Source organism: Ferruginibacter paludis (assembly GCF_030409685.1).
Taxonomy (GTDB): Bacteria; Bacteroidota; Bacteroidia; order Chitinophagales; family Chitinophagaceae; genus Ferruginibacter; species Ferruginibacter paludis.
The window spans coordinates 115,343-173,013 of the sequence record NZ_JAUFQJ010000002.1 but is presented as its reverse complement, the minus strand read 5'-3'; the positions used below and the strand labels follow the sequence as shown (position 1 = coordinate 173,013).

Genomic DNA, 57,671 nt, shown 5'->3' with positions numbered 1-57,671 from the left:
AAAAGGCCAGGAATAAACAGCAAACACCACCACTAAAAATAGTCCAGGCCGGTGTCCAGATTCGTTTTACAATTGGGTTGATCCCCGTAAAATGCAGCACGGCACCGAGTAGCAGTAAACCGGCGCCCATTGTAACAAAAAATTTAATTTTCTGCTGTTGTGTGGTCGTGTCATCTTTTAATGCCCGTCCTGCAAACAGGCCCAGCAGCATGGTGCCCAGCGTGGGTATAAAACTAAGCGTGGCATAACCGCCACCATTATTTAAAAATGGTTTTTCCCGTGGAAAAAGATTTAAGAACCATTGATCAAAAGCCCAGGCAAGATTGGTGTTTTTATTCCAGTGTGCCGCAAACCCGTGAAGGTTGTGTTCCCAATTGGCTTCGGTACCAGCAGCAGCATAATCAAAACCAGCACCGGGCAACGGGTACAAGGCAAATGCCAGCCAGTAACCAAACAAAATCACAATCAGTGCAATGAGTTGAATACGGGGTTTACAATAGGAGATTAACACTAAAAATGTATAGCCCATGCCTATCTGTGTCAGCGTATCTTCAAAAGTAAAATTGGTTTGGGTGCTCCACATAGAGCGTAAAAATATCCCGAGGCATATCAGTATGAGCGACCGCTTGATGGTATGCAAAATAATATTGTTGAAAGAAGCGCCTTTACTTTTCCGGCCGGCGATGGAATAGGGTAATACTACGCCTACTAAAAAAGTAAATGAAGGCTGGATCATATCGTGCAGCGAAAGCCAGGTCCACTCCACATGGCTTTGGTTGAAGGCAAGAAAGCCCCAGAACGAACTATCCGGAAGTGCCTTTGATACGGATTCAAGAGAAAGTACTTCTCCCATCATCAGCAACATTACAAAGCCGCGGTAAACATCCACCGAAGCAATTCTGCTGACAGGCATTGGCGGATTAACTGCTGCTGCCGGAACATTTTTTTCTGCAGCAGTCTGCGGTTCAGCTTGAAAAGGTTGGCTCATAAAGTATTGTTGGTTTTATTTTTTTGAATGGTTCAATATTTTTCTGCCATTGCCGCTGTATATTTTTTTAAGCGTGGCATTGTTTAATGACAAACCATATAAAGCCCAGTGATAACTGAATAACTGGTGATCGTAAAAATGTTCATCGGCAGATTCTAAAATACGAAAAGTTGTCTGATACATGCTTTTATCAAAACCCATATCTGTACCGTACACAATTTTATCCGCATACTTTTCAAAAAAAGCTTTTGTATATCTTGGTATGGGCGAAAACTCACCAAACCTGGCGGCGATGTCTGCATACAGGTTGGGATAGGTATCAAACAATTTTCCCAGCATGCTTAAGTCGGCGTTGGTGTTGGCCAGGTGACAGGCAATAAAAGTGGTGGCAGGATTATTCTTTACCGCATTCTCCAGCGTCTTTACCAGTTGATCATGTGTTAAAATGCCAGGCTTGTTCATATCCACTTTCCAGGTGGCCGCGTTCATCAATCCATCATTGGTTGAGTCGGGTTTTTCATACATCCACTGGTCTTCGGCTACATGTATACTCACGGGCATATGCAATTCAGCACATTTTTCCAGCAAAGGTTTCATCGCCGGATCATCCATGTGCAAACCGTATCCCGGTGTGGGCATGGAGTATAATTCACCCAAACCTTTGTCCCCCAGTTCGCCTACGCCCCTGGCGCCTTTTTGATGGCATCTTTCCAGTTCCGCGAGTGCATGCTTTTGCCAGCCGGGTATTTCATGACCTGTATAATCAAAACCACACCATACTTCAAAGCGGTCTTTGTAAGGAGCATATTTATCTACCAGCGAATCAAATCTTGCGCCGGTTGAATAAGTAAGGATCAATGTTTTTTCGATGTTCATTTCATCCATTCTCTTTACCCACACCTCAACATCAGCGTCAGTTTTAGGATAATCATGCGAATGAAAATCAATCACCGGGTATTTGGCTTTAGCGATGGAGGTTTGGGGTATTTTATAAATTGAAACCGGCCGAAAGCTGCTAAGCGTAATCACATCGGCAGATTGGCAAAAACCATGGCTGCATATAATCTGTACCGCAAGCAATAAACAAAGGCGTATTGAAAATGACAGGCACATAACAGTTGATTGTGGTTGAAATGAAGTGCGGCAGGTGCAGAGCTGCTTGCCTTACCAATATAACACACAATACTATTTAAAAATGCTACAAACGTTTGCGCAATAAATGAGTGACCTGTTATAATCTGAACGCTTGAAAAGTGTAAAGTATAATAAGTAGTGGTCAAACAAATGCTGGTGCTGATTTTGAACAAAAAATGTTATCTGCTAAAAAAGAAAATAAATGCCGCTTTTATTTTTCAATCCTTTTATGGAAAAAAAAGATAACTACGTCTGACATAAAATAAAAAACACTTTAAATAATATTTGTATTTTTCTATCACAACAATTCGTTCTTTATGAAAAAAATAGCCTTCAGCTTATTCATCCTGCCATTGTTTTCCTTTGCTGCATTTGCTCAATCAGCTGCTGCTGATAAAAATAAAGTGATGGACTTTTTTCAAAATCAGCAATTTGATGAAGCTGTCAGTTATTTAACCCCGGCTATTGCAGCAGATGCTAAAAATATACAGCTTCTTGGCTACTTAGGCTACGCCCATTACATGAACGATAATACAAGGGAGGCCGAAAATGTTTACAGGCAAATTGTACTCATCGACCCCGATAATATTGCTGCACTGCAATACCTGGCACTGATTACTAAAAATGACAGTCCGAATGAAGCCCTGCAATATACCCGCCGCCTTATTCTGCTGCAGCCAGCCAAAGCAGTTTATTACCGCAGTATGGGCGAGCTATTTAAAAGAAAAGATGTGCAGGATTCTGCTTTTGTTTATTTCAGCAAGGCTTATTCGCTGGCGCCGAAAGATTATAAAAATGGCGTTGGCCTGGCGGATGTGTTACTTGACAGAAAAGAATATACCCGTGCCGATAGTGTGACAGAAGCAGGGCTGGAACAGGATTCCGTCAATCTCTCTTTTTTAAAACTGCGCATTCGTTCTGCTTACAATGCGGACGATTTTCAAAGTCTTCGGATACCGGGGGAACAAATTATCCGCATGGGAGAATCACCGCTTACTGCGCTTACTCAGGTATTGATTGGCTATTACAATCTTAAACTGTATTCCGATTGCATCCGGGTTTGTGAATACCTGAATGATAAAGGTTACATGGTTGACAATGTTATTTATTATGAAGCAAAAGCCTGGGCCAAATTAAAAGACTATGATAAGAGCAATGCGTTGCTAAGGGTATGTGTGAACCTTTCCATTTCAAAATCAGCGGAGATGTATTATTATAACCTTGCTTTAAATTATGAATCGCTGAAGCAATATGCAAAAGCAATTAACCAGTATGATACGGCGTATTATCTTTTTAAAAATCCGGTGATGAATTACAATTGCGGCCGCATTGCGGAAGCACATTTGCATAACATACAGCAGGCACAAAAATATTACCTGCGGTATATTGCTGAAGCAAAACCTACGGAAGCAGACGAAGTAAAAGCGTATGCCTATGTAAAAGAAAGATGGGGTAAAAAGAAAACGACTGCCGCAAAAAAATGATCGTTCGCTATTTGGAATAATTCAGCGTACAATCAAATTTAGTTTCGCCCAAACCCAGTTCCTGCGCTGCCGCATTGCTGATGCGAATGATCAGCCCGCTGTTCTGTTTGATATCCGGAATTACATCCAGCACTTTTGCGTAGATGGATTTACCGGTACTGCTGCTGGTAACCTTTATAATAGTGCCAGGTGCGGCGGTGTTGTGCAAACAATAATATTTTCCATCCTGCCAGCCGCTATTGCTCCTAAACACAGCGCCTGTGCCACTTTCACTTACCGGATTGGGCTTGGCCTGTTTATCAAAATTGGCTTTAAAACTACCTCCATTGAAATTTTTACCGGCCACTACCACTGGCTGCGTAACGGGTTCTGCTTCCTTTACGGCCGGCGGCAGATCTTTCTTTACAGTTGGCGGTGTAGCAACAGGTTCCTTTACAATAACAGCTTCTTTTTTAACCGGCTCAGGAGCCTTTACAACTGGTGCTTCTGTTTTTGTAACAGCAGGTGCGGTCACGGCCAGGTCGGCCGGTTTGTTTTTAGCCATCGGTGATAGTGCAGACAACGAAGGTTTCACTTTTAAATAGCCTATAATTAAATGTGTTCCATTGGCCACGGCATCGCTCTTAATATTGTTCCATTGTTTTAAATTGTCCAGCGCTACTTTGGCATTGGTGGCTATGCGATATAATCCTTCTTTATCTTTTACAATATGATATACGGGCACCAGCACTTCATCCGAAGGTGCATTGCCCGATTGTAAAAAATTAACATCGGTCAACGGCACTTTTATCACCTGGTTGAGGCTAAGACCTTTTTCCAGCGCAAGGTTATTAAATGGGGCAATTTCTTTAGGGCTGATATTGTACATTCTGCCAATGCTGTAATAATTTTCCTTTGATTTTACAGTATGGGTAAGGTATAAATTGGGAGAAGCTCCTTCAACCACCAATGGTGCATTTTGCGCCAGCAGGGTCAAAGGCAGACAAAATAACAATATTAATAAACGCTTCATCAGATATAAATTTTCGTTGCAAAGATGGGAAAATAAGTTGGTTAACAATTATTCCCGAAACTGTTAAATTAGTTTAACAAGCTGTTATAACCACTGATTAAACTATATTTTTTTGTTTTTATTTTACTTATTTAAAATGCGCCAGTTGGCAGGGTAATAATTATTGATGCGGTTAGGCAAAATTTTTATCCAGCCCAACGGCAATTGCTGGTGTGTCAGCAGCGCCCAGCCTTTTAAGTCAGTGGCCAATTTTATTTCCTGTTTACGCAGGTATTGCAGGGCGGTGGCTTTATCAACTTCAATCGCATGGATCGTTTTGCTGATACAGTTACTCAATGCCAGTTCATGATCCGGTACCAGTTCGTTACGGATGATAGTACCCATTTTTACACCGGCCTTTTTTATATACAGGCTATGCTGGATGGTAGCCAGTTCATTTTCCAAATGCGCAGGCAACGCAATGGTTTCATCCTGTTGTTTGATAAAGAAAAATGATTCATTTGTTGTCAGATACGGTTGCACAATATCAATCTCCTTAGCCGCGAGCCGCTCTGATTTGGTCTTGTATTTATTGCTTTGCCAAACCGGCGCAACCTTTTCTCCCTTAGTAAACGCGGCAATAAAAAAACCTTCGCCCTTTACTTTATCCGGGTAAAAACGATAGCCATACCCTTGGTGTTTGGGTGACCTTGTTTCAACAATCCCCCATTCCGGTTGCGTTGGTATTGCTACCGGTATTAAATGGCATTCCTCCACCAGCCAGTCGGCAATGGTTTCATCTTCGCTTTCCGAATAAGAACAGGTGGAATAAATTAAACTGCCCCCTTCTTTTAACGCAGGCAGTACATCCGCCAAAATTCGTTGCTGGCGCTGACTGCACATGGTTACATTTTGCGGACTCCATTCTTTTACCAGGTCAGCATCTCTTCTAAACAAACCACTGCCGCTACAGGGTGCATCCACTACAATTACATCAAAATAATTTTCCAGTCGCGGAAAATCTTTGGGATCATTGTTGGTGACCACCACATTGGCAGCGCCCCATTTTGTAATGTTTTCTGCCAGCACATTCACCCGGGTTTTAATCACTTCGTTGCTCACCAGCAAACTTGTATTACTGATAAGCGATTGCAGCAAAGTTGATTTACCGCCCGGTGCAGCGCAGAGGTCCAACACCTTAATGGATTGAGTAAGATCGGTTGTCTGACGTAGCACCTGTTCCAAAAACATGCTGCTGGCTTCCTGCACATAATAAGCACCGGCATGAAAAACAGGATCCAATGTAAATGATGGCCGCTGTGATAAATAATACCCATCCGTGCTCCAGGGCACATTGCCCGCAACCGCAGCATCGGCAAAAGCAAGTTCAGCAACAGCAGGTATTTTACGGTTGTTCAACCGTACAGAAATCACCTGTTCGCCGGAACAATGTATGTTTTCAAAAGCTGTGCGGTCATAACCAGGCAAGCCCTCCAGCGATTCCAGCAGTAATTGAGGTAGATAACACTCCATAGTTCTCAAAATTAATACAATGGAACGCTGATAACACCAATCGAACGGATTTTAATTGCTGCTTTGCAGCAATGCGTAGTAGCCTTGATAATACGGATCAAATTAATTAAAACTAATTTTTATCCGGGCATTGATAACGGACCAACGCATTGTATTTTATCAGCATAAAATTACTCAATAAGCATTTTCGCTGTTCCTTCCCCATCCGGACTCTATCATTATCAGCATCCTATATATATCCGTGTTAGTCCGCTCAATCGGTGTTATCAGTGTTCTATAAAAAAACTAATTTTGCGGCAAAGCAACATTTTTAATGAAGGAAAAACTACAGGAACTGGCCGGATTGCTGGAAGGAGATTTTTTTACAGATGATACCATGCGGATATTGTACGCCACGGACGCTTCAGCTTACCGCGAAATGCCGCTGGCAGTTGCCATTCCCAAAACTACAGACGATATTAAAAAGCTTATTCAGTTTGCACACAATAATCATACGTCCATCATTCCACGTACGGCCGGCACTTCGCTTGCCGGCCAGGTAGTGGGCAACGGCATCATTGCAGATGTGTCGAAAAATTTCACACAAATTCTTGAACTCAATACAAAAGAAAACTGGGTACGGGTGCAACCCGGCGTAATCCGTGATGAACTAAACATGTTTTTAAAACCCTACGGCTTATTCTTTGGCCCCGAAACTTCCACCGCCAACCGGGCCATGATCGGCGGTATGGTGGGCAACAATTCCTGCGGCAGCAACTCGGTGGTATACCGCAGCACAAGAGAACATTTGCTGGAAGTAAAAGCCATTTTAAGTGATGGCACAGAAGCTGAATTTAAAACGCTGAGCAATGATGACTTCCATGCCAAATGCGAACTCAATACATTGGAAGGAAAAATCTATAATAATATCCGCGGCATATTAAGCAATTACGATAACCAGCAGGAAATAAGAAAACAGTTTCCCAAAAAATCAGTCGAGCGCCGCAACACCGGTTACGCCATTGATCTGCTGCTGGAAAAATCGCCCTTCGTCGCCGGCATGCCCGATTTTAATTTTTGTGATCTCATCGCCGGGTCTGAAGGTACGCTGGCTTTTCTCACCGAAATAAAACTGAATGTTGTACCGCTGCCACCCAAAGAAACGGGGCTGCTTTGTGTACATTTTAACAGCATTGATGAAAGTTTGCGGGCCAATTTAATTGCGCTCAAATACAAGCCCAGCGCCAGCGAGCTGATAGATCATTATATTTTAGAATGTACCAAAGACAATATTGAACAAAGCAAAAACCGCTTTTTTGTACAGGGCGATCCCGGTGCTATTCTGGTGGTGGAGTTTGTAAAAAATACCCGCGAAGAAATAACCGACATCTGCAATAAAGTAGAAGCCGATATGCGTGCGGCCGGACTCGGTTATCATTTCCCCTTGCTGTTTGGCAACGACACCAAAAAAATATGGACGCTGCGCAAAGCGGGCTTAGGATTGCTCGGCAATTTACCCGGTGATGAAAAAGCCGTTCCGGTGATTGAAGACACCGCAGTTGATGTAGAAGACCTGCCCGCTTATATCCGGGAGTTCAACGAAATATTGGTGAAGTACGATTTGCATGCCGTGCATTATGCGCATGCCGGTTCAGGCGAAATACATTTGCGCCCTATCATCAATTTAAAAACCGAAGAAGGCAACCACCTGTTTAAATCCATTGCACAGGAAATTGCCACGCTCGTAAAAAAATACGATGGCTCCTTAAGCGGCGAACATGGCGATGGCCGTTTAAGAGGTGAGTTTATTGAACAGATGGTGGGGCCTAAAAATTACCAGTTGTTAAAGCAGGTAAAAAACACCTGGGACCCGCAGCATATTTTTAACCCCAATAAAATTGTAGATACCCCGCCCATGAACAGCATGCTGCGCTACACACCGGGGCAGCAAACACCCAAGTTCAATACCATCTTTCGCTACCACAACCAGGATGTATTGCAACACGCCGAACAATGCAATGGCAGCGGCGATTGCCGTAAAACCCATTTAAGCGGCGGCAGCATGTGCCCTTCGTTTATGGCTACGCGGAACGAAAAAGATACTACCCGTGCCCGGGCCAATATATTGCGGGAGTTTTTAACCAACTCCACCAAAGTAAACCGGTTTAACCATAAAGAAATTTATGAAGTGATGGATCTTTGCCTCAGTTGCAAAGCCTGTAAATCGGAGTGCCCCAGCAATGTGGACGTAGCCAAACTAAAAGCAGAATTTTTACAGCAGTATTACGACACCAACGGTGTGCCTTTCCGAAGTAAGCTCATTGCCAACTTTACAAAGTCGGCCCAACTGGGTGCGCTGGTACCGGGACTGTACAATTTTGCCATGACCAACAAACCCATCAGCAACCTCATTAAAAAATTAAGTGGGTTTGCAGTTAAAAGGTCCATGCCATTGATGTACACAACCACGTTACAAAACTGGCAAAGGAAGCGCCGCAACACCTCTTCCGGAGATGGAGGTAGGACTGTTTATTTGTTTTGTGATGAGTTTACTAATTATAACGATACCTCAATTGGTATAAAAGCAATCCTGTTGCTGGAAAAATTGGGGTACAACGTTATTATCCCCCAACACCTGGAGAGTGGCAGAACCTGGCTCAGCAAGGGGTTAATCAGGAAGGCAAAAGAAATTGTGAATAAAAATATTGTGGCGTTAAAAGATGTTATCAATGACACAACGCCACTGCTTGGCGTTGAGCCCAGCGCCATCCTTACTTTCAGGGATGAATACATTGACCTGGCAAATGATGACCTGCTGGAAGCCGCGAAAAAACTAAGTAAAAACGTTTTTATCATCGACGAATTTATTGCCGCTGAAATAAAAAGAGGCCACATTTCCGCAGACCAGTTTACTACTGATGAAAAACAGATTCTGCTGCATGGCCATTGCCAGCAAAAATCATTGTCATCCGTTAGTTACTCTGCCGACATGCTATCACTGCCAAAAAATTACACCGTACAAACTATCCCCAGCGGTTGCTGCGGTATGGCTGGTAGTTTCGGGTACGAAAAAGAACATTACGATTTGTCTATGCAGATTGGCGAGTTGGTATTATTCCCGGCTGTACGCAATAAAAAATCCGACAGCGTTATTGTAGCCGCTCCCGGCACCAGCTGCCGCCACCAGATAAAAGACGGCACCCAGGTACACGCCAAACACCCGGTAGAAATTTTGTACGAGGCGCTGATCTAATACAACATTCCGGATTGTTGTATTTGCATTTTTAAAATAAATGTTGGTGCGGCAAGGGGGTAGCATTGGTGCATATTGATGATCGCACGAATGAGTCTATCCGGTCGGTTGACAAAATTTGAAAAATTACCAAAAATTGGTAACTTTATTCAAATTTCAGCCAATGGGACGTAATACATCCATTTCATTAGGAAATCACTTTGAGGATTTCGTTGACGATAAAGTTTCAACAGGAAGATTTAAGAATGCCAGTGAAGTGATCAGGGCAGGGCTTCGATTGCTTGAAGAAGAAGAATCTAAAATAGTCGCTCTCAAAAAAGCCATAGAAGAGGGTATTGAAAGTGGCGTAGCCAAAAACTTTGACCCCAAAAAGCATCTTGAAAAATTAAAAGCTGCCAGAAGAAAAAATGGCTAGTTACATACTTTCAAACAAAGCAGTCCAGGACTTATCTGCAATATGGGAATATACTGTAGATACCTGGTCAGAAAGGCAAGCTGATAAATATTACTTCATGCTTTTAGAGTCTTGCCAGGAGTTGGCAGACGGTACAGTGAGAGGCAAAAATTATCCTGAAATTGATATTGAAATATTTGGATTCATAGCCGGACAACATGTATTATTCTACAGAAAGCTTAGTGCTGCCAAAATTGAAATAGTCAGGATTTTACATGGCAGAATGGATCTTAAACACAGGATACAACAGTAAAACCACCGCTAACATGAATTGGCAGAAGCAGGGCTGGGCAATGATAATTCGGGTCAGTAGACAACCAATCATAACAGTTGACAAAGAATGAATCATACGCCTGATTTGTTATACGCTTTACCCGCTTTTTGCCTGGCATCTACTCAATAATAAACTTGTACCCCTTACCATGTACGTTAATAAATTTAAGGGAGTTATCGTCGCTTAATTTCTTGCGTAATTTAGATACCAGTACATCCACATTTCTACTGATTACTACGATGCCTTCATCTTCCCAGATTTCTTTCATCAGCTTTTCCCTTGCTACAATTTGATTTACATTTTCTGCAAATATTTTTAGTGCTTTTGTTTCTTTTTCCGAAAGCGGAATAGTTGTATGCTCCCTTTTAAGCACATGATCAGCTGTGTAAAATTGAAAGCTTCCTAATGGTATATAATCATTGTTACCGGATATTGATTCTTGCTCATCTTTATCTTCGTTCTCTTCCTTTTCTACTTTTTTCCGAAAGGTATTGTTCACATAAAAACCAAGAACACTCAAAGGGATCAACAGCAACAACCAAAAGAAATTAAACTGCTCTTTTTTCAACAAATCAATTTCAATAACATAACAACCAACCTCCAGTGTACGACCCCTGCAGGGAGTTAAATCGCCGGTATGGCTATTTATTTCGAATGCAAAAACCGTTTCATTTTGTTTACAATTCCTCAGATTCACTATATAGTCTTTTGCCAGCGCATTTTTTTGAAACGTTCGCTGAACCAAATTGATGAGCGAATCTGAAATAAAACCAACCTCATTTTGAAAGGAAATTTGGTAAGTGTGTTCATTTATTTTCTTAACCGGCAGCACCCGGGAGGAAGAATCTTTAGCTGAAAGCAACAACTCGTGCCCGATATCACGTAATACCACTTCCAGGTGATTTGCGGGAATGTCATTTTTCTGATTGCTAAATGCAACAGCAGCAATCAAAACAGCAATTACCATCACGGATGACCCGACCAGCATAAATGACTTCTTCATGTGTGCAAATTACTCTATACACCGCAGTTTTTACGTGGTTTTACAAACGTTTTACACATCCTTTACAAGTTTTTACTATTAAAAAGCTGCAGGCTAATTGCCAACCGGTAGCTTTACTTTATTGTTTCACCCAATCAATTATGGTCATGAAAATTTATAGCCTTGCTTTTTTACTCCTTTTTCAATTTCCTTTTGTATTTCCAATCCCGGACGATCAGCCAATACAAAAAACAGATAAGGCTGCAACTGCAAACATCGTTTTTAAATCTGCAGATGGCGGACAATCATGGCAGGATATCAGCAAGGGGCTACCTGAAAATTCAGCCCAAAGTGGTTTCTTTGCAAATGAAAGCGGGCTTTGGTTACGTGCCGGGAAAGGCACCTATCATAGTAACCCAAATTCCACCACTCCTTTCTGGCAAAAAGAGATTTTCCCTGATAACTGGAGCAGCATTGCCCCTGGTAAAAACGGGATGTTTGCGTATAATTACTGGGGGCAGATTGTACAAAAAATAAGCGGAACAAGTGTATGGTCACCTGTGTACACAAATTTTCAAGGGAATATACGCACGGTTTTTGAAACTGCCGGAGGCGCTATTTTCATAGGCTCCGACAACGGCCTTTATAAATCTACTGACAATGGAAAAACCTGGAAACAGGTGCATGCCGGAGGCTGGGTAATTAAAATGGTAGAATCAAGCGGTGTATTAGTGGCCACCAGCATGAGCGGGATCATACGATCAACCGATAATGGTGAACACTGGTCGGTGGTGATCAGCGAGGGTGGCGTGGGCATTGATGTAGCCCGCATCCAGGGTGGATTCGCTGCCATTACCTACAGTACCGCCGCAAAGACCCGGAGAATACGAACGTCCTATGACGGCGGTAAAACCTGGCAGCCCATTGATGCTGGATTCCCGGGGCAAGCTATTATCGACTCACCGTGGTCGTTCACTAATATCGGCAATCCGGCACAAGGCACTGACTCAGCCTGGCATGCTAAAGAAGCCGACCCTCCGGCGCCAGAGTACAAAACTTCCATTATCCAGGTGGGTGAAAACTTCTTTTGTGGTCATACTGACGGCATTTACAAATCCTCCAACAAGGGAAAAACATGGAAACTGGTGCTTCCTGCTGATAAAGGGAAGATGTTTATTTTATCTGTCTCCGGCAACGTGATTTATGGTATACAGACGGAGTCACATTGTTAAAAATCTTTTACGCTCAATTAAAAAAATGAAAAGATTATTTGTGTTTGTGCCGGCCATACTGCTGGTATTATTCCTGGTAAATTCTTTTGTACTAAAACAAAAAGAAGCGGACGAGAAAACAAGCATTGTTTTCAAATCTACAGACGGCGGACAATCATGGCAGGACATCAGTAAAGGGCTGCCGGAAAATTTGCAGAAAGATAGTATCCGGGGAAATAGCTTCTTTCTAAATGATAAAGGGCTGTTTCTAAAGGTTGGAAACGGATTCTATCTCAGTACACCAAATGCCACCGCTCCGTTTTGGACCAAAGAAATTTTACACGGCGAAGCTACCAGCATTGCCCCCGATAAGTCCGGTATAGTTGCCTGCAAGTACTGGACCGTCAATGTGAAAAAAACAAACGGAACGAGTGTATGGTCGCCGGTATTCGACACTTTTCAAATACCGGTAGTACGCAGCGCTTTTGAAACTGCCGGAGGTACCATTTTCATCGGCACACAAAAAGGCTTTTTTAAAACCGATAACAATGGAGCAACCTGGAAACAGGTGTATGCAGGAACGCTGGTGGGGCATATGGCAGAGGCGGATGGCATACTGCTGGCAACCAATTGGAGAAAGATAATAAGATCGACCAATAATGGTGAAAACTGGGCGCCGGTGATCAGTGATAGCAGTGAGGTTTGGGATGTAAAACAGATCAACGGTGGATTCGCTGCTATGATTTCTACTTCAGCCTCGAATCCCAGGGGGATAAAAACATCCTATGATGGCGGTAAAACCTGGCAGCCCAATAATGCAGGCAACAAAGTTGTTATTGATTCAATAGGACGCACCTGGAATGATCACCCAACTTTGAAAGCCTTCATGCCTTATATTTTCCAGGTTGGTGAAAACTTAGTTTGTACTCATCGTGATGGCATTTTCAAATCATCAGACAAGGGAAAAACATGGAAATTATTACTTCCTTCAGTAGACGGTAAGGTCTTCAATTTATTTGTTTCAGGCAACGTGATCTATGCCATCATACCCGGCAAGGGTGGATGTTGAAATTCAAATTAACCTTCACGCATTGTTTAAAATTACCGCAGGTGGCGGATATGATTAGTTTTGCACAAGCTGAAATCAAAATGAAATGACTACCTGGGGCATTAACAAACTAATTTACTCCCTGCTGTTAGCTTCAGCTGTTTTCACTTACTGTAACGGACAAACCAACACACCATCATTAGTTGGCAACACTTGAGCCTTTGCCTACGTTTTTTGCTACCCTGATCCCAGGAGTGGCGGCAAGCCTGAGGCTGTATCCCCGATACACCATTTCGTAATAAATCTGAAATATTTCGTACATTCAGGAACATGAAAAGGGCCAGATTAATACTCGCAACGGTATTATTACAAATTGGATTTTCCCATGCCGTGTCAGCACATCCCGGTTCAGGTATTGTTGTAGATAAATATGGCAATGTTTATTTTATACATTCAAAAACCGGGGTTGTAAAAATCTCCACTGACGGCGAAATCACTTACATCCATAAAGCAACTGACGGACATTGGATGTGCCTGGATGAACAAGGACTTTTTTCAAAAACAAAACCAACGTATTTTGAAAGAATCACGCCTGATGGAATAAAGCCTGCAATTTTGTATGCCGGTGGCGGCTCCCCGATAGCAATGGGCAGCGATGGAAATTTTTATTATTGTGGTGGGCAAAAAGGTGATAAACAACCGGGAGCAAAAACACTCATTCGGGAGACGCCCTCTAAACAGCAAACAGTTGTTAGTGCTGCGCTTGAAAAAATATTAAATGAACTCAATGATGGTATTACAGGCCTGGCAGCTGCACCGGATAGTTCTTTGTATGTGGCCTGCTGGAATTCTTTATTGAAAGTTACCATGGATGGCCGCGTTACAACAATCGCTCACCCGGTTGATGTACGTGATTGTGACGAAGACCCGGCAGACCATAACCGGGCTAACCGGGGAATGCCTCTTCTGAGAGGGATTGCTGTTGGTTCAGATGGGCTTGTTTACATTGCAGCAACGAGTTGCCATTGTGTATTAAAGATAGCTGCCGGCAGAACAGTACAAACAATTTTAAAAGCTGACCGCCCCTGGTCACCTACCGGAGTTGCCATACATAACGGAGATATTTATGTGCTGGAATACACCAATGCCAACGGACCTGCCACTGAAGGATGGTTCCCCCGTGTAAGAAAAATCAGCAAAGATGGAAAGGTGACAACCATTGCAGATCTTTCGGTAAAAAAATAAATGGGCAACCAGCAAGCGCCTGGCCCTGGCTGTGCAGGACAATGAAGCCCCCACCCGGTAATTTTGCGAAGGTTGGCAACCCCTGCAGAGATAGTAGTACACGCCAACACCCGGCTGCAATTTTTAGGAATCATTGGTATAACACAACGTTCCGGCTTGTTGTATTTGCACTGCATGAGTAAAAATTATGGTCCGGGCGAAGCAGCAGCATTGTGGTACATCGTTGCGTCGCCCTCTTGTGCTTTTATATCTTTTGGGAGCGCCTTTTCGGTTGTTGGTTTCTTATGGTTATCTGAAAATTTTCCGCTTTATTATTAATCATTAAGTTGTATTTGTGCTACTCTAAACATTACAAGTTACTTTGTGTAATGAGCTTAAAAAAATTTGTGGCAAATTATTTTAAATATAAAGTAGCGTATATTTAGCGTAAATGCACAGGTTAGTGGCAACTTTATTGACACACTTCTATGTTCAACATATTTAGGCGCAAAGAAAATAAGCAGGACAGTAAACCGCTGACATTAGCGGAAAAATTAGCAATCGCCCGGCAACAGCTCATTTCTGATTTGGAGAAAAATGGAATGGAGTTTTTAATATCTAAAATGGCAAGCAATGACGAATATTCCGAGCTAATTTTGGAGAGACGAAAAACCGACATGAGTTATAGCAGCGAAGACAGTGTATCATGGTATGCATATCGGCAGTCGGATAAACTGAATTCTCAAGAAAACAAAAAAGAGCTGTTGGAATTGCTTGCAAACGAGAAATACACTGCCTTCAAAAAATATATTTATTGTTGCCTTTCAAGTATTTGCTCTAATACGAATGACAAAGACCTTTTTAATTATCTGGTTGAAAAAGTTCAACAGGAAGACGATGAAAGTGTAAAGGTTTCCATTTTATCGAGACTTAGAAATGTAATAAAAGATTCAAGCTATAACATTGAACCAATCAAAATACTTGTTAAGGAGGGAACGCATGACGAGAGCCATGCGGCAATCAAAGCACTATCAAACACAAATGACCCAGACGTGGAAGACATATTGCTAGACGAATTCAAAATTACCAGCACACACATGAAAGGAATGATTTGTGGACCACTCTCAACAGTTGGGACATTAAAATCAATTCCCATTTTAAAAGAAGCGTATAAAAAAACAAGAGACAGTTTTTTGAGAATGGTTATCGACGATGCAGTTTATAAAATTGAAGCTCGTGACCAAAGCTGCCACTAACAGGTTTTGTGCAATCTGGGTATGACGTTGAAACAATCATCGGTAGTGCATATCCAAGCTTCATATTCGGCGGAGGCAAATCTGCCGGGCAGTAGTTCTGAACTTCGGCTTTTAGTTATAAATTTAGCTTCAGTTCAGGGTGGGTATTTGGTCAATTCGCAGACTGTACATAGCCTCGAACGTTGGTAGTAATTTAAAGACCCCAACTTTCCAAAATGAAAATAGACCACAGTCAAGGTTGGACGGAAGCAGTCATAGATTCAAAATGTTCAATAGATAAGTTTTATAAAATTGCTGAGATTCTTAAAACAACCTTAGGTATTTTTTTTAGTAATAAACTTAGTGACACAGAATCACATTATTGGGATTTTACCTACAAGGCGAGAGAACTTACTTTGCGCTATAACACCTATACTGGCATTTCCATTTTTCCTAAATCCTTGAAAAATTCTACTGAATCAGATTCTTTAGTTTTATTAGACGTATACAATACTCTATCTGATAATTTCAAACTATTTGACACTGCGGATAATTTTGTAGCTAGATATTTCGACCCTGAGCCGATTCAATGGGGGCTTCGTGGCGACCCTCATTTGTGGAGAGATATGAAACAAAAAACGGAATCAGCAAATATTCCCACAACAGCAAATGAGTTAGAAAAGTTATTGCATAAACTATTTAAAAATTTGGTTGGCGAACCTCCGCAAAAAGGTAAATTTATTCACGTAGAAAAATATGAGACCATTGGCATGTCTAGGGGAATGATATGTTCGGACTTTTGGCTTGACAAAGGGTTTTCGCTAATCATCCAACGATACATTGAAAGTGAATTACGGTAGACGACGTAATAGAACTATTGCCACCCTCTTGCGGAAGGCTCTGCCCTGTTGCAATTCGTTACTGCTCTTTCGCTAAATTAAAGCAAAGCAAAAAATAACAACCGTTGCGAATCATCGCAGGAAAAAATTTGGTAACCGGCCATTTGCAAATCTTGCCGGCTAATTAAACAATCCTGCATAAGAGGTGACACCTTTTTGAAAGTGTCTGCCAAATTGAATGCGCCTGCGAGAACTGTTATTGCTTTCAGCATGAAAGGGCCTACGAAAGGTGTCACCTCTTGCGGAGGTACCCGGTAGAAATTTTGTACGAGGCATTGGTATAACACAACGCTCTGGCTTGTTGTATTTGCACTATAAAGCTAAAAATGATGGCTCGGGCAAAGCGGCAGCTTTGGGGAGTTCCTTTTCGGTTGTTAATTTTTAAAATTTATTTGAACTTTTTTTCTTTATGCGAGCAATTTGTATTTGTGCTATGCCAATACTATCAATTAGTGTTCGCAATGATTTATAAGTCAATTTGTAGCAATTTTTTTTATATGGAAAGAGGTGTATATTTAGTGTAAATACGCGGTTTAAAGAAAGCTAAAAGAAATATCACATGGGTAAACTTACAAAAGAGAAAATACTCAGTACTATTCAGATGATTAAGGAAGCTGCATATAGTTTGACATATTCTGACGGGACATCGGTTTTATCAAAAACAAAACCTCCAAAATCTCAAATTATTTCGAGCAGTAAGGTAGATGAATTATGTTCCTTGACTTTCTCTATATTGACGAAAGTTTATGGGCAAACAAGTGAACATATCCAAAATTTTCGAAAACAACTTTCTGATTATTACAATCCTAGAATAAATTCTGACTACGATGACGTGCTCTTAATTTGCATTGGTAAACTTGATTTTTTGAAATCAGAAATTGAGCTTGATATTTTAACTTCAATCGAAAATGAAATAACTGGAGAAGTTTATGGAGACTTATTAGTAATGGCTAGGGAAGCCATTGAAAACTCTGCAAAAGACACAGCCGCAGTTTTGGGATGTGCTGCTTTAGAGGATGCGCTTAAAAGAATTGCCAAAACTAATAACCTTGAAACTGATGACAAAAGCATGTCAGAAATAGTAAACTCACTAAAAAGTATAGGGCTAATCAAAGGTATTCAGGCTACACTTTTAACTTCCTTTGTTAAATTGAGGAACAAGGCATTTCACGCCGAGTGGACAAAATTAGATACTGCAGATGTGAAAAGTCTTATTGGTTTTACAGAAGAATTTATAATTACACATTTCTAAAAGCCTGCCTGATGCAAATTCTATCCCTAATCTTGCAATTCTTTATCATTATAACGGGGTTATTTCTAGCTTTTGTTTTTAAAAATTACTACCCAAAATATTTTGAGGAGAAGGGGAAAAATCTTGCCACCAAACAAGATATAGGCGAAATCACTGAAATTGTTGAAGGTATAAAAGTTAATCTAGTAAAGGAGACCGAATTTTTAAAGTCTCAACTTGCCCTAAATAATCAAAACAAATTCAGTATCAAATCAGCCGAAAGAGAAGCATTATTTTCAATTAACGATAAATATTCCGGCTGGATATATTCGATAATGAGATTTAATTTTTCTACATATTCTGAAGACAATTATGAGAAACTCGACTCAGTTTCAGAAAAATTTGATGAAAAACAGTATGAGCTTGATATGGCCCAATCCCGTTTGCATTTGTTTATGCATGATCAGCCGGTCTTGGAGGTCATTAAGAATTTATCAATCGCAACAGTTGCGCTTGAAACACTTGTCAATTCTTATGCACTTAGAATAAAATACCTTTTTATTCAACATAATATTAAATTCAAGGTAGCCCAACTACCAGAACAACTAACGTTAAAGCAAGACCTTTATAAGGATCAAATGGAAATTTTAGAAGAATTCGGGAAAGAAAAAATAGAAGCTTTTAAGGAGGTCCATCATATGTATGTTGAATTAAAAAAACTCATAAAACAACGAATTGACAAAATAAATGAAGATGAAAACTAACGCCGGCGCAACCTGGCACAGCAAACGAACATCCGCAGTCCTTTTTCTAATCGGTAGTGTTTTCGTTAAGCCATTTCCAGCCTTCATTCGTTAGATAAGCTCATTAAATTTGAAAAAATTAGCAGCTTTTTATGTCTATTTGATTATTCCCTTATCGACTATATATTTGATTCCTAGTTGAGTTAGTTTGTAATAATTAGCCGAACGAGACGATGTATGATAATAAATCAAGTTTAGGTTTTGCATCTCTGTCAATATATGCTGCAGCATTAATCTGGATATTTGGAACTTAGATAAAATATCATCGAAGTATAAATGTTCATTTTCTTTCTCGTACTCAATCGCGAAATATGCCATTATATTCTTAATTGGATCGTGCTTAACTTCTGGAGGTTTAGCATCGATTCTCTCAAATGGATTATTGCCGACAGGTGGTTTTATAAAAAGCGGCGATTTATGAATTGCTCGGATAAGATTATCATAAGCTAACTCAAACTCATCTTGTTTTGAAAAATCTATATACATTTTAGACGTTAAGAAGGTTGGCACCATTTTTTCGCCTGACTGCCGCACGATAGGAATGACTTTTGTTTCATTTATTGATCTCATTAATGTAGCCGTAATAATCATCTTTTCATACCCTACTCCGCCCGTACCCATGTTAGCCTTTTCTACATAATTACGTGTGCAAACCATTACTATATAATCGGCGTTAGCTAAATTTTGTTCCATATAGTGTGGGATATCACTCCCAGCACCAAGTTCCCATTGATCTAATATTGCATCAATTCCGTTTGTTCTCAATCTTGTCGCTAATTCCAGAACCCATTTCTTGTGTTCTAACGTGTCATGAGAATATGAAAGAAATACTTTTGGAATATCCATTATTTTGAAAAGTTATCATGCAAGATAATAAATGTGTTTTATGAAAATTTTTATAATAAAACATTGTACAATTTCGTCGGTGTTCGTGTTCACGTTTGCCGCCATTGGTATTTTGTTCCTCTTGCATAGGGTATTGGTGTAGTTAATTTTGCCTTGGCAATTCTTGTGCCTTTTGCAAACGATAGGCAATAAAAAACACCCAAGTACAAGCTTTTGCATAAGAGGAGACACCTTTTAGGCCCAATCGCTAGATAAAAATAAATTGGTGTATTTAGTTTACTATAAATGATGATTGCACCGGGAAGGGTTATACTGCTATACTTTGAACGTTAATAATTTTGTGACTGATGAGTTTACCATCTGGCGCAGGGCTCTGCCCTGTAGCCCACCGTTACTACACCCTCGGTATCTTAGTACAAACCCAAAATGATATCATCCCTGCCCGTTCGGTCATGTGGGCCTTCAGGATTTTAAAATCACAACAGGTTACTTGTTAATAAAAAATAAACACCAATCTAAGGACTATATAAAAACAATAACAGCCATATACTCCTTCTCTCCGATTTTTATTATCTTAGAAACCTCATCCTGTAATTGCGATGCCAACGATTAAATTCACTTACGCTTTGAAAAGGTTTTTCCCGGAACTGAAAGCCATACCGGCGGCGGGGAAATCATTTCCGGAAATTTTTACGGAACTGGATCAACAGTATCCGGGCATCTCTTCCTATATCCTGGATGAACAGGGCAGCCTGCGTAAACACGTCAACATTTTTATTGACGGTAAAATGATCACCGATCGTAAGCAACTAAGCGATGCGTTTACCAGCGGAAGCGAGATTTATATTATGCAGGCATTATCAGGTGGATAAACATAAAACAGTGATATGAAATCAACATTGCTTCTTGGTACCCGTAAGGGTTTGATCGCTTACCATTTTAACAACGGTGCATGGTCGGCAGAAAATACTTCTTTTGAAGGCATCCCGGTTTCCATTGCCTATGCCGATGAAAGAACAGGCGCCTGGTGGGCCTGCCAGGATCATGGCCACTGGGGCGTAAAACTGCATCGTTCGGCCGACAGGGGAAAAACATGGGAAGAAATAACAGCCCCGGCCTACCCCAAAGGAGCAGAGCTAAAAGATGGTGCGCCGGCAACTACCCGGTATATCTGGGCCATGGCGCATGGCGGCAAAAAATTTCCGCAGCGTTTGTGGCTCGGTACCGACCCGGGCGGATTGTTTATCAGCGAAGATGGTGGCAACAGTTTTGAACTCGTGGAATCCTTATGGAACCACCCTACCCGCAAGGAAGGATGGTTTGGCGGTGGCCGCGATCAGCCCGGCATTCATTCTATTGTGGTTGATCCGCGGGATGAGAATCATGTACACATTGCCATCAGTTGCGCCGGCGTGTTTGAAACATTTGATGCGGGGAAGACGTGGGACATCCGGAATAAAGGAATGAAAGCAGAGTTTCTGCCAAACCCCGATGCGGAAACAGGATACGATCCACATATATTGGTAGCGGCGCCTTCCAGCCACGATATATTGTGGCAGCAAAATCATTGCGGTATTTACCGTTCACCCGATGCAGGAAAAAACTGGACAGAGATAAGCGAAAACGGAGGACCTGCTTATTTTGGTTTTGCCATTGCCGTTGCGGAAGACAATGCGGACCAGGCATGGGTGGCGCCCGCCAGCAGCGATATGACCCGTACGGCCATTAAAGGATCGCTTTGTATTTGCAGAACAGATGACGGCGGTAAAACCTGGAAAACACAGCGGAACGGATTGCCGCAGCAAAATTGTTTTGATATTGTATATCGCCATTGCCTTGCATCGTCGGGCGATGCGGTTGCCTTTGGTACTACAACGGGTAATTTATTTTTTTCGCCCGACCGCGGTGACAACTGGCAGACAGTGAATAATTATTTACCGATGGTATACTCCGTTCAATTTACTGATTAGTCGGTTGGCTTTATAGAACTTGTTGCTGTTTTTTCCACTGCACAATGCCACCTTTTAAACTGTAAATCTTTTTTGTATTGCCGAAAATACCTGCTAAGGTGTTGGCTGCCTGCAAACTTCTTTTACCACTCTGGCAAAACAACAGGACGGTATCTGATTGAATCAAATCCGTTTGATTGGCCAACTGCCCGAGCGGAATTTTTATCGTCGCAAATTCAGTCACCACCGGCATTTCACCGGGTTCACGAACATCTACAATGGTGGCCGTTTTTTCGTTGGCAAGCAGGTCGTTGAATGTGTGGACGTCTATTTCCAGTTCGGAATGCGGGGCAGCGCAAAGCCATATATAATCCGTTTTTAAGAATGCTTCTTTATCCCCCGGTATCAATGAACGGGTGTTGTTACCTGCCGCTAATTTCATGGTGTACACCTGGTTGTTCAAAGCATTATAAATAAGCAACTGACCGGCCAGCAACTCTCCCAGGCCGGTGATCATTTTGATTGTTTCATTGGCCATGAACCCACCTATGATACCCGGCAAAACGCCCAGCACACCCGCTTCCGCACAATTCAGTACTTCACCCTCTTTGGGTGGATGAGGAAAAATATCGCGGTAATTAATTTTCTCCTCATTTTTTTTTGAGGGATAATTGAATACAGCAGCCTGTCCTTCAAATTGCGAAATGGCGCCATACACAAGCGGTTTATCCAGCAACACACAGGCATCGTTGATCATGTAACGGGTGGCAAAATTATCCGTGCCATCAACGATAATATCAAATGCATCCATTAAGCCGAGTGCATTGTCTGTGGAGAGTCGTGTATTGTGCGCAATGATGTTAATATCAGGATTTAGCCCGCTCAATACCCTTGCTGCTGTTTCCGCTTTTGAGGTCCCGATATCTGCCACTGCATACAACACCTGGCGGTGCAAATTGCTTAGCGCCACCACATCATCATCCACAATACCAATGGTGCCTACCCCGGCGGCGGCCAGGTATTGCAATACCGGGCAACCCAATCCACCCGCGCCGATCACCAATACTTTTGCCTGCAACAGATTTTGCTGGCCTTGTTCACCCAGTTCCGGCAATATTACCTGGCGCTGGTATCGTTCATATACTTGACTGTTCATTGGCGTTGTTTACTCAAAATTAGGATTTGCTGAAATGGCAGCAGATATCCTTTGTCCTTTTTTATTCAGGTAATTTGTAACAATTGAACAAATGGGTAAAATTTTCTTTGACATGGCGGATTTACGGCAGCTTGACGTACTCAGCAATTCGTGCGCCTTTGCAAATATTCAACATCAAAATTTTAAAACTGACAATCCGAAGCGTTGCGTAACCAAAAAAAGGAATAAGATGTATCTAAAAAGCAGCTGGCAAACTGGCTATTGCATTTGTAAATGAAAAGAGGTAGATTTAAACTAACTTAATAAAGTAACCATTGTAGCTGCCCTTATAATGCTGCTTTCATTAATGAACTGGTCCGCCCGCATCTAACCAATCACCTTAAAATTTACTTGTATGATTTCCACCAAAGCCTACGCGGCACAGGCTGCCGCAGCAACCTTAACTCCTTATAATTTCGAAAGAAGAGATCCGGGCCCGCACGATGTGCTGATTGATATTTTGTTTTGCGGGGTTTGCCACACCGACATCCATTTTATTAACAATGACTGGGGCTTTTCTATTTACCCCATGGTTCCGGGGCATGAAATTGTGGGCCGGGTTACCGCTGTTGGCGACCATGTAAAGAAATTTAAAGCTGGCGATATGGCCGGTGTGGGTTGCCTGGTGGATAGCTGCCGGGAATGTGATTATTGCAATGAGGGCCTGGAGCAATATTGCCAGGGCGGTAACGTATTCACCTACAGCGGCCTTGAAAAAGACGGCAAAACAGTTACGCAGGGCGGCTACTCCAACAAGATTGTGGTGGACGAAAGATTTGTTTTAAAAGTATCAGAAAAACTGTCGCCTGCACATGCAGCACCGCTGCTTTGTGCTGGTATTACAACGTACTCACCATTGCGCCACTGGAAGGTGGGCAAAGGGCACAAGATAGGTATCATCGGTCTGGGCGGATTGGGGCACATGGCGATTAAATTTGCCGCTTCTTTTGGAGCAGAGGTTACGGTATTGAGTACATCGCCCAATAAAAAAGACGATGCCCTAAAATTAGGGGCGCATAATTTTGTTGTTACCAAAGATGAAGAACAGGTAAAAGCAGTTGCCAGTACATTTGATTTTATATTGGACACCTTGTCTGCCAGTCATGATTACAATATGTATGTTGGCATGCTGAAAGTAGATGGCACACTGATCTGTGTAGGGCTTCCTCCCGAGCCCATCAACACGCCGGCGTTCAACCTTGTATTTGCCCGTAAATGTATAGCCGGTTCACTAATCGGTGGATTGCCGGAAACACAGGAGATGCTGGACTATTGCGCAGCACACAATATCGTGTCGGATGTTGAAATCATTCCGATTCAAAAAATACAGGAGGCGTACGAAAGGATGCTGAAGAGCGATATCAAATATCGCTTTGTAATTGATATGGCATCGCTGGGATAAACGCGACCTTCATTTTGAAAGCCGGTCATTTAAAGAGTCATGATATAAACGCTGCCTGCTGTAGTTTTGTTTCCTGCGGCAGACAGCGTTTATACCATTTGATTGAGTCTCCATGCGAATGATGGTTCAATCGCTACAATGTGGACCCACCCGGCGAAGCCTGTTCGTAAACCAGCATCTGATTAAAAACAACTGGATAATCGATCAACACCTTATGCAAATGCGACGACACTACCTTTTCCTTTTCACCCTATTGATTTGCACTGTCGTAACTGCTCAACCAGGTAATACACACCCGTTAAACCCACGCGGATGCTGAACCCAATTATGATGATCACCCGGTGGCTGGTTCAGCCAGTTACTAAGCATCTTATGTCGAAAAAATAAATGAGGTTTTCAGAAAGTTCCTGATAGCCTGTAAGCAAAAAATCAATAAATTTCCATTGCTTAAATCATACTAAAATGAAGCAATATGAGAAACTGGATATAGTGCTGAACTATATAAAGAACAACAATGCAACGCAATATGATACGGTGAGCGAATATGCTTTTGACGAGCCGGTAAGAAGTGAATTGCAAAGCATTTTAGCGCAATTAACCAAAGATGGTTTTGTCCTTTCCAGGGAACAACCTAAATCAGATGTTCACCCCGGATATGAGCTTATTGAAATTGCTTATTTAATAAGTCAAAACGGACTGACTTTCTTATCGCAATCCAGTTACAGTAAAAAATATAAATGGCGGATAATAAACGGGATATTGGATTTTCTTAAAAAATTTGGATTATTTATAAATGGATTTCTTTTACTGGCGACCGCAATAATAACACTCTATTTTACCAAGAAAGCAGATGACAACAAAACAGAAAACACACAACTAAAGCAACAGGTAGATAGTTTAATAAATGTGATAAATAAAAACAGGGCTGCTTTACAAGATTCAATACGGCATAAAAAATAAATCAGGCACAATTCAGCAAATACCAGTTTCTGTTTGTATCGCTTTACCAAAGAAATACTATTTTCAATTTTGCCTTACATAAACCATCAACACCATTGTATGAAGAAAATATTTTTCATTGGGGCGCTTTTTATTTGCTTTTCAATCACCGCCAGTTCGCAGGTATCAAAAAAATCAACGCACCGTTTGTCATCAATCATTCATTTATTCAACGGCAAAAATCTCAATGGCTGGTACACGTTTCTGCAAAAAAGCGGTCGTGATAAAGATCCCCAAAAAGTGTTTTCTGTAACCAACGGCATGATCCACATTGGCGGTGAAGAATGGGGTTGCATTACAACCAATAAGGAATTTAAAAATTACCGCCTGGTGGCTGAATTTAAATGGGGCGGTAAAACCTATGCACCCAGAATCAGCAATGCCCGTGACTGCGGCATTTTGTTACATTCCCAGGGACCAGATGGCGGCTCGCAGGGAATCTGGATGCGTTCGATAGAATGCCAGGTGATAGAGGGCGGCACCGGTGACTTTATTGTGGTAGGCGACAGCAGTGATGCCTTTCAGTTAACAACCACCGTAGCAAAAGAAAAAACAGACGACAGTTATGTTTACCAGCCAGGAGGTGATACCATGAAATTTATAAGTGACCGGGTGAACTGGTATGCCCGTGATGCAGGATGGAAAGATACAATCGGTTTTCGTGGCACTCATGACATAGAAAAACCCATGGGCGAATGGAACATCATGGAATGCATTGCTGATGGGAACGAACTCACCGTTATTTTAAATGGCACAATAGTGAATCATGCATTTAATGTAAAGCCCACAAGCGGCCATATACAAATACAGGCAGAAGGTGCTGAAATATTATTCAGGCGGGTTGATTTGATTCCGCTTCCATCGAAATAAAATGCAGCAATTAAACAGCGGCCTTTTACCAACTCCTTTACTTTGCCTTTACTTCAAAACTTGCCAGGCCAATTTCTTTATCGTCTTTTTTATTATTTACAAGTTGGATGGTTACCCGCCCTGGTTTGTTTGCCCGCACAATAAACTTGCCCTCGCCCGTTGCAGTAGATTTACCTCCCTCAACAAAAATCGAAATATCAGCGGGTTTCATTTTTTTTACGGTGACTGAAATTTCATTGTCGGTATTGGCGTACAACGTATAGGGCTCTGCGGTTGTTATTTCAAAATCCGGAGTGGTGAGTAAAAACGTTATGGGTTGCCTGCGGTAAGCTCTCAGCGGCTGGCCATTTTTTGTTGCTGCAGTCCATTTACCGGACCTTTCAAGTACCCGTATAACCTCGTCTTCCATTCCAAAACCAAAATTTGTTTCGGGTTGTACATTGCTTACCGATCCGTCTTTGTCTACAATAAACCGAACGATCACCGTGTACTTTCCGATGGGTGCTTTGTTTTTGTTGGGCACATTTGAATTTAGATTTTTCTCTAAATATTTCGTCCATGCGTCGTTACCTCCGGGGTACGAAGCCTCCATTTCTACTGCCACAATTTTGGCGGCATTCGTTTTGGTTGTATCTGGCTGCCGCACTGACTGGGCTTTCGAAATCAGCACCAAAAAAACAAGCGATGTGGTAAACAAGGTTTTAAATGGGTACATGTTTTTTTTTCGGAAGATAAGTAATTTTTCAACTTCCCTCCCATCGTGGTTATTGTTACTTCAGCATTTTTATTTCAAAATCTGCAGATGGAAGATCGCCACCCTGCAAGCTGTAGCAGCAAAAACCAAAAGCATTAATTTAGCAAACTATACAAAACGTTTCACGGTATTTATGAAGCTATGGATTGCAATTTTACTGGTATTGCCAGGCGCTTTATTTTTTTCATGCAAAGAAAAGGTAAAGGACCGGAGCCTTCAGCCTGCACAATTCTATAACAGGGAGCCGGCTGATGACTCACTTTATAAAAACGCTACCTGGCAGTTTTTTTATAACAAAAACGGGCAGCTGTGCGAAAAAAAACATGCGATGGCAGGGCCGGCAGACAGTGCCTGTAATTGTGAACTGGTGGGGTACTATGACAGTACCATTTCCGTAAAAACAGGCAACAGCATTAGTAAAAAATTACTACGTGAGTTTATTGATGTGCCTACTTTTACTGAACTGGATGCTACCCAGTATTCAAAAGATAAAAACCATGTATACTATTATGACCTGAATGCAGCCGGGGGAACAAGGTTTGTAGTTACAGGAGCCGACCCAGCCACCTTTAAAAGATTGTATGAGTACCGGTGGGGCATTGATTCAAATCATGTATTCTTTAAAGCTTCCATGCTGGAAGGATTGAATGTAAAAAAGCTGCAGTTGTTATATCCAACTGATACCTCCAACCAGTTTCTGTTTTATGTAAAAGACGACCACCATGTATTTTTCCAGGATGAAAAAATAACGGACGCAGATGCTCCCTCTTTCAAACTAATCAACAACCAGGCATGGGATGCAGAAGATAAAAACTCCCGGTATCAAACTGGCAAACGTCAGTAGATGAAGCATCATTTCGATTCTTGCCAGCCTTATTTATTTTTTGTTATCCGCACCGCATAGCCACCACCTGTTACCAGTTTTGCCTGCAACACGGTTTTATTACTCACCTGTTGTTTGCTGATAGCAGTATGTTTTGGATTGATTGCAGCATCGGCAGCATCACTGTAAATTTCTGCGGTATAATTTCCGCTTCCTAAAAAAGAAAGCGGTATGCCCAGGGTTCTTGCATTCCAGTTGGTGATACTTCCTATGTACCAGTCGTTGCCCCTGCGGCGGGCAATGCTGATGTATTCTCCGGGAACGCCGTGCAACACTTTTATTTCATCCCAGGAAGCAGGCACCTTTTTGATGAATTCAAAATCCGGCTGACCTTCATAGGCTGCAGGATAATCTGATACCATTCCAAATTGCGCCTGATACACTACGTACATTGCAAGCTGGTGCGCCCTTGTGCCCATCACCATGGGCGAATCACTGCGTGCAAAAAACTGTTCTTTGGTAACATTGTCAAATCCACCGGGTGTAAAATCCATCGGGCCGGTAAGCATACGGGTAAAGGGAAGCATGGCATGGTTATCGGGATTATCCCTTGTGCCTCCTTTTGATTGCTCCATGCCCAATACAGCTTCATAATTCATCACGTTTGGGTAAGTTCTTTCCAGCCCAAATGGCTTGGTGGAACCGTGAAAATCTACCATCAAATGATGCGCAGCCGCAGTTTTCGCGGTGGTGTAATAAAATTCAATTCCTTGCTGGTCGTCCCTTTCAACAAAATCAATTTTTACACCCGCCACACCCCATTTTTCATACAAGGCAAAAGCTTCTTCCATTTGTTTCATAACGGTTGGCGCATACAACCAAATCCAAACTTTTACATTTTTGGCAGCGGCGTATTTAACCAGTTCAGGAATATCCACTTTGCCAGTCATTTTGGTAATGTCCCTGAATTCGCTCCAACCCGCATCTACCAGCATATATTCGAGGCCGGATTTTGCTGCAAAGTCAACATAATATTTCATGTTGGCTGTTGTAAAAGCAGGCTTGCCATCTGCGCCAAGGCTACCACTCCACCAATCCCAGGAAGCTTTACCCGGTTTAATCCAGTCTGTGTTGGCAACGGCTGAAGGACTTGTTAAATTCATCACCGCATTTGACTCGATAATTCTTCCGGGATCGTCGCCTATCATGACAATGCGCCAGGCAGAACGGATACTTCCTTTTCCTTTTACAGCAATGCCTGAACTGTCCAGTGCTGGTGAAAGCCTTGACAACATGGTATGGCCCGACCATCCGCCGGAAGGATTGGTCAGATACATGGAACTATAGCCCTGCAATTCAGACTCCGCAATAGCGACCCATCCTGCGCCGGGCACTTCTGCAAGCATGGGTAACCCGATTAATACGGAACTTTTTACACCGCCCTGGTTAGAGAAGGCACTTACAGACAACTTAAGGTATTCACTTTCGTACATCGATCTGTAATGCGGTAACACCTGCGCATAAGTAGTAGCGTCGTTACTGAAATGAAACTCGGTATTTTCATTCATCAATTCGTAACCCGACTGCAACGCCTCCTGCTCAGGAGCGATGTACCTGAAGGCCACCGCATCGTTATAAGCCCTGGCTTCGATCATCAGCTTTCTGCCCGGGGCGCTGTTTTCCTGCAACTCCAGCTGCAACAAATTGTATTGATCACGCACTTTTGAAGCTTTGCCCACCACCAATTGATAGGTATTATCTACTGGCATTATTTTGCTGTTGGTGATGCGCACATCGCCTCCCAGGGGTTGCGCCCCTTTAATATTAAGACTTAACAAGGAAGGCTTGAACAATGGTTTTCCCTTAAAAGAAACCGTATAAAAAAGTGGCGTAGCAACCGACTTCTTATCCAGCTGGCCGGTTTGGAAATTGATTTCAATTTTATTATCGGGCGACAGTAATTTTCCGCTTATACCCTGGCTTTTTGCAAGCGGTGATAGCAATGTAAAAAGTAAAAGGCAGGCAATGGATTGCAGGGCAATCGTTGGTGGAGTTTTTAACATACAAATTTATTGAGGCTTCGTAAAATCGTTATAAAACGAATATATTGAATTAGCCAATAGCATAGCAAATTATATGCGACAACTGGCAGCAATTGGCTAACCCCACCAGGAAAAGCGGATATTGAATCAACTGCCATGTTATCCTGGCGTACCAACATCAAACAAAAAATTCCAACAGTACCTGTTGGAATTCCGGTTGTAAATTTTGCTTTCAGTTCTTCAATTGCAAACCCCGTCACTGGTACAGAAACCCGCAGCCGGAGCCGCATTGATGAGGGGATGTTCTTCCTGCCAAACTTTAGCCAATACTTCTGCAAACACTTCAACAGGCTGGGCACCAGATACTGCATACTTATTATTAAATACAAAGAAGGGAACGCCCTGCACACCAATCTGCTGTGCAATATATTGATCCTGGCTTACTTCATTGTTGTAGGCATCGCTTTGCAGCATGGCACTTATTTCTGCTGCATTCAATCCAACAGATTCACCAACTTCTATCAGCGTTTCTGCAGCACCAATATCTCTCCCGTGCGTGTAATAAGCTGCAAACAGTTTTTCTTTTGTTTCATTTTGTACACCTCTCTTTTTTGCAAAATGCAGCAACCTATGAGCGTCCAGCGTGTTATTGATGATGGCTTTATCAAAATGATATTCCAGTCCCACCTCTTTGGCTGCAGCCGTCATGTAGTCATTCATCTCCTTACCTTTTTCTACGCTAACGCCTTTTCTTTCAGCCAGGTATTGGTGCACCGTTTTACCCGGTATCGCTTTCATTGCCGGGTCTAACTGAAAGCTCTTCCACTCAATTGCCACCTTGTCTTTATTATCAAAATCACTTAACGCAGTTTCAAACTTGCGTTTGCCGATGTAACAAAACGGGCAAACTACATCCGACCATATTTCTACTTTCATAATTTTTTTTTAAAGTCAGGGATTGGTTGACCATACAGATGATGCCTTCACAAATACCCGCCTGTTTAATTTCAACTGCGCTACAACCAGCTCTGCAAAATCTTCCGGATGCATCATTCTTTCTTCGTTGTTATTAATTAAGTTGGCACTCACCGCGAGCTCCGTAACCACCGTGCTCGGCGCCATCGCTGTTACACGAATATTGTGTTTGCGTACCTCCTGCATCAGCGATTCCGTTAACCCCATCACGCCAAACTTGGAAGCGCTGTAGGCACTGGTAACCGCTGCACCCGATAAACCTGCTGTAGAAGACACATTGATAATATCACCGGTTTTTCTTTCAATCATCCCGGGCAAAACTGCCCTGGTAACGTAATAGGTACCAAACAAATTCACCTTCACCTGGTTTTCCCATTGTGCTGGTGTAAGCTCTAAAAACTTACCAAAAGTGCCTGTACCTGCGTTGTTGATGAGTATATCAATATTACCCAGTGCAGATGCTATGGTGGCTACAGCTTTGTCTACCGCACTGATATCACTAACGTCGGCAACAGCGGTCACGGCCTTAACACCAATGTGTTCCAGTTCTTTTGCCACGGCGGTTAAATCGCCTGCAGTTCTTGCCACCAGGCCAATATTTACACCTTCATTCGCCAATGCAATGGCCAATGCTTTACCGATGCCTTTTCCGGCACCGGTGATCAACGCATTTTTTCCTTTTAAAGATTCCATCTGTTTTATTTTATACTATTAAAGTGGTTTATACAGTAACCAGTTCTGCTGAATATTGTTCTGCCAAAGCGGGGTAATCGGTATACCCTTTCGCTCCGGGTGTGTAAAAAGTAGATTGATCAGGCTGGCTCAAAACGGCATCTGTTTCAAAACGATGTACCAGGTCGGGGTTGGCAATATACGGAACGCCGAATGCTACCAGGTCGGCATCTCCATCCTGCAGTACTTTGATGGCGGTAGTTTTATTAAAGCCCCTGTTAATGATCAAAGTGCCTTTATATAACGGCCTGAAATGCTTTGCTACTTCTTTAACAGCAAACGGCAAATGGTCAACCGGCACAAATGGTTCGGTAAGATGCAGGTAAGCCAGGTTATAATCATTCAGGCGTTGCACTATGTAATCGAAAGTGGGTATCGTTTGTTCATCCATGGTAATGCCAAACAAACCATTCAATGACGGGCTCAGCCGTACACCCACTTTATTTAAATCAATCACTTCTTTAAAAGCGTCCAGTATATCAAATAAAATACGGGCCCTGTTTTCGATACTTCCGCCATACGCATCTGTACGGGTATTGGAGGTGCCATTAAAAAACTGGTGCAGCAAATAACCATTGGCACCGTGTATTTCAACCCCATCAAAGCCGGCTTTCACTGCATTGGCAGCAGCATTTTTAAAATCCTGTACGGTTTGTTGTATCTCTTCAATGGTCATTTCTTTCGGTGTTACCGTGTTGGTAAACCCATTTACCGTATAAGATTTTTCATTGGGGTTGATTGCTGATGGTGCAAGCGGTAATTCACCGTTGTGAAAGTCGGGATGAGATATACGTCCCACATGCCATAACTGGATAAATATTTTACCGCCTTTATCGTGTACCGCTTTTGTGGTTAGCTTCCAGCCTTCTACCTGTGCATCACTGTAAATGCCGGGTACATTAATATAGCCAACACCCTTTGGACTAACAGGCGCCCCTTCGGTTACAATTAAACCTGCTGTGGCTCTTTGCGCATAATATTCAGCTACCAAAGCCGTGGGTGCATGTGCTGCGTTATCACTGCGGCTGCGGGTCATGGGAGCCATTACCATTCTGTTGCTTAATTCCTGTCCGGCCAGTTTGTACGGAGTAAATAAAATTTCCTTTGCCATATTATTGTTTGATTTTTATTGTATTTAATTGTTGTTTTACCAGCAGTTGTTTTTCATGGCGGCATCGTTGCGTCGCACTCTTGTATTAGGCGTTTAAATAAGCAATACTGTACGCACACATTTGCATCATCTCCTCAGCAACTGCTTTCGCCGCTGCATCGTCTCCTGTAACGATTGCAGCTGTCCCTGCAATCATAACAGTCACAACACCCGAATGCGGAAGCAGCGCCTGAAGCTGGCCTTCTTTTGCAGGTGCATCCGTAAGCCATATCACAATTTTACGGGTGGCTACTTCCTGTATTTTAGATGCAAGGGTTTCCAATGCATAAGTCGCAGCAGTAATTACAATGATATCGGCCTCCCAGGATGCAGATTTACTGCACTGCAACACAGCAACTGAGGCATTCTTGTTCAGTGCCGTAACTGTTCCGCACAAGCGGGTGAGTTCGTCCTGCGATTCGTCCATCAGCAGCAACTGGTGTTGGCTGCTGATACTTTTGGCCAGCTGGCTGCCTAAACTGTTGCAGGCACCCAAGATCGCAACCGTATTATTGTAATTCATTTCATCAAAATTGAAATGCAAATTTACCTGCGTTGCAGGCTTCCAACTATTGAGGCAGGTCAATAAAAACACTTGATCTGTATCAAGTATTTTATGCGCCGGCAGAAAGTTTTTTTCTTATGCGGCTGAGTGTTTCCGGTGTGAGCCCAAGGTAAGAGGCAATCATGTTTTGGGGAATCCGTTGAATCATTTGCGGGTTGGCAGCCGCAAGTTGTGTGTATTTTTCTTCCGCCGAATGGGTGATGGAGCTGATCAGCCTTCTCTCTTTAGAGATAATATTATTTTGAAACAGGATGCGGAAATAACGTTCCATTGCAGGTACTTTCAGCAGCATCTCTTCAAAGCCCTGCAAATTAATCATCAATAATTCAGCATCTTCAACGGCATCAATATTATAAGCCGAGGCTTCGGCCGATAAAAAGCTGTACGTATCTGACATCCACCATCCTTCCCAGGCAAAATGGATCATATGTTCCACGCCCTTTTCGTCAACGTTGTACGAACGCAGCAAACCTTTTTCTACAAATACCAGGTACCTGCAAACATCCCCTTCCTGCAACAGGTACTGCTTTTTGCGCAGCTTCTTGGGCGTGAAGAAAGTTTTGATCAATGCCTGCTCTTCTTTCGTTAGCTGCACCTTTTCTTGAATATGGGAAAAAATAACTTCAAACATCCAAACAAAAGTAAGCTGAATAAAACAGATACATGCTCCTGCCTGCAGTACATGGTTGCCATGCGGATATTTAAACAGTATTGATGTATTAAATCCGGATCCCGCCATTGTTGTTATACGGCGGAAGGGTAGCCGGATGAACCGTGCATAAAAAAAGAGCTGTTGAAAACAACAGCCCTTTTACTTTAGAAAGCTAACAACGATTGATTTGCCTAATAAGAAGTTTTTAATTCCACTCTCCTGTTTTTTGCTCTGCCCAAGGCAGTTTTGTTATCAGCGATGGGTAAAGTTTCGCCATACCCGGTTGCAGATAAACGGGATTCCATGATTCCTTTACTCATCAAATATGCTTTTACAGATTCGGTACGTTTTTGAGACAAGGTTAAATTATACGCATCTGTTCCTTTGCTGTCAGTGTATCCGCCGATTAACAAATTCGCATTTTCATATTTTTTAAGCAGTGTGGTCAGTTCATCCAATTGTACCAACGAGGCTACTTTCAGTTTATCACTGTTATTTTCAAAGAAAATCTTACTTGCTATTTCGGTAATTTTCTTTACTTCTTCCACGGTCATTTCAGGACAGCCTTTATTGGCGATGGTACCTTTAATGGCCGGGCAACGATCATCTATATCCGCAACACCGTCGCCATCCGTATCAGGACATCCTTTTAAACTGGCGGGTCCGGCAGCATCCGGGCAACGGTCATCTTCATTTACAATGCCATCCTTATCGTTGTCCATCGGGCAACCGGCAGCATCTACTTTGTAACCAGCTTTGGTATCCGGGCAATGGTCATCAATATCAGCTACACCATCTTTATCTGTATCGGGACAACCTTTCATTGCAAGCGATCCTGCAACATCAGGGCAACGGTCTTCTGCATCTGTAATGCCATCGCCGTCTTTATCAGGGCAACCCATCAAAGCGGCAACGCCTGCTACATCAGGGCATTTATCCAGGTAATCCGCCACGCCATCAGCATCTTTATCCAGCGGGCAACCAGTTTTATCAACTGCTACACCTGCAGGTGTATTGGGACATTTATCATTTCTGTCGGCCACACCATCTTTATCGGCATCCTTCTTTTTACCAAAGTTAAAAGTCAGGCCCACCATGTGCATCAGGTACGAATCGTTACCGCCCTTTACTACACCGTCCCTTTTATCTTCAGATGAATTGAGAAAAGTTTCCTGTATGTTCAGCATAACAGTGGGCCCCATTTTAAAGTTTACACCCACACCATACGAAGGAGTAATATAATCAACCGTTGATTTTTTAATATCAAGATTTTTATCAAAAATCATTACACCACCACCCACAAATAAATAGGGTCTTACCGGCGTATTGGGACCAAGCAAATGAAACCTGGCATTCAGGCTGGTCGTTGTAAAATCCTGGCTGGTGCGGCCATAGATGGTTGAATAACCTACTTTTCCTTTGGTAGCCAGTAAGCTTAAATCAAAATGGCCGCCCAGGTATCTTGATACCGACAAACCTCCAAAGGCATAAAAGGGCATATGACCTTTATAAAAATCATTTACATAGTCTGTATTGGATTGTGTGGCGCCCCCATGCAGTCCAATATTCCATTTTTTGTCTTGCGTTTGTGCATTGGTAATATATGTAAATGCGAGGCAGGTACATATCAGCAATAGTTTTTTCATTGTGTTTTTTTTATGATTATTTATCCTGCAAAGGTGAATCCCTTACGGCCCATATTTGTTACATAATTAACAGTAAGGCTTGCATCTTTCACACATTTGGTTGGCTAAAATAATTTTGATTTGCAGGCGATCTGACTACAACTTATTAAGCGGATATCAGTTTGAGCACTTACAACAATTCGTTTTTGAAGTTGCTATACTCCGCAGGATATTTTTACAACTTACCAGATGAAAAGCAAAGCCGTCATGTACAACCACCTGCAAAAAATACCTGCGGGCTTTGTATTGGTGGCTTTTTTGCTGTCAGTTTTTTATATTTGTTGGTGCAGCGGGCAATTCAATATGTGCAGCTAAGACTTAATGGTAAACAGGCTGCAGGAATAACAATCAATAAAATGGAAATGGATTCAAAAAAATTTGCCGCAGAGTGGATCGCATCCTGGAATACACACAACCTGGATGACATTCTGAAACATTACGCAGAGGATGTAGAGATTACCACGCCCATGATACGCATTGCAACCGCGGGTGATACTGACACCTTACAAGGAAAGGCGGCGGTAGCGGACTATTGGATCAAGGCATTGCAGCAATTACCCGACCTGCATTTTGAACTGGTGGAGGTAACAACAGGTGTAAATTCTGTTGCCTTGTACTACAAATCAGTTATGAATAAAATGTCCATTGAGGTTATGTTTTTCAACGAACAGGGCAAAGTAAACAGGATATTTGCTCATTATACCTAAACCTTGAAAATTAAAGCGTATGACAGATGTTGTGCAAATTATTTTAGGCAGCTCCATCGTGACAACGATTACCACTGGTATTATATCCTACCTGCTGCACCAGAAAACAGAACGTTTTAATGCAGAAATAAAACGGGAATTTGAAAACCGCTCTGCAATTGAAACCACTAACTTTGAATGAAAGAAACAGACTGCCGAGTTACTTGGCCAGGTATACATTCACCTAAACCGCACCCGGCTGGCGTTTGAAAATACCTATTCCAAACTGGATACATACAATGCTTATTTTGAAGACGAAATTGTCTACACATCCAATAAACGCATCGGGACTTAATTCTTGAAAATGGTCACCATATTCCGCCTGAATTGCTGGGAGAAGCGTCTTCCCTCGTAGAGCATTACGATGCATGGCCGGTTAAATATAACCTGTTTAGAAAGATCAACAACGACGCCAGTACTACTCAAATTTATGTAGGCCCGGATGGCTTCAGGTTTCCTGAAAATGCGGAAGAAAAATTCAAAAAAAGTTACATTACTTTGTTTAACACCATCACAACATTGGGCAAGTAAAAAACAACCACTTTCACCTATCCAATCAACACGACTTCAATTTTTAAACCAGTTAGCTCACCTGGTTATACATAGTATTTTTTTGGAAAGACTTTTTTACGGAACTTACCCTTGCAAATGCAACTAAGACGGGCAATCACCAGATGAATGGATAAAAGTTAGTTAAGCAATAAAAATGACCCATATAAAAAAAACGAACCGGTTATCAAAGTTTTGGAAATTACTGGGGCCAGGACTTGTAACAGGTGCCAGTGATGACGATCCTTCTGGCATAGCAACCTATTCGCAGGCTGGCGCAGCGTATGGACTTTCAACGCTGTGGACTTCAATTATTGCTTTTCCATTGATGGCGGCCATTCAGCAAATGTGTGCAAAAATAGGCATTGTTACGTCACTGGGTTTAACAGGAACACTCAAAAAACATTACCCCCGGCCTGTTTTGTACCTGATGCTGTTATTTAGTTTTCCCGCTATTGTAATGAACATTGGCGCTGATATCGCCGGCATGGGCGCCGTTGGCAATTTGTTATTTCCCGCTGTTGACGCTTCTTTCTTCAGCGTTTTTTTTACACTGTTATTGCTGGGCTTGATTATTTATTTGCCCTACCTCAGAATTGCAGCCATCCTCAAATATTTATGCATCGTTATGCTGGTTTATTTTGTGGTTCCATTTTTATATAAGCAGGATTTGGGTGCTATTCTGAAAGCCACTTTTATCCCCACGATACGATTTAATAAAAATTTTATAGCTATTTTGGTGGGCATCCTTGGTACAACGATCTCGCCTTACCTTTTTTTCTGGCAGGCATCGGTTGAAGTGGAGGAAACAAAGAACCGGGAAGCCCGGCTGATAGTAGACAAGAAACTGATTGACGAAATAAAAACAGACGTAGATTTTGGAATGACATTTTCGGGGCTTGTGATGTATTTTATCATTCTTACCACCGGCACTGTTTTATTTAAAGCCGGTGTTCACCAGATTGACACGGTGGAGCAGGCAGCACTGGCCTTAAAACCGCTGGCAGGTAATCTGGCCTACCTGCTTTTTGCAGCAGGCGTAATCGGCACAGGCCTTATCGCCATTCCTGTTTTAAGTGGGTCACTTTCTTATATCTTTTCAGAAACGTTCGGCTGGGAAGAAGGATTGGATAAAAAATTTCACGAAGCAAAAGGCTTTTATATCATCATTGCCATCTCCCTCCTGCTGGGGCTTTCATTGAATTATGTGGGTATTTCGCCGGTAAAGGCATTGATTTATACGGCTATTCTTTATGGTTTGACAGCACCCGTTCTAATTGCCATCATCCTGCACATTTCCAATAATAAAAAAATAATGGGCGAGTATGTAAACGGTCGCACCACCAATATACTGGGCTTTGCAGCATTGATTATAATGAGTATTGCGGCAGGTTTGCTGGTATATCTGCAATTTGCGGATTAACATCAAATATTACATTTACCACTTGCCTTAAGTTTATCCCTAATCACGACGAAAGTATACAAACTATAAATTGATTGAATGCGCAGCAGGCGTTGCGAAACCTTCAGATATAACAACCAAAAAAATTAAAGGGATATGGAAAAGAGAGTACAATTTGATTTTGAGATTCAGTTTACCAATGGCGGTAATTTAAAGGGTGAAGATTTCCGGCTTGACATAATGGGGGAAGATATTACTGACCAGGCGCTTACTGATTATATAATAGCAGATCTTAAATTGCTGATGGTTGGTGAGACCAAAATCTGGAACAAAAAAATTATCGTCGAGCCGCATAAAAGAAAAGTAATCGCCCCAAAAAAAGCTGCTGATTTATTCATTGATTTAAGCCACACCATTGAACACGGCCTCATAACCTATAAAGGTTTACCGGCGCCCATAATATGCGACTACCTGAGCAGGGAAGATTCAAAAAAATTCTACGCCGAAGGCACCGAGTTTCAAATTGGAAAAATTGAAATGGTTACCAACACAGGCACTTATATCGATTGCCCGTTTCACCGGTTTCAGGATGGCAAAGACCTTTCACAGGTTGGCCTGGAATGCTTTACAGACATTGACGCGGTTGTTATCCGTATTCCATTTTTAACAACACTCGAAATAACAGAAGCACATTTAAAAAATCACGAAATACGTAACCGGGCTGTATTAATACATACCGGCTGGGATGCTCACTGGAACACCGAAAAATATTATGAGCACCATCCCCATTTAACAGAAGGAGCTGCCATATACCTGCGGGACTGCCAGGCTAAATTAGTTGGAATTGACTCGCATAATATCGACAGTACGGATGGAAAATCCAGGCCTGTTCACACTACACTTTTGGGAGCTGAGATTTTGATCGTGGAGCATTTATGCAACTTATATTTATTACCACCAGATGGCTTTACTTTCAGCGCCATTCCTCCAAAATTTAAAGGCGTGGGTACATTTCCGGTTAGGGCAATGGCTAAGCTGAATAGCAGTAATAAATAAATATCCGGGCTATACTTTACAAATTCCCCATCTTCAATTCTTCTTTTTAGGCATGCTGTGAATCCAGTCATTGACCAGTTGCACACCTTCTTTATGAATAATCGTCCGGGCCAGTTCGGGCATGGCGGTGCCCGTTTCTGTACTGTTCATCCGGTAGGCTAAAATAGAATGTGCTGCATCGCCGGGAACAATGTCGTAGTTCATGCCGCCCGCTCCGCCGCCTGCTGAAACAGGTACTTTCATCAAGCCCAGTTGATGCGCATCTGTCTGCTGGTATTCCAAAAACAAACCGGTATTGTAAGCATCCCCTCCTTTGGTGTGGCAGTAGGCGCAATTCATATCCAGGTAAGCCCTCGCTCTCTGTTCCAGTGTAAAATGCTGCCCGTCTTTCCAGTTGGGCAATTGCTCTACTTTACTCAAATCGGGCAAGCCGGTCAGCATACCTTTTGCAGCCCATTGCGCCAGCTGATTATCTGTTTGACCTTGTATTGTATAATTTAAATTTCTTGCTTTAGGACCAATCGGTGTAAGGGTTTCATTGTTGATGTGGCATCTTTTACAATCATTGGTGTTGGGCACCTGGTAGGTAGTTGTGTGTTCGTTGCCGTCGTCATCCAGCAACGTGACGGGTATGCGGGCACCCGTGATATGTTTCACAGCATCCGTTTGTGCAGCATTCCACAGGTAGTCCATCACCTTCCATTTTTTGTCTGACGGATCTTTCACCAACAACCTGGTTTCAATCATTATTTTTTGATGCGCTGTATTGGTGTAGGCAAAATTTTTGATGATGATGGTGGAGTCCGGAAAATCCAGCACACCAGAGGATGTATATTTTACAGTGGCACCTGTTGGCAAAAAAACAAAGCGGTCTTTAACTGCATAATCGGTAAACAAAGGTGTACTCAACTCATATTTCACCACCTGTTGCGTCGATTGCAACGCATTGAGTTGACCCGTAAAAAATCCGTACTCAGATAGTTTTTCTTTAAATTGAAAGGCTCGGTTTGCTGCAACCGTATTGGCAGTCTGCTGTGGTTGATTGTTACAACCATGGATACTCACCACTGAAGCAGTCACCATAAAAATCACAATTGCTAAAGCAACTATTTTCCGCATGCTACAGGTTTGTAAGTAAAATTAAAACGTTCTTTTGAAAAAACGGTGATGACACTATTTACAAATAAAGGCCGTCATATTGGTATCGGGATGCCATTTTCCAGGCTGTGCCATATTGATGAAATCGGAATTCACAAATACATTGTCGCCCGGCTGGTTGATACAAATGGAATCCGGATTGGCATTCTTTCCGCCAGTCAACATATTGGTGGAAAAACCATCGTACATAATAAAGGGCATGCGTTTATTCTTACGATTGGGATCCTGCACATTCAATTTTTGTTCAATAGCCACGAGTAATTTGCCGATGTGATGCTGGTATGCCGGTTCAGGAAAAGCATTGCCCATTTCAATAGTGTTGTCATAAATTTTTATATGGGTAGAAATGGGAGAATACTGATCGTTGATTTTTTCCGCCGCCTTCTCATCTACAGAAAAACCGGAGGCAATGGTTACAGAAGATGAATTGTTATTGATGATCCTGTTGCCATAAATCTCAACATTGGAAGCCGCTAAAATAATGACACCACTACCCGGCGATGCATTGCCAACACCTGAAATGGTGCCAAAGCTACCGGCCTTGGCGAAATTACGGTTGTTGTTATCATGAATATAATTGTTGTACGCTTTTGCAAAGCCGCCCCGTTGTGAAAGCCCGGGCAGATCAAACACCAGGAAGCCCGCGGTGTTGTTATAAAATTCATTGTCGTACACCTGTGCATGGGAGGTGTTTTCAATCTCACAACCGGCCACATTTTTTGCAGCTTTACACTTTCTTACAATCGTGCTATCTGATTGACCCACATAAATACCAGCATCGGAAGAACCTTCTGCATAACAATTTTCAATCAGCACATTTTTGCACAGTACGGGGTAAATGGCATACCCGCCACTGGTACTGTCGGCCGTTTTCCACACGGCGTGCAGGTTGGTAATGGTCACATCACGACTCTTGTTTATTTTAATTAAATCTCCTTTTGAATCCCTGATGGTCATGGCGTCTATTGTAAAGCCCTTTACACCGGTTATCCTGATGCCCTCACCGCCCTGGGTTTGACCGGAAAAATCAAGGATTGTTTTATCATATCCTTCTCCTTTAATCCGGATATGATTGACTTCTGCAATACTCAGGTTGTCGAATTTGTAAGTGCCTTGTTTTAATAAGATAGACGTACTGTCCTTAATGGATAAAAATGCTTCCACAATTTTACTTTCATCACCGGGACCAAAACTAATCGTGGTGTTATATCCTTCTTCGCCCGTGGCTTTTTGTTTGCAGGAAGATAGCTGTACCGCAATCAATACAAGCAATACCGCCGGAAGCATTAACTTTTTCATATGTCATTTTTATTTTGCAAGCGTATTATCGCATTAAGGTACACAATAAAATATTCTGTAACCAACTCCGGTCATCTAAAAAGTATTTTTTCCAGTTACCTATTTTCAACAATGATCGTTCTGCCGCTGCGACCTTTATTATTAAAGACTTTTAAACGAATGGTGCCTTTGTCTGCCACTGGCCCTTCGTATATTTTACTGTTCAGGGTGGGCTCTGTTCCGTCCGTAGTATACCGTATCGTCAAACCGGGGAGTTGTATATTGGCTACCACTTTCCCATTCTCAACAACAGCACCCACCGTAGGAATGCGGTATTTAAATCCGCCGGCCAGTTCATCCAGCCTCGGCAATTCTCTTTTACCTATCACATTGGCAAATACAGACCAGGCTTCATTGTAAGCCTGTTGAAAGGCGGCTTTATCCTGTATGACCGCCCATGCAGGGTCACTGGCCCATGCCCTTTCTGCCACGGCCAGCACTTTGGGCAACAACATATAATCTCTTGCATCGGTTGAACGGATATTCTCTCCCCACAACAAACCCTGTACACCAGCTATATTGGATTTCCCAAAATCCGTCAGCCTGTCTTTACCCTTAAAATAAGAGGGATCAACCGGGTTGCCGGCCGCATCTTCTTTTGTTGTTCTATACACATCGTACGGGATAAAATAAAAGGGTTTGTCAATATCCTGGAAACCGCCCCAGTAATAACCCGGCTCATCAGACGATTTAAAATAAGACAAGTCAAGATAGTTATTGCTCACGCAGGACAGTACTACTTTATACCCAGCATTGGCTAACCGGTAGGGCAAATCTTCATTGCCCCATCCTACCATATTATTCCATACATGCAGGCGGATATTATCATTGGCCATGCGTGGATTAACGATGAGTGTTTTCGCTCCGTCCAGTGTTGTTTTGCGCATGCCGGCTTCTTCCCAACCCGACATAAACAGGCCTTTCGACTGCAACATTTTATTGACTTTTGTATAATAGTAATACCAGAGGTCGTTGATCTCTTTTAGTTCCGGTTCCGTTTTTAACAGTTGTAAACTTACCGGCGATTTCTCCCAAACGTGCGCCGGCACTTCATCTCCGCCCATGTGAATGGTGCTGAGTGGCGCACCGGCTTCTTTGTACATGGCAATCAATTCTTCGGTTACCTTGCCCATAAAAGTATACACGGATGGCAATGCCACACACATCACATTATCTTTCCACATTTGTGCCGAGCTGTATACAGACTGGTCGTTGCTATCGCTCAGCAAATACCGCTCGGCCTCCGTTTTATCGCCTGATTTCATCAACCGGTCATACCGTGCCTCCATTGCTTTAATGGCCGCCCTTCCATGACCCGGCGATTCGATTTCCGGAATTACTTCTATATAGCGATCCTTTGCGTATTGCAGTATTTCAATAAAATCATTCTTTGTATAAAAGCCACTGCCTGCGCCCTTGCCCGCAACGGGCCCCGTTCCATAACAGGCCGGCAGCATGGTTTTGCTGTCCAGTGTATGACCCCGCCTGGCACCAATGGCGGTCAGTTCGGGCAATGAAGGAATTTCAATGCGCCAGCCTTCATCATCACTGAAATGAAAATGCAATACATTCATTTTGTACTGCGCCATTAAATCAAGTGCTTTTAAAATTTGCTCCTTTGGTTGAAAATTTCTTGCCACATCCAGCATCAGGCTTCTAAGCCCAAACCGCGGCGCATCCTGCACTTCCACCGTCGGTATAGAAACGCTTGTTTGTGTTGCACCTGTGGCGGGGAGTACCATTGAGCGCAACGATTGAATGCCATAAAAAATGCCTGCACCGGAACCTGCTGATATCACAATGCCGTTGCTGCTTACGGAAAGTTTATATGCTTCCTGTGGCATATCAGCCTTTTGCAACGCTATTGCTTTAGCTCCGCCGTTACCAATCGTTAAAGGCTTTTTGCCAATTGCACTGCCCAACACCTGCGATAAATATCCGGCTTCTTTTTGAAACGCAGCATCCGTTTGAATGGAGATATCAGCACTTAATAAAAATGCCCCACCGGTTTCTTTATAGCTTGCAGGGGTAGGAAATATTTTTGGTAACTGTGTTGCGGGAATATCTTTTGTCGCACTGTTTCTCTGGTAAATTGTTGCTGGTGTTACCAACCCGGTAGTAGCATTTTGTAAAGAGCCTACAGTATAGTTGGCGATGGGAAATCCATTGGCCGGATCATTATCCCACACAATGTAGAGCCCTGACGGGGCCAATGAACGATTGAGCAACAACCCGGGAGAAACGTATTCTATACGAGCTGAATCTTTGGCCGCAATGGGTTTAAAACCCGCTGCAGGATAGAGTTTAAAAATATCACCGTTGATATGCGTTACCTCAAGACCTGATGGTGCGGTGGTGGTTGCAATATCGCTGTTGGAGGAAAAATAAATAGCCCATCCGCCTGAAGGTAGTGGCGCTTTCCCTTTGTTTAAAATGGTAAAGGCACAATACGCATCGATTGACTGATTGTAATGGTTGGCGATCAACCGCCAGCTTACCTGTAGGTTCTTTTCATCAAAACGTTTCATTTTCTGAGCTGTGGCTACGTTAAAAAAGCTGGTCAATACCAGACTTGAAAAAAACATTGTACGCATATTGTAGAGGTTGTTTTATCGCCGAAAGTTAACCCAATATTTTAAACATCCGCTACCCGCCAAGAATTTTGAAAACCCCGTTATTTCGTTATCTTACCCAAAATTATTTTTAATATGAAACAAATTCAGTGGTTGGCAATCGTGTTACTGTTAGCATTGCAGGCTTGTACAACGGTGAGGCTTAACGAAACTGGACGCACCAGCAGTAAATGGACAAGCCTTTTTAACGGAAAGAATTTACAGGGATGGGAAGCTAAAATAAATGGTTATAAACTGGGCGACAATTTCGGCAAAACTTTTCGTGTAGCAAACGGTATTTTAAGCACCCGGTACGATCAGTACGATAGTTTTGCCAACCGTTTCGGCGCCTTATATTTCAATAAAAAATTTACCAATTTTCGTTTAAAAGTGGAGTACCGTTTTGTGGGCAAACTAACACCTGGTGCCCCTTCCTGGGGTTTTAAAGATGGCGGCATACAGTATTATTGTCAGCCACCTGCAACAGTAGGTTTGCGTCAGCAATTTCCTGTTTGCCTGGAGTACAACCTGCATGGTGGGGATGGAAAAACTGAACGCCCTACCGGTGAAATATGTGCCTCGGGTATGTATGTTGAAATTGATGGAAAAAGAAATACAGATTATTGCACAGCGCCAACAGTAAAAGAAACGTTCAATGGCGATGAATGGGTGACGGCTGAAATTGATGTGAACAATGGAAGAATCATGCATTTTGTAAATGGCGAACAAATTCTTCAGTTCGAAAATCCGCATTATGACGCAGCCCATTCAGAGGGAAAGAAATTTATTGTTGGCAATAGAGATGCAGTTACCAGCGGCTACATTTCATTGCAATCCAACAGCCACCCGATGGATTTTAGAAAGATCGAGATTATGGAATATTGATCAGAATTATATATGCAATTGCTTTGGCCTCACAGTATTTCCGACCCATCTTTACAAATTAAATTAAGAGGTTGCAATTTATATTGTTTTTCCAGGTGGATTTTATTTCAGTTTTAAATCGGCACTCGGTTTGTAATTGTATAGAAAAAACATCATGGAAAAACGAATCATTGGAATCATCCTCACCTTGTTGGGTGTTATTGGGCTAATCACCGCCGGCTATTATTTTATGAACTCTGGTACTGGTACGCACAGTATTAAAACCATTGTGATGTATGGCATATTGGGCATCATTTTCTTTGGTGCCGGCATCGGTCTTATCCGCAATACATCCGACAGGCCCACTTAACCAACGTGGCGGTATTGCGTTCATTAAAGGTTATATGCTACTTACGAAAAATTGACTACCGATAGTCAATTTTCTTTTTCAGCATCTTCTTTTTTTGCTGCGTCTTTTTTACCGCCATCCTTTTTCATTTTTTCAGGCGCTACTAATTTTTCGGCTTTCTCTGTCGAATCTTTAATGCGCTTTTTTTCTTTTCGTTTAAAATAACCCCGCAGTAAAAAACTGTGCTGTGCCGCCTGCATATTTTCATTAACAGTGTTGGCCGTAGTTTTAATACTGGCAGCAGTTTCATTGGCTGTTGCTATGGTATTTTCCATTTTGCGGGCAAGGTTATCGTTGTTCATCAGGCGGCCCAGTGAGCCTTTACCCTGATTCACCTTGGTAACGATATCTGCCAACCCTTCCGTTAGCACGGTAGCATTATCGGCAATTTTAGCAAGGTTGTTCATTATTTTATCGACATTTAACGGGTTGGAACTCAGCAATACGTCACCGCTTTTTGCCACGGCAGATCCGGTATTGCCGGGTGCAATCATTATAAGTTTATCACCCATCAAACCATCGCTTCCAATACTGGCAACAGCATCTGTTTTTATATACTGCCTTACTTTATCATCAATACTCAATGCCAGTTGAACAGTAGTGTCGTTAACAATAGTAATAGTTTGTACTGTACCGATATTAATGCCTGCAAAGCGTACAAAATTGCCCTCCTTTGTACCAGCAATATTTTTAAAATTGGCATACACTAAAAACGTGCGGCTGAATAAATTTTTTTGTTTTCCGATCAAAAATATCAATCCAACTAACAATAGCAGACTGATTACGACAAAGATTCCGGTTCTTGTTTTTTGACCCGCAGAAATATTCATGTTGATTATTTAAAAAATGAGCGTATAAATTCGTTGTCACTATTTTCAAGCTCAGCATAAGTACCTTCAGCAATGCACTTGCCTTCATGCAGAATCATTACGCGGTCTGCCGTAATTTTTGCGCACGGTATATCATGAGTGATAATTACAGATGTTGCATCATACTGTTCCTGCATTTCCAGTACCAGGCTGCTGATTTCTTTCGAAGTAATTGTATCAAGGCCGGTCGTTGGTTCATCATATAAAATAATCTCTGGCTTTACTATGAGTGTACGTGCAAGCCCCATGCGCTTGCGCATGCCACCACTTAAGTCTGCAGGCATTTTATCAATGGCATCTTCCAGGCCTACGGAACGTAATACCTCAATGCATCGGCTTTCAATTTCTGCTTTGTCTTTTATCTTCAGCACCCGCTTTAAGGGAAATGCCAGGTTTTCCCGCACTGTCATGGAATCGTATAAGGCGGCACTTTGAAATAAAAATCCCAACCTGCAGCGTAACGCTTTCAGTGCATCTTCATCCAGTTCGTTTACGTCTTCGCCAAATACTTTTAATGAACCCTCATCCTGTTTAAGCAAGCCCGCAATGCATTTAATGGTTACTGATTTACCTGTTCCGGATTTACCCAGTATCACCACATTCTCACCCCTGTGCACATTAAAACTGATACCGGAAAGTATCTCCCTGGTTCCAAAGCTTTTCACCAGGTTTTTTACTTCTATTACTTTTTCTGCTTCCATTGTTTTAACTGTATAAAATTGAATTGGTGACCTGTACAACAATGGCATCAATAATAATAATCCATACAGAAGCGGTTACAACAGCGGAGTTTGCCGCAAGTCCAACACTGGCCGTACCGTTATTAGAAGTAAAGCCTTTAAAGCAACCCACAAAACCAATGGCAAATCCAAAAAGTATCGTCTTGAAAAGCGCAGGCAATAGATCGCTGTAATCCAATATGGTAAGGGCATTGGTAAAATAGAGCTTGGCGGTAATATCCCCGCTTAGCACAGTAGCTGTAAAACCACCAACCAAAGCCATAGCGTCTGCAAAAATCGTCAGCAGCGGTATCATAACAATACAAGCCAGTATACGTGTAACTACTAAAAACTGAACAGGATTAGCCCCGGATACTTCCATGGCTTCAATCTGTTCTGTAACATTCATACTGCTCAACTCCGCCCCAATACCAGAGGCTACCTTTCCTGCGCAGATCAAGGCGATAATTACGGGTCCTATTTCTCTTATAACAGAAACAGATACCATGCGGGGAATATAACTTTCAGCTCCAAATTCTTTCATGGTAGGCTGAGATTGCAGTGTTAATACAATCCCCAGTATAAATCCCGTTAATGTAATTATGCCTATTGATTTATATCCAATCAGGTAGGTTTGGCGAAACAATTCTTCCCACTCAAATCCTTTTTTAAAAATGTTGCGGAAAAACGACTTAAAAAAATATACCTGGTCTGCCATATTATGAAGACCGGCTGTAAAAATTTGATTAGGCATTATTTGAACCGTTAAAAGAGTAAATTGATTTCAGGTTATTATTTTACGGAGGTATACTTACCAAATACCTGCCAACATTCAGCTCCCTTAATCAGTCGCAAATATGGGTGGACAAATACTTTACAGTGCCGGTTGGGGAATGCAACATAATTTTTAAGGGGAAAATTTTCAACACTCCGCATTAAACCGGGTGAATCATTGTTTGGAAACATCAATGGTAAATGCTTCAACGTATACTGAGATCTGGTGGTTGAATTTTTTACACCATACAGCTACAATGAATGGCGTCCAACTAAAACAGTAACCTTTGATCATAAAATCTTCAACAATCAGACTAAATATTTGGGGCAGCCTGCAATCGAGCAATATAACAAGTGAAATACTCACCTGCAGGCAGTTGAGAAAGTAAAAAATCAGTTTAACAGTGTACTTGGTTTATCACCTGATGTAATCTGTACGATCAACATATAAAGTCACATTACCTAAATGTTGCCAAGGTAAAAAGTCACCTGACTCAATACATCGAATAATTTTACATACAGTTGTTTCTATGAAAGGATTGTGCTACACTTAAAATTGTTGCGTCATCAGGCCGCAACTCATTACATGCGTTTAGTCGCAAAGACATCATTCTATTTTTAAGCTTAACGTCTCAACTACTAAACGGCCAATTTAGAAATCCATGAGGTCAAATAAACAACGACAATTTTATATGCACTTATGTGTTGTATTAATTTTGTTACTTTAGCAAATAGCAGAAAACGGGCTGCTGGTCGCCTGTTTTTTCAGCCTATTTAATTCTATTATGATTACAATAAAAAGAACAAGTTCGGATGACAGCCATTTCCGGGAGTTGGTACAACAATTAGACGCAGACTTAAAAATCCGCGACGGTGATGAGCATGCATTTTATGCACAGTTTAACAAAGCTGCAACCATAAAATATGCGCTGGTGGCTTATGATGGCGATGTGGCGGTAGGCTCCGGGGCCATCAGGGAATTGAACCCGGATACGATGGAAGTAAAGCGCATGTTTGTTTTACCCGCCTGCCGTGGTAAAGGCATTGCATCGGCCCTGCTGCAAATGCTTGAAACATGGAGCGTCGAACTGGGCTATAAAAAATGTGTACTGGAAACAGGCAAAAATCAGCCGGAAGCCATTGCCTTGTACAAGAAAAGCAGCTATAAAATAATTCCCAACTACGGCCAGTATCAAAGCATGATAAACAGTGTTTGTTTTGAAAAGGAACTGGTGATTTGATTGAGGCGCCCGCATTCGCTGCCCAGTTTAAACGCGTTTTTTATTCCTGTTCTTCCAGCCTTAACCTTGCGACACCATAAGTAACAAAGTTGTCCTTATATTTTTGCTGACTGGTTTCGGGTGCTTTATGTACCGGTGGATTATAGAACACTTCTTCAATTTCTTTGGGGCCGTCCTGTTCCTGAAGGTGATTGAAACTGAATGCTGATAGCCTTCATTAAAAAATAACTTAAAAAGAAAGTCTCTAGATGTCAACCGATTTGTTTAGAAGTGCATAACAAATGATTGAAAAGAAACATGATAGTACCAATTTTTATGGTAGTTTGCAGATAAGACAAACTATTATTTGTCAACCCTTTTTCTAATTTAAAATCACAATGCAACGCAGTCAACTGAATTTTAAAGGACTGATTATTTTCCTGTTTTTTTGTTGGTATGGTGTTACAGCACAGGCACAGGTAAAAAATTATAAACAACAAATGGAGCTGCTTCACCAAAGCATCCGCCAGCATTTTTTTATTGATAGTTCCGGCTTTTATAAAGAAACTGCTGAACCGGAAAAAGATGGAAGACCTGTATCTTTTTTATGGCCGCTTTGCGCCTTATTACAGGCAGATAACGAAATGGAATTACTGGGTAAACCAGATTTGTTGCAACCCGATTTTATAATAATTGAAAAATACCACAATACATTTCCGCCTGCACCCGGGTATGCATCTTATGCAATGGCATTGGGCGGAGGCAGCCGCTTTTACGATGACAATCAATGGATTGGGATTACGGCTATGGATGCCTTTAAACGTACGAGGCAAACACAATGGCTGGCAACAGGAAAAGAAATTTACCGTTTTATAATGTCGGCTTACGATACGCTTACTGGCGGCGGTTTGTATTGGCAGGAAGATAATAAAAAATCAAAAAATACCTGCAGTAACGGACCTGGAATTATTTTAGCGCTGCAGTTGTACCAGGCCACGAAACAACAGGCTTATCTTGATACCGCTTTGCTGTTGTACAATTGGGTAAATGCAAATCTCAGGTCGCCTTCAGGTCTGTATTACGATAATATTAAAACGGACAATTACCGGGTTGATAAAAAGGAATATTCCTATAACACCGGCACCATGTTGCAGGCGAATGTTTACCTTTATGAATGTACGCATGATAAAAAATACCTTCGGCAGGCTACCGCCATTGCGGATAGTTCAGTGGGCTTTTTTGTTGCCAATAAACATTTTAAAGATGACTACTGGTTTAGTGCTGTATTGTTGAGAGCGTATCAACACTTGCTAAAATATAACCCTGATAAAAAATATATCCTTGCCTTTAAAGACTGCATTGATGCCGCACTGGATACAAATAAAAATGATGATGGTCTGATGGGAAAACAGCACGCGCTTAACCTGGTAGCACAGGGCGGCATGCTCGAAATGCTGGGCCGCTTTGCCTGGTTGCAGCAACAAAAAATATTGTAAAAAGAAAACAGCTTTCGTTAAATAAAGACCATTGCATAAACTTAAAAATCCGATGGTGCAGAGAACTGGTCCTGATATGCCGAATTCTGGCGAAAATGTCAAAATATACAATTCCCATTTGGCCTCAAAGCCATCATTTTAAAAACCTGCTGTTTACAAAATTTACTACTGGGAAATATAATTGTGCAAATAAGAGATAGTTTCCTTCTGCGATTCGATAATGGCTGTAACCACATCACTGATAGAAATAAGGCCTGCTACACTGCCATTATCTGATACAGGAAGGTGCCTGATTTTTTTGCCGCTCATGAGTTCCATGCAATGATCGATGCTATCTGAAGACGATACCGTAATTACATTGGTTGTCATAATTTCACTGATCATGGTCTCCCTGGATGTTCTGTTAACCAGCACCACTTTACGGGCATAATCCCTTTCAGAAAAAATCCCTTTCAGTTTTTCTCCTTCTATAACCATCAATGCGCCAATATTTTTTTGGCCCATAATGGTAAGTGCGTCATACACAGAGGTATCAGGTGTTACTGAGTAAACGTTTTTTCCCTTGTTTTTCAAAATGTCGGCAACTTTAAGCATGGCAATCAATTTTAAGGAGGTGAAAGGTTAAGATGCTGTGTGTAAATTACGGCATTCTGCGGTAAGAAAAAAGGATTTTATGCTATTATATGTTTAAAGTGCCATTACTAAACTGCCTTTATTTCGGTACAAAGATCCTGCAATACTTTTTTGGCATCACCGAATAACATGGAGGTTTTGGGTTGAAAGAAAAGATCATTTTCTATGCCTGCGTAACCGGGTTTCATACTGCGCTTATTTACAATTACGGTTTTGGCCTGCTCTACTTCCAGTATCGGCATGCCATAAATAGGAGACTGCGCATCATTTTTGGCAGCCGGATTAACCACATCGTTGGCACCCAGTATCAGTACCACATCCGTTGTTTTAAAAACGTCGTTGGCCGTTTCCATTTCAAGCAATTTATCGTAGCTCACATCTGCTTCTGCAAGCAAAACATTCATATGGCCCGGCATACGGCCTGCTACCGGGTGAATGGCGTACTGGACTTCTACCCCTTTTTCTTCCAGTATCTTTTCCAGTTCGTGACATGTATGCTGGGCCTGCGCCACTGCCAGTCCGTAGCCTGGCACAATCATTACCCGGTTTGCATAGGCCATTACCATGGCAGCATCTGCCAGGCTGATTTCTTTGTAATTTCCCTGTGGCCCTGCTGCACCTTCAACCGCGGTTGTCTTATTACCGCCACCAAAAGATCCAATCAGCACATTTGTCAAAGACCGGTTCATCGCTTTACACATCAGGATGGTCAGCAGAGTTCCGGCAGCGCCTACTAAAATACCGCCTGTGAGCATGGCCTTGTTATCATATAAAAAGCCGCCGCAGGCAGCCGCCACACCAGTAAATGAATTGAGTAAAGAAATTACTACCGGCATGTCCGCACCGCCAATCGGCATTACAAATAAAACGCCGTAGATGAGTGCAAAAAAACCAATGAGCATAAATGGAACAAGTATATTACCAAGCGTAGACTGATAAGCCCAGACTGCTGCAACAATTACCAGCACAAGCACAATCATATTTACGATGTGCTGTCCTTTAAAAGAATAATCTTTTACCCGGCCATTTAATTTACCCCAGGCAATGATACTGCCGGTGTAAGAAATTGTACCGATGATAGCTCCTGCCACAATAGTGATATAATGGCCAACTGTTGCAAGTTCAGCAAATGCGGTGGCAGGTGAATCTTTATGCAGTTCATAAATGTGGTAAAATTCTGCGGCAGAAATTAATGCGGCACAGGCTCCACCCATTCCGTTGAAGAGACTTACCATTTCCGGCATGGCCGTCATCTTCACTTTTTTGGCAGCCAGGGTGCCGGCAATGGTACCGATGATTAAACCACCGAATATCCAGACATAGTTGTGTAGTTTTTCCCCATTGTCTTCATATAAAAAAATGGTGGCAAAAATGGCGACTGTCATTCCAAAAGCCGCTACCAGGTTACCTCTACGGGCGCTGACAGGATTGGACAACATTTTTAACCCGAGGATAAATGTTACTGATGCTATGAGGTAACAAAGTGTAAGTAAGTTTAGTTCCATAAATGAAGGCAACACTTATTTTTTCCAGAGAAAGATAAGTGGAGAAGGTTGTGTTATGTGTTTAATATTTTTTTTATGATTTGCATTCAAATAAAATCGCTTAAGTCCCGTATTATCAGGAGGCTTTTTTCTTCTTAAACATTTCCAGCATTCTATCGGTTACCACAAAACCGCCTACTACATTCAGCGTTCCTAATATAACCGCTAAAAAGCCTAGTCCGAGGGCCAGGTAATTATCCGTTTCGGCTTTGCCCATTACAATGATGGCGCCGATGATCACCACGCCATGTATAGCATTGGCACCGCTCATCAATGGTGTGTGCAGCACGCTCGGTACATGACCAATTACTTCTATGCCAACAAAAATCATCAGTATTACGATGTAGATAATCTGCTGGTTAGATGAAATAAAATTTAAAATACTTTCCATAATTCAATGCTCTTTTTGTGATATAACTTTTCAATGCGCTGGTTACAAACTTATACAACCAATGTCTTCACTCTTTCATTTATTATTACTTTACCATGTGCAATACAGGTTCCCTTTACAAGGTCATCCTCAAAATTTAAATTCAGTTCTCCTTCTTTATTGATGATGAGTTGTAAAAAATTAAGGATATTTTTTCCGTATAATTTGCTGGCGTCTGATGGCATTGTGCCGGGTAGTCTTGAAGTACCCACAATACTAACTCCGTTATGATGGACTGTTTCATCATTTTTGGTAAGTTCAGTATTTCCACCTGTAGCCGCTGCAAGATCAATGATTACCGAACCGTTTTTCATGGCATTGATCATATCGGTTGTAAGCAGCACTGGCGCTGGTTTACCAGGAATTTGCGCCGTTGTTATGATGATATCTGCTTTGGCAACACTCTCTGCAATTTTTGCTTTTTGTTTTTGTAAAAACTCAGGTGTTTGTTCAACCGCGTAACCGCCTGCCTTGCTGGCATCTGCAGCACCTTCTACTTCTACAAACTTTGCACCCAGGCTCATCACTTCTTCTTTTACGGCGGGTCTTGTATCAAATACTTCCACAACCGCACCCAGCCTTTTGCTGGTAGCAATTGCCTGCAAACCGGCAACGCCTGCGCCGAGTATCAGTATTTTTGCCGGAGGTATACTTCCTGCGGCCGTCATAAACATGGGGAAATATTTGGGGAACAAATTAGCGGCTGTAAGTACGGCTTTGTAACCGGCAATATTCGCCTGGCTGCTCAACACATCCATGCTTTGCGCACGGGTTGTCCGCGGCAGCATATCCATACTAAAAACTGTTAATCCTTTTGCAGCCCAATTGCTGATTTCCTGATAATGAAACAAGGGTTGGTACACGCCTAATACAATGGCATTTTCATTAAGCGCTTCAATATCTTCCCCGGTAAAATTGCTGATGGATAAAATAATCGGTGCCGTTTCAAGAATTTGCTTGCGGGATGCAATTGTTGCGCAGGCTGCTTCATAACTGCTATTGGAAGCGAAAGCCGTAGCGCCGGCGTTATCTTCAATCAACACATCGACATTCCATTTTTTCAGAAAGGTTACATGTTCGGGAAGTAAAGAGACTCTGGTTTCAGGAAAAGGTTCTTTTAAAACGCCAATGATCATAAGTGGAATAATTAAATTAAAGATAAGGAAAAAATTATTTGCCCCGTTCCTCTGGTGTTGTGATCCATATCTGCTTACGCTATGATATATATTAATGCATTTGTTGCTATGCACAATTTATATCTCAATATTTTATAACGAAGTGCTGACTGGCTTTTATATCCTTGTTTAAACAAACAATGCCTATAAAAAAAAGATCGATGGTAAGCGTAACAGCAGGATGGTGTTGAATTGCAGCCCACGCTTCCTCCATTCCGGCGCTCCAGTGAATGTCGTCAAACACCAGGATGGTATTATTGTCAGAATGTTCAAGTAGTTGTTGAAAATATTGCAACGTTGGTTCTTTGCGGTGATTGCCATCAATAAATGCGAAGTCAATTGTGCCTGTTGTTTGTAATAATGAAGTTAATGTTGTAGCAAAATCGCCTGTAATTATGGAGATGTTTTTTATTGACAGATCATTAAAGTGATGCTGCGCAATCGCGGCTATTTGTGTTGCTCCTTCGCAGGTATACACGTTTGCTGCAACATTTCCGTTGGCTAAATATGCAGTAGTAACGCCTAAAGAAGTGCCGAGTTCCAGCACCAGTTTAGGCTTGTAATACTGCACCATTCTAAACAGTAATTGTGCGTATTTGGGCTGTTTTAAAGAAGACGACGCAATCGCTTTCACAACACGTTGGTTGGATTTGATCTTACCAGATCCGGCACCAAAATCCTCCACTTCAATGACGGTGTTATTTTGTTTTAATTGTTTCCTTATTGCTTCAATTTCGCGGTAGCAATTGTATGTTTTTTTATCCGTCAACACCTGCGTTATAAAATCAAATACAAAGGGAGAATGAATGCCATGGCCTTGTCCATTGGAAGCGGTTAAATAGTAACGCAGGTATTTTTTTGCTAATTGGAAGGTACTATACACGATTAGTAAAAATTAAAGAAGGGTAAGGTAATTTTTTTCTTTTCAGGGCAACCCAATAGACACTTACAAACAATACCAGCAAACAAAATGTCATTGCTATTTTTTCTGATAATGAATCTTCGTAGTGAATTGACCATGCCGCAGGTTGATAATCGCGGAAAAAATTTTGCATGTATGTTAGCCAATATTTAACGTTGATGATGACTAAAATAGCTAAAGTAATCACCCGGTGTATTCTAATCTTTCTAATAAAAAATATAAATGGCACAATACTTAGAACTATAAATTTCAGAAAAAACCATTTTAAATTTAAAGATTTGGATTGATCTGTAAAGGCGTACCATTCATAAGGATTTTGTCCATACCCTGCAAGGAACAACCCGATTATGTAAGATGTAAAAACGATCAAACTGAGCCAGGCATACATCGTATTAAATACATACAGCAAATTATAGCTTTCTCCTTTTATTTTTCCTTTTACCAGGAAAGTGGTGCCTATCAAAAAAATCACGGCGAATATGTAGATAGTGAAAAAGAAACCGAGAAATGTCCGACAATATGTTTCAAAGAAGTACACTATTTCTTTTCCCACTTTTGAAATGAGTAACTGTACTGATGTTTATCGTCTGCATCAAAATCCTCGTTAGATACCAGCTTCCATTTTTCTTCATCAATCACCGGAAAAAAAGTATCTCCATCCAGCGTTGCATGTACTCTTGTCATGTAGATGATATCGGTAATGTCCATCGACTGCTTGTAAATTTCGCCACCGCCGGTAATAAAAATCAGTTTGCTGTTTGTTGTGGTAATGGCTTGCTGAACTCCTTCTTCAATGGATGCAACGGTGATAGTATCTGCGGCCTTCCAGTCCGGCCGGCGGGTTACTACAATATTGGTTCTCCCCGGCAATGGCTTACCTACTGATTCGAATGACTTACGGCCCATAATGACCGGAAAACCCCAGGTTGTATTTTTAAAGAACTTCAGGTCGTTGGGTAAGTGCCAAAGCAACTGGTTGTCTTTTCCAATGGCGTTATTTTCGGATGCAGCCACTATCATCGCGATGGTCGGCCTCCCATCGTCCAAAGAGGAACTTTTTGAATCTGCTTTGCTTATTCCTTCATTGATCATAACAATCTTTTTTATCCCTTTTAAAAAACAGCTGAATTTTTCGAGCAACAGAATTGACATACAAATTGCTTGCTCCAAAGTTCCTCTTTGGACGGTTGGCGGCCTACACCGCCACCGGCGCTTTGATCGCCGGATGGCTCTGGTAATTCAACAATTCAAAATCTTCGAATGTAAAATCGAATATATCTTTCACAGCAGGATTTATTTTCATTTGTGGTAAAGGGAAAGGTGTTCTGCTTAATTGTAAATCTGCCTGCTCAAAATGATTATTGTATAAATGCACATCGCCAAATGAGTGCACAAATTCGCCCGGTTCAAGTCCACACACCTGCGCAATCATCATCGTTAACAAAGCGTAAGAAGCAATATTAAAAGGTACACCAAGGAAGACATCCGCACTTCTCTGATACAACTGGCAACTTAATTTTCCGTTGGCGACATAAAACTGAAACAGGCAATGACAAGGCATCAGTTTCATCTTTGGCAAATCGGCCACATTCCAGGCGCTGATGATCATGCGGCGGCTATCGGGGTTTGTTTTAATCTGGTGAATCAGGTCTTTTACCTGGTCCACCTCTACTCCATCTGCACCTTGCCAGCTACGCCATTGCTTGCCATATACCGGACCAAGATCGCCATTTTCATCCGCCCACTCATCCCATATTTTTACGTTATGTTGTTTTAAATAATCGATATTGGTATCGCCCTGCAAAAACCACAATAGTTCATAAATGATACTTTTCAGGTGGCATTTTTTGGTAGTTACCAATGGAAAACCCTTGCTAAGATCAAAGCGCATCTGGTAACCAAAAACACTGCGTGTACCTGTTCCGGTACGGTCGCTTTTATCTGTACCGGTTTCTTTAATATGTTTAAGAAGCTCAAGATATTGTTGCATGGATGCAAGTTAAGCTGTCTGTTGCTAATGCAAAAACAGGGTTGATTTATTTTATTCCCACAATATGAAGGCTTTGTGCGAATTTTGAAAAAACACTAATTATTTTATGAGTATTGTTATCAGAAAGGCGGTTAAAGAAGATTGTGCACGCATGATGGAATTGATTTATGAACTGGCCGTGTATGAAAGAGCACCAGAGGAAGTGACGGTAACGCTGGACCATTTTGTCAATGCAGGCTTTGGCCCAAACCCTGTCTGGACGGCCTTTGTGGCGGAACAAACCGATGAGTCAGGGGTGGCAATCGTGCAGGCGCTGGCTTTATACTACACCCGGTATTCAACCTGGAAGGGCGAAACCATGTACCTGGAAGATTTGCTCGTTACAGAAAAGCTGCGTGGTATG

Annotated in this window: 56 protein-coding genes (2 of these 56 running past the window's edge); 27 read left to right on the top strand and 29 right to left on the bottom strand. The window is 41.9% G+C overall.

Annotated elements, in window-relative coordinates:
• Both QWZ08_RS02735 and QWZ08_RS02730 read right to left on the bottom strand, forming a co-directional pair.
• Positions 1–988 carry the 5' portion of an acyltransferase family protein gene (locus QWZ08_RS02735; protein WP_290335666.1) on the bottom strand. 266 nt of this gene lie to the left of the window's left edge, so 988 of the gene's 1,254 nt are visible here — the first part of the coding sequence; its start codon is at positions 986–988; the stop codon falls past the left edge of the window.
• A 15-nt stretch (positions 989–1,003) separates the two neighbouring features.
• Positions 1,004–2,017: an amidohydrolase family protein gene (locus tag QWZ08_RS02730; RefSeq protein WP_290335665.1), complete on the bottom strand. Its 1,014-nt coding sequence runs from the start codon at positions 2,015–2,017 to the stop codon at positions 1,004–1,006.
• A gap of 422 nt (positions 2,018–2,439) precedes the next feature.
• On the opposite strand from QWZ08_RS02730, the gene QWZ08_RS02725 reads away from it, so the two are divergent.
• Positions 2,440–3,606, top strand: coding sequence for a tetratricopeptide repeat protein (locus tag QWZ08_RS02725; protein WP_290335663.1), 1,167 nt, complete (start codon positions 2,440–2,442; stop codon positions 3,604–3,606).
• 7 nt (positions 3,607–3,613) lie between these two features.
• Here QWZ08_RS02725 and QWZ08_RS02720 read toward each other — a convergent pair whose 3' ends face one another.
• Complete coding sequence (locus QWZ08_RS02720) at positions 3,614–4,618, bottom strand: LysM peptidoglycan-binding domain-containing protein (RefSeq protein ID WP_290335661.1); 1,005 nt, start codon at positions 4,616–4,618, stop codon at positions 3,614–3,616.
• A 123-nt stretch (positions 4,619–4,741) separates the two neighbouring features.
• Positions 4,742–6,130 (bottom strand): methyltransferase RsmF C-terminal domain-like protein, encoded by a 1,389-nt coding sequence (locus QWZ08_RS02715; RefSeq protein WP_290335660.1) that lies wholly within the window; start codon positions 6,128–6,130, stop codon positions 4,742–4,744.
• A 313-nt stretch (positions 6,131–6,443) separates the two neighbouring features.
• Here QWZ08_RS02715 and QWZ08_RS02710 point away from each other — a divergent pair, with 313 nt between their 5' ends.
• From QWZ08_RS02710 to QWZ08_RS02700, 3 genes are all read left to right on the top strand, one after another.
• Positions 6,444–9,362 carry an FAD-binding and (Fe-S)-binding domain-containing protein gene (locus tag QWZ08_RS02710; protein ID WP_290335659.1) on the top strand — a complete coding sequence of 973 codons (2,919 nt, stop codon included), beginning with the start codon at positions 6,444–6,446 and terminating at the stop codon, positions 9,360–9,362.
• A gap of 163 nt (positions 9,363–9,525) precedes the next feature.
• A complete protein-coding gene (locus QWZ08_RS02705; RefSeq protein WP_290335658.1) occupies positions 9,526–9,777 on the top strand; it encodes a type II toxin-antitoxin system ParD family antitoxin in 252 nt (83 codons plus the stop codon).
• The gene (locus tag QWZ08_RS02700) at positions 9,770–10,069 is read left to right on the top strand and encodes a type II toxin-antitoxin system RelE/ParE family toxin (RefSeq protein WP_290335657.1); all 300 of its coding nucleotides are present in this window, start codon (positions 9,770–9,772) and stop codon (positions 10,067–10,069) included. The genes QWZ08_RS02705 and QWZ08_RS02700 overlap by 8 nt, the downstream gene beginning before the upstream one ends.
• Before the next feature lie 139 nt (positions 10,070–10,208).
• Here the strand turns inward: QWZ08_RS02700 and QWZ08_RS02695 are convergent, their stop codons facing one another.
• Complete coding sequence (locus tag QWZ08_RS02695) at positions 10,209–11,093, bottom strand: winged helix-turn-helix domain-containing protein (protein ID WP_290335656.1); 885 nt, start codon at positions 11,091–11,093, stop codon at positions 10,209–10,211.
• 146 nt (positions 11,094–11,239) lie between these two features.
• On the opposite strand from QWZ08_RS02695, the gene QWZ08_RS02690 reads away from it, so the two are divergent.
• From QWZ08_RS02690 to QWZ08_RS02660, 7 genes are all read left to right on the top strand, one after another.
• Positions 11,240–12,304 carry a WD40/YVTN/BNR-like repeat-containing protein gene (locus QWZ08_RS02690; RefSeq protein WP_290335655.1) on the top strand — a complete coding sequence of 355 codons (1,065 nt, stop codon included), beginning with the start codon at positions 11,240–11,242 and terminating at the stop codon, positions 12,302–12,304.
• Positions 12,305–12,329: 25 nt separating this feature from the next.
• Positions 12,330–13,352 (top strand): sialidase family protein, encoded by a 1,023-nt coding sequence (locus QWZ08_RS02685; protein WP_290335654.1) that lies wholly within the window; start codon positions 12,330–12,332, stop codon positions 13,350–13,352.
• 309 nt (positions 13,353–13,661) lie between these two features.
• Positions 13,662–14,576: an NHL repeat-containing protein gene (locus QWZ08_RS02680; protein ID WP_290335653.1), complete on the top strand. Its 915-nt coding sequence runs from the start codon at positions 13,662–13,664 to the stop codon at positions 14,574–14,576.
• A gap of 467 nt (positions 14,577–15,043) precedes the next feature.
• On the top strand, positions 15,044–15,811 hold the full coding sequence (locus tag QWZ08_RS02675; RefSeq protein WP_290335652.1) for a HEAT repeat domain-containing protein: 768 nt from the start codon (positions 15,044–15,046) through the stop codon (positions 15,809–15,811).
• 215 nt (positions 15,812–16,026) lie between these two features.
• On the top strand, positions 16,027–16,650 hold the full coding sequence (locus QWZ08_RS02670) for a hypothetical protein (RefSeq protein ID WP_290335651.1): 624 nt from the start codon (positions 16,027–16,029) through the stop codon (positions 16,648–16,650).
• A gap of 598 nt (positions 16,651–17,248) precedes the next feature.
• The gene (locus tag QWZ08_RS02665; protein WP_290335650.1) at positions 17,249–17,941 is read left to right on the top strand and encodes a DUF4145 domain-containing protein; all 693 of its coding nucleotides are present in this window, start codon (positions 17,249–17,251) and stop codon (positions 17,939–17,941) included.
• An 11-nt stretch (positions 17,942–17,952) separates the two neighbouring features.
• Complete coding sequence (locus QWZ08_RS02660; RefSeq protein ID WP_290335649.1) at positions 17,953–18,684, top strand: hypothetical protein; 732 nt, start codon at positions 17,953–17,955, stop codon at positions 18,682–18,684.
• 135 nt (positions 18,685–18,819) lie between these two features.
• On the opposite strand, the gene QWZ08_RS02655 is transcribed toward QWZ08_RS02660, so the two are convergent.
• A complete protein-coding gene (locus QWZ08_RS02655; RefSeq protein WP_290335648.1) occupies positions 18,820–19,569 on the bottom strand; it encodes a toll/interleukin-1 receptor domain-containing protein in 750 nt (249 codons plus the stop codon).
• 626 nt (positions 19,570–20,195) lie between these two features.
• Here QWZ08_RS02655 and QWZ08_RS02650 point away from each other — a divergent pair.
• A complete protein-coding gene (locus QWZ08_RS02650) occupies positions 20,196–20,441 on the top strand; it encodes a MoaD/ThiS family protein (protein WP_290335647.1) in 246 nt (81 codons plus the stop codon).
• 15 nt (positions 20,442–20,456) lie between these two features.
• Positions 20,457–21,539, top strand: a complete 1,083-nt coding sequence (locus tag QWZ08_RS02645) for a WD40/YVTN/BNR-like repeat-containing protein (protein ID WP_290335646.1) — start codon at positions 20,457–20,459, stop codon at positions 21,537–21,539.
• Between the two features lie 10 nt (positions 21,540–21,549).
• On the opposite strand, the gene moeB is transcribed toward QWZ08_RS02645, so the two are convergent.
• Entirely contained in the window at positions 21,550–22,674 is a 1,125-nt protein-coding gene (gene moeB, locus QWZ08_RS02640; protein WP_290335645.1) for a HesA/MoeB/ThiF family protein, read from the bottom strand.
• 394 nt (positions 22,675–23,068) lie between these two features.
• Between moeB and QWZ08_RS02635 the strand changes: the two genes are divergently transcribed.
• The 3 genes from QWZ08_RS02635 (at position 23,069) to QWZ08_RS02625 (ending at position 25,984) form a co-directional block, all read left to right on the top strand.
• On the top strand, positions 23,069–24,115 hold the full coding sequence (locus tag QWZ08_RS02635) for an NAD(P)-dependent alcohol dehydrogenase (RefSeq protein WP_290335644.1): 1,047 nt from the start codon (positions 23,069–23,071) through the stop codon (positions 24,113–24,115).
• A 462-nt stretch (positions 24,116–24,577) separates the two neighbouring features.
• Positions 24,578–25,075: a hypothetical protein gene (locus tag QWZ08_RS02630; RefSeq protein ID WP_290335643.1), complete on the top strand. Its 498-nt coding sequence runs from the start codon at positions 24,578–24,580 to the stop codon at positions 25,073–25,075.
• A 99-nt stretch (positions 25,076–25,174) separates the two neighbouring features.
• Entirely contained in the window at positions 25,175–25,984 is an 810-nt protein-coding gene (locus QWZ08_RS02625; RefSeq protein ID WP_290335642.1) for a 3-keto-disaccharide hydrolase, read from the top strand.
• Between the two features lie 37 nt (positions 25,985–26,021).
• Here the strand turns inward: QWZ08_RS02625 and QWZ08_RS02620 are convergent, their stop codons facing one another.
• Positions 26,022–26,699 carry an energy transducer TonB gene (locus QWZ08_RS02620; protein WP_290335641.1) on the bottom strand — a complete coding sequence of 226 codons (678 nt, stop codon included), beginning with the start codon at positions 26,697–26,699 and terminating at the stop codon, positions 26,022–26,024.
• A 172-nt stretch (positions 26,700–26,871) separates the two neighbouring features.
• On the opposite strand from QWZ08_RS02620, the gene QWZ08_RS02615 reads away from it, so the two are divergent.
• Positions 26,872–27,582 carry a DKNYY domain-containing protein gene (locus QWZ08_RS02615; RefSeq protein WP_290335640.1) on the top strand — a complete coding sequence of 237 codons (711 nt, stop codon included), beginning with the start codon at positions 26,872–26,874 and terminating at the stop codon, positions 27,580–27,582.
• Between the two features lie 29 nt (positions 27,583–27,611).
• On the opposite strand, the gene QWZ08_RS02610 is transcribed toward QWZ08_RS02615, so the two are convergent.
• From QWZ08_RS02610 to QWZ08_RS02580, 7 genes are all read right to left on the bottom strand, one after another.
• A complete protein-coding gene (locus tag QWZ08_RS02610) occupies positions 27,612–29,624 on the bottom strand; it encodes a glycoside hydrolase family 97 protein (RefSeq protein WP_290335639.1) in 2,013 nt (670 codons plus the stop codon).
• A 219-nt stretch (positions 29,625–29,843) separates the two neighbouring features.
• Positions 29,844–30,539 carry a DsbA family oxidoreductase gene (locus tag QWZ08_RS02605; RefSeq protein WP_290335638.1) on the bottom strand — a complete coding sequence of 232 codons (696 nt, stop codon included), beginning with the start codon at positions 30,537–30,539 and terminating at the stop codon, positions 29,844–29,846.
• Between the two features lie 15 nt (positions 30,540–30,554).
• Positions 30,555–31,271 carry a 3-ketoacyl-ACP reductase gene (locus QWZ08_RS02600; protein ID WP_290335637.1) on the bottom strand — a complete coding sequence of 239 codons (717 nt, stop codon included), beginning with the start codon at positions 31,269–31,271 and terminating at the stop codon, positions 30,555–30,557.
• Between the two features lie 28 nt (positions 31,272–31,299).
• Complete coding sequence (locus tag QWZ08_RS02595; RefSeq protein ID WP_290335636.1) at positions 31,300–32,421, bottom strand: alkene reductase; 1,122 nt, start codon at positions 32,419–32,421, stop codon at positions 31,300–31,302.
• A gap of 85 nt (positions 32,422–32,506) precedes the next feature.
• Positions 32,507–32,983 carry an NAD(P)-binding domain-containing protein gene (locus QWZ08_RS02590; RefSeq protein WP_290335635.1) on the bottom strand — a complete coding sequence of 159 codons (477 nt, stop codon included), beginning with the start codon at positions 32,981–32,983 and terminating at the stop codon, positions 32,507–32,509.
• Positions 32,984–33,074: 91 nt separating this feature from the next.
• On the bottom strand, positions 33,075–33,764 hold the full coding sequence (locus QWZ08_RS02585; RefSeq protein ID WP_290335634.1) for a Crp/Fnr family transcriptional regulator: 690 nt from the start codon (positions 33,762–33,764) through the stop codon (positions 33,075–33,077).
• Positions 33,765–33,868: 104 nt separating this feature from the next.
• The gene (locus QWZ08_RS02580) at positions 33,869–35,323 is read right to left on the bottom strand and encodes an OmpA family protein (protein ID WP_290335633.1); all 1,455 of its coding nucleotides are present in this window, start codon (positions 35,321–35,323) and stop codon (positions 33,869–33,871) included.
• A 185-nt stretch (positions 35,324–35,508) separates the two neighbouring features.
• Here QWZ08_RS02580 and QWZ08_RS02575 point away from each other — a divergent pair, with 185 nt between their 5' ends.
• From QWZ08_RS02575 to QWZ08_RS02555, 5 genes are all read left to right on the top strand, one after another.
• A complete protein-coding gene (locus QWZ08_RS02575) occupies positions 35,509–36,069 on the top strand; it encodes a nuclear transport factor 2 family protein (protein WP_290335632.1) in 561 nt (186 codons plus the stop codon).
• Between the two features lie 19 nt (positions 36,070–36,088).
• Positions 36,089–36,250, top strand: a complete 162-nt coding sequence (locus tag QWZ08_RS02570; protein ID WP_290335631.1) for a hypothetical protein — start codon at positions 36,089–36,091, stop codon at positions 36,248–36,250.
• Positions 36,251–36,435: 185 nt separating this feature from the next.
• Complete coding sequence (locus QWZ08_RS02565; protein ID WP_290335630.1) at positions 36,436–36,639, top strand: hypothetical protein; 204 nt, start codon at positions 36,436–36,438, stop codon at positions 36,637–36,639.
• 175 nt (positions 36,640–36,814) lie between these two features.
• On the top strand, positions 36,815–38,080 hold the full coding sequence (locus QWZ08_RS02560) for an NRAMP family divalent metal transporter (protein ID WP_290335629.1): 1,266 nt from the start codon (positions 36,815–36,817) through the stop codon (positions 38,078–38,080).
• 135 nt (positions 38,081–38,215) lie between these two features.
• On the top strand, positions 38,216–39,115 hold the full coding sequence (locus QWZ08_RS02555) for a cyclase family protein (RefSeq protein WP_290335627.1): 900 nt from the start codon (positions 38,216–38,218) through the stop codon (positions 39,113–39,115).
• Positions 39,116–39,148: 33 nt separating this feature from the next.
• Here the strand turns inward: QWZ08_RS02555 and QWZ08_RS02550 are convergent, their stop codons facing one another.
• The 3 genes from QWZ08_RS02550 to QWZ08_RS02540 form a co-directional block, all read right to left on the bottom strand.
• Positions 39,149–40,234, bottom strand: a complete 1,086-nt coding sequence (locus tag QWZ08_RS02550; protein ID WP_290335626.1) for an SO2930 family diheme c-type cytochrome — start codon at positions 40,232–40,234, stop codon at positions 39,149–39,151.
• A gap of 54 nt (positions 40,235–40,288) precedes the next feature.
• On the bottom strand, positions 40,289–41,572 hold the full coding sequence (locus QWZ08_RS02545; protein ID WP_290335625.1) for a parallel beta-helix domain-containing protein: 1,284 nt from the start codon (positions 41,570–41,572) through the stop codon (positions 40,289–40,291).
• A gap of 95 nt (positions 41,573–41,667) precedes the next feature.
• Positions 41,668–44,196: a beta-N-acetylhexosaminidase gene (locus QWZ08_RS02540; protein WP_290335624.1), complete on the bottom strand. Its 2,529-nt coding sequence runs from the start codon at positions 44,194–44,196 to the stop codon at positions 41,668–41,670.
• A gap of 123 nt (positions 44,197–44,319) precedes the next feature.
• On the opposite strand from QWZ08_RS02540, the gene QWZ08_RS02535 reads away from it, so the two are divergent.
• Positions 44,320–45,108 carry a 3-keto-disaccharide hydrolase gene (locus tag QWZ08_RS02535; protein WP_290335623.1) on the top strand — a complete coding sequence of 263 codons (789 nt, stop codon included), beginning with the start codon at positions 44,320–44,322 and terminating at the stop codon, positions 45,106–45,108.
• Between the two features lie 154 nt (positions 45,109–45,262).
• The gene (locus tag QWZ08_RS02530) at positions 45,263–45,457 is read left to right on the top strand and encodes a hypothetical protein (RefSeq protein WP_290335622.1); all 195 of its coding nucleotides are present in this window, start codon (positions 45,263–45,265) and stop codon (positions 45,455–45,457) included.
• Between the two features lie 65 nt (positions 45,458–45,522).
• On the opposite strand, the gene QWZ08_RS02525 is transcribed toward QWZ08_RS02530, so the two are convergent.
• The 3 genes from QWZ08_RS02525 to QWZ08_RS02515 are packed head-to-tail and all read right to left on the bottom strand — an operon-like array spanning position 45,523 to position 47,838.
• Positions 45,523–46,326, bottom strand: a complete 804-nt coding sequence (locus tag QWZ08_RS02525) for an MlaD family protein (protein ID WP_290335621.1) — start codon at positions 46,324–46,326, stop codon at positions 45,523–45,525.
• Between the two features lie 5 nt (positions 46,327–46,331).
• Positions 46,332–47,066, bottom strand: a complete 735-nt coding sequence (locus tag QWZ08_RS02520) for an ABC transporter ATP-binding protein (RefSeq protein ID WP_290335620.1) — start codon at positions 47,064–47,066, stop codon at positions 46,332–46,334.
• A gap of 4 nt (positions 47,067–47,070) precedes the next feature.
• A complete protein-coding gene (locus QWZ08_RS02515; protein WP_290335619.1) occupies positions 47,071–47,838 on the bottom strand; it encodes an MlaE family ABC transporter permease in 768 nt (255 codons plus the stop codon).
• 805 nt (positions 47,839–48,643) lie between these two features.
• Here QWZ08_RS02515 and QWZ08_RS02510 point away from each other — a divergent pair.
• Together QWZ08_RS02510 and QWZ08_RS02505 are read left to right on the top strand one after the other, a co-directional pair.
• Positions 48,644–49,099 carry a GNAT family N-acetyltransferase gene (locus tag QWZ08_RS02510; RefSeq protein ID WP_290335618.1) on the top strand — a complete coding sequence of 152 codons (456 nt, stop codon included), beginning with the start codon at positions 48,644–48,646 and terminating at the stop codon, positions 49,097–49,099.
• A gap of 377 nt (positions 49,100–49,476) precedes the next feature.
• Positions 49,477–50,574, top strand: coding sequence for a glycoside hydrolase family 76 protein (locus tag QWZ08_RS02505; RefSeq protein WP_290335617.1), 1,098 nt, complete (start codon positions 49,477–49,479; stop codon positions 50,572–50,574).
• Between the two features lie 165 nt (positions 50,575–50,739).
• Here QWZ08_RS02505 and QWZ08_RS02500 read toward each other — a convergent pair whose 3' ends face one another.
• The 8 genes from QWZ08_RS02500 to QWZ08_RS02465 all read right to left on the bottom strand — a co-directional run bounded on the left by QWZ08_RS02500 (position 50,740) and on the right by QWZ08_RS02465 (position 57,268).
• The gene (locus QWZ08_RS02500) at positions 50,740–51,168 is read right to left on the bottom strand and encodes a CBS domain-containing protein (RefSeq protein WP_290335616.1); all 429 of its coding nucleotides are present in this window, start codon (positions 51,166–51,168) and stop codon (positions 50,740–50,742) included.
• 107 nt (positions 51,169–51,275) lie between these two features.
• Complete coding sequence (locus QWZ08_RS02495; RefSeq protein WP_290335615.1) at positions 51,276–52,712, bottom strand: NAD(P)(+) transhydrogenase (Re/Si-specific) subunit beta; 1,437 nt, start codon at positions 52,710–52,712, stop codon at positions 51,276–51,278.
• 115 nt (positions 52,713–52,827) lie between these two features.
• Complete coding sequence (locus QWZ08_RS02490) at positions 52,828–53,142, bottom strand: NAD(P) transhydrogenase subunit alpha part 2 (RefSeq protein ID WP_290335614.1); 315 nt, start codon at positions 53,140–53,142, stop codon at positions 52,828–52,830.
• Between the two features lie 50 nt (positions 53,143–53,192).
• The gene (locus QWZ08_RS02485; RefSeq protein WP_290335613.1) at positions 53,193–54,317 is read right to left on the bottom strand and encodes a Re/Si-specific NAD(P)(+) transhydrogenase subunit alpha; all 1,125 of its coding nucleotides are present in this window, start codon (positions 54,315–54,317) and stop codon (positions 53,193–53,195) included.
• Between the two features lie 124 nt (positions 54,318–54,441).
• Positions 54,442–55,239, bottom strand: coding sequence for an O-methyltransferase (locus QWZ08_RS02480; RefSeq protein ID WP_290335612.1), 798 nt, complete (start codon positions 55,237–55,239; stop codon positions 54,442–54,444).
• Complete coding sequence (locus tag QWZ08_RS02475) at positions 55,232–55,750, bottom strand: hypothetical protein (RefSeq protein WP_290335611.1); 519 nt, start codon at positions 55,748–55,750, stop codon at positions 55,232–55,234. The genes QWZ08_RS02480 and QWZ08_RS02475 overlap by 8 nt, the downstream gene beginning before the upstream one ends.
• Positions 55,751–55,815: 65 nt before the next feature.
• Entirely contained in the window at positions 55,816–56,370 is a 555-nt protein-coding gene (locus QWZ08_RS02470) for a dihydrofolate reductase (RefSeq protein WP_290335609.1), read from the bottom strand.
• 103 nt (positions 56,371–56,473) lie between these two features.
• On the bottom strand, positions 56,474–57,268 hold the full coding sequence (locus tag QWZ08_RS02465; RefSeq protein WP_290335608.1) for a thymidylate synthase: 795 nt from the start codon (positions 57,266–57,268) through the stop codon (positions 56,474–56,476).
• A gap of 106 nt (positions 57,269–57,374) precedes the next feature.
• Here QWZ08_RS02465 and QWZ08_RS02460 point away from each other — a divergent pair, with 106 nt between their 5' ends.
• On the top strand, positions 57,375–57,671 hold the 5' portion of the coding sequence (locus tag QWZ08_RS02460; RefSeq protein WP_290335606.1) for a GNAT family N-acetyltransferase. It continues 171 nt past the right edge of the window; only the first 297 of its 468 coding nucleotides appear in the window; its start codon is at positions 57,375–57,377; its stop codon lies beyond the right edge, outside the window.

Excerpts from the sequence above, each read along its gene's own strand:
- QWZ08_RS02725 (WP_290335663.1), top strand. The coding sequence starts at position 2,440 with ATGAAAAAAATAGCCTTCAGCTTATTCATCCTGCCATTGTTTTCCTTT.
- QWZ08_RS02720 (WP_290335661.1), bottom strand. The coding sequence starts at position 4,618 with ATGAAGCGTTTATTAATATTGTTATTTTGTCTGCCTTTGACCCTGCTG.
- QWZ08_RS02715 (WP_290335660.1), bottom strand. The coding sequence starts at position 6,130 with ATGGAGTGTTATCTACCTCAATTACTGCTGGAATCGCTGGAGGGCTTG.
- QWZ08_RS02710 (WP_290335659.1), top strand. The coding sequence starts at position 6,444 with ATGAAGGAAAAACTACAGGAACTGGCCGGATTGCTGGAAGGAGATTTT.
- QWZ08_RS02705 (WP_290335658.1), top strand. The coding sequence starts at position 9,526 with ATGGGACGTAATACATCCATTTCATTAGGAAATCACTTTGAGGATTTC.
- QWZ08_RS02700 (WP_290335657.1), top strand. The coding sequence starts at position 9,770 with ATGGCTAGTTACATACTTTCAAACAAAGCAGTCCAGGACTTATCTGCA.
- QWZ08_RS02695 (WP_290335656.1), bottom strand. The coding sequence starts at position 11,093 with ATGAAGAAGTCATTTATGCTGGTCGGGTCATCCGTGATGGTAATTGCT.
- QWZ08_RS02690 (WP_290335655.1), top strand. The coding sequence starts at position 11,240 with ATGAAAATTTATAGCCTTGCTTTTTTACTCCTTTTTCAATTTCCTTTT.
- QWZ08_RS02685 (WP_290335654.1), top strand. The coding sequence starts at position 12,330 with ATGAAAAGATTATTTGTGTTTGTGCCGGCCATACTGCTGGTATTATTC.
- QWZ08_RS02680 (WP_290335653.1), top strand. The coding sequence starts at position 13,662 with ATGAAAAGGGCCAGATTAATACTCGCAACGGTATTATTACAAATTGGA.
- QWZ08_RS02675 (WP_290335652.1), top strand. The coding sequence starts at position 15,044 with ATGTTCAACATATTTAGGCGCAAAGAAAATAAGCAGGACAGTAAACCG.
- QWZ08_RS02670 (WP_290335651.1), top strand. The coding sequence starts at position 16,027 with ATGAAAATAGACCACAGTCAAGGTTGGACGGAAGCAGTCATAGATTCA.
- QWZ08_RS02665 (WP_290335650.1), top strand. The coding sequence starts at position 17,249 with ATGGGTAAACTTACAAAAGAGAAAATACTCAGTACTATTCAGATGATT.
- QWZ08_RS02660 (WP_290335649.1), top strand. The coding sequence starts at position 17,953 with ATGCAAATTCTATCCCTAATCTTGCAATTCTTTATCATTATAACGGGG.
- QWZ08_RS02655 (WP_290335648.1), bottom strand. The coding sequence starts at position 19,569 with ATGGATATTCCAAAAGTATTTCTTTCATATTCTCATGACACGTTAGAA.
- QWZ08_RS02645 (WP_290335646.1), top strand. The coding sequence starts at position 20,457 with ATGAAATCAACATTGCTTCTTGGTACCCGTAAGGGTTTGATCGCTTAC.
- moeB (WP_290335645.1), bottom strand. The coding sequence starts at position 22,674 with ATGAACAGTCAAGTATATGAACGATACCAGCGCCAGGTAATATTGCCG.
- QWZ08_RS02635 (WP_290335644.1), top strand. The coding sequence starts at position 23,069 with ATGATTTCCACCAAAGCCTACGCGGCACAGGCTGCCGCAGCAACCTTA.
- QWZ08_RS02630 (WP_290335643.1), top strand. The coding sequence starts at position 24,578 with ATGAAGCAATATGAGAAACTGGATATAGTGCTGAACTATATAAAGAAC.
- QWZ08_RS02625 (WP_290335642.1), top strand. The coding sequence starts at position 25,175 with ATGAAGAAAATATTTTTCATTGGGGCGCTTTTTATTTGCTTTTCAATC.
- QWZ08_RS02620 (WP_290335641.1), bottom strand. The coding sequence starts at position 26,699 with ATGTACCCATTTAAAACCTTGTTTACCACATCGCTTGTTTTTTTGGTG.
- QWZ08_RS02615 (WP_290335640.1), top strand. The coding sequence starts at position 26,872 with ATGAAGCTATGGATTGCAATTTTACTGGTATTGCCAGGCGCTTTATTT.
- QWZ08_RS02610 (WP_290335639.1), bottom strand. The coding sequence starts at position 29,624 with ATGTTAAAAACTCCACCAACGATTGCCCTGCAATCCATTGCCTGCCTT.
- QWZ08_RS02605 (WP_290335638.1), bottom strand. The coding sequence starts at position 30,539 with ATGAAAGTAGAAATATGGTCGGATGTAGTTTGCCCGTTTTGTTACATC.
- QWZ08_RS02600 (WP_290335637.1), bottom strand. The coding sequence starts at position 31,271 with ATGGAATCTTTAAAAGGAAAAAATGCGTTGATCACCGGTGCCGGAAAA.
- QWZ08_RS02595 (WP_290335636.1), bottom strand. The coding sequence starts at position 32,421 with ATGGCAAAGGAAATTTTATTTACTCCGTACAAACTGGCCGGACAGGAA.
- QWZ08_RS02590 (WP_290335635.1), bottom strand. The coding sequence starts at position 32,983 with ATGAATTACAATAATACGGTTGCGATCTTGGGTGCCTGCAACAGTTTA.
- QWZ08_RS02585 (WP_290335634.1), bottom strand. The coding sequence starts at position 33,764 with ATGGCGGGATCCGGATTTAATACATCAATACTGTTTAAATATCCGCAT.
- QWZ08_RS02580 (WP_290335633.1), bottom strand. The coding sequence starts at position 35,323 with ATGAAAAAACTATTGCTGATATGTACCTGCCTCGCATTTACATATATT.
- QWZ08_RS02570 (WP_290335631.1), top strand. The coding sequence starts at position 36,089 with ATGACAGATGTTGTGCAAATTATTTTAGGCAGCTCCATCGTGACAACG.
- QWZ08_RS02560 (WP_290335629.1), top strand. The coding sequence starts at position 36,815 with ATGACCCATATAAAAAAAACGAACCGGTTATCAAAGTTTTGGAAATTA.
- QWZ08_RS02555 (WP_290335627.1), top strand. The coding sequence starts at position 38,216 with ATGGAAAAGAGAGTACAATTTGATTTTGAGATTCAGTTTACCAATGGC.
- QWZ08_RS02550 (WP_290335626.1), bottom strand. The coding sequence starts at position 40,234 with ATGCGGAAAATAGTTGCTTTAGCAATTGTGATTTTTATGGTGACTGCT.
- QWZ08_RS02545 (WP_290335625.1), bottom strand. The coding sequence starts at position 41,572 with ATGAAAAAGTTAATGCTTCCGGCGGTATTGCTTGTATTGATTGCGGTA.
- QWZ08_RS02540 (WP_290335624.1), bottom strand. The coding sequence starts at position 44,196 with ATGTTTTTTTCAAGTCTGGTATTGACCAGCTTTTTTAACGTAGCCACA.
- QWZ08_RS02535 (WP_290335623.1), top strand. The coding sequence starts at position 44,320 with ATGAAACAAATTCAGTGGTTGGCAATCGTGTTACTGTTAGCATTGCAG.
- QWZ08_RS02530 (WP_290335622.1), top strand. The coding sequence starts at position 45,263 with ATGGAAAAACGAATCATTGGAATCATCCTCACCTTGTTGGGTGTTATT.
- QWZ08_RS02525 (WP_290335621.1), bottom strand. The coding sequence starts at position 46,326 with ATGAATATTTCTGCGGGTCAAAAAACAAGAACCGGAATCTTTGTCGTA.
- QWZ08_RS02520 (WP_290335620.1), bottom strand. The coding sequence starts at position 47,066 with ATGGAAGCAGAAAAAGTAATAGAAGTAAAAAACCTGGTGAAAAGCTTT.
- QWZ08_RS02515 (WP_290335619.1), bottom strand. The coding sequence starts at position 47,838 with ATGCCTAATCAAATTTTTACAGCCGGTCTTCATAATATGGCAGACCAG.
- QWZ08_RS02510 (WP_290335618.1), top strand. The coding sequence starts at position 48,644 with ATGATTACAATAAAAAGAACAAGTTCGGATGACAGCCATTTCCGGGAG.
- QWZ08_RS02505 (WP_290335617.1), top strand. The coding sequence starts at position 49,477 with ATGCAACGCAGTCAACTGAATTTTAAAGGACTGATTATTTTCCTGTTT.
- QWZ08_RS02500 (WP_290335616.1), bottom strand. The coding sequence starts at position 51,168 with ATGCTTAAAGTTGCCGACATTTTGAAAAACAAGGGAAAAAACGTTTAC.
- QWZ08_RS02495 (WP_290335615.1), bottom strand. The coding sequence starts at position 52,712 with ATGGAACTAAACTTACTTACACTTTGTTACCTCATAGCATCAGTAACA.
- QWZ08_RS02490 (WP_290335614.1), bottom strand. The coding sequence starts at position 53,142 with ATGGAAAGTATTTTAAATTTTATTTCATCTAACCAGCAGATTATCTAC.
- QWZ08_RS02485 (WP_290335613.1), bottom strand. The coding sequence starts at position 54,317 with ATGATCATTGGCGTTTTAAAAGAACCTTTTCCTGAAACCAGAGTCTCT.
- QWZ08_RS02470 (WP_290335609.1), bottom strand. The coding sequence starts at position 56,370 with ATGATCAATGAAGGAATAAGCAAAGCAGATTCAAAAAGTTCCTCTTTG.
- QWZ08_RS02465 (WP_290335608.1), bottom strand. The coding sequence starts at position 57,268 with ATGCAACAATATCTTGAGCTTCTTAAACATATTAAAGAAACCGGTACA.